Origin of the sequence: Neisseria mucosa, assembly GCF_013267835.1 — a bacterium.
Classification (GTDB): Bacteria; Pseudomonadota; Gammaproteobacteria; order Burkholderiales; family Neisseriaceae; genus Neisseria.
The window spans coordinates 1,145,461-1,203,131 of sequence record NZ_CP053939.1; the positions used below are offsets into that span (position 1 = coordinate 1,145,461).

The following is a 57,671-nucleotide window of genomic DNA, read 5'->3' on the forward strand; positions in this document are numbered from 1 at the left end:
AAAATCAGCCTGCCAATTCTCTGCCAATTCCAGCAGCCGCTGTTTAGCACTTGCTTTGATACGTGTCAATGGTACTCCTTCCAAAGCAGTACCTGCCGCCAGTTTACCCAAAGCTTGGTCAATAGCAGAGCATTCTGGTGAGTTCATCCAGTCGCAAAACTGCTGCCAAACAGATTGGGTTGGATTGAAAAACCAAGCAGTATTCAGCTTAGTACGGTCTTTGCCTGTATCGCTGCGCTTGGCAAGAAATGCTGCCAATAAGAGCGAATGCATATGGCGGCTGACAATTTTTTCAGAGCTTAACGATACTTTCGGAGCAGCAATAGCAGTAGTAAACGCCCATTTTGGATTGGTAAATACACGGCGATTATGAGGATCATTTTTGCATAGTGTATAAGCTATTGCAGCTGCTTCGCTACGACGGCCTGCACGACCGGCACGTTGCAGGTAATTAGCAGGGTGTGGTGGTACATTATTCATTACCACTGCTGCCATACCGCCGATATCCACACCCATTTCCATTGTAGTAGAGCAGCTCAATACATTAATTTTCCCTTCTTTGAACATCTGTTCGTATCTGTTTAATTGTGTAGATGCAATTTGTGCTGAATGTTCCGCCGCACGATAGTAGAAACCTCCTTCTACGATTTTATCGTTCAAATTGCTCCACAAACCTTCTTGGCGCAAGTGGCCTACATCTTTATCTTGCCTCAGCAAACGACGCATTTGGCTACGACGAGGTTCAGCAGTGGCATCCTGTTTAAAACGATAATAATCTGGAATCTCAGTTTTGCTGCAAAACAGTTTTTCAGACGGCATTTCCTGCCAGTTACCAGGCAAATAAGGAGACACACCGCGCAAAGTAGTATCGATCAGGCGGTGACTTTGCGGACAAATCCACATTTCTTTTTCAGGTAACTTAAACGCCATTGCTGAAAGCGGCATTTTCCAAGCATCAGCATCGGGATACAGGATATTGCTACCAGTAGTCAATTGTTTCCACGCAGTTTTCAGCCACGAATTAATTTTGTGTTTAGCCAAAGGGTTTTGAATATCCAGACCTGTAACCGCCTGCAAAATTTTGACTGCTCGAGGCTGTTGGCCTTTATCTCGAACTTGCGGCCAAGCTCGTTTACGCAAAGTTTGCTTTTCTCTGGTATCGGGCGGCAGCAGGGATTTTCCCGAAAAGCGTTTGCCCAACCATCGTTTTTTCTGCTCATCTAAATTGGTAAAGGAATTTTCACGGACATGAAAATCCAAAATCATTTTTAAAAATGCTTTCCAATCATCCAAATCCAGCGGCTTGCTTGGATTGTCTGCCTGATTTAAAACGCGTGTCTCTACCCAACCATCAGGCACTGTGCTGATTTTATCCAGACTAGGATAACAAATCATTGTCAAACCTAAGGTTTCCAAACTATTGGCATTTCTTGGGCGGCGGATAAATTCGCGTGCCAGTAGCAACTCTGCCAGCTTTTCTGCTCCGTTGCCACTAGGATCATTAAATATGCTGGGATTGGTTTCTCGATTGTAAGGCAGTAAATCTTGCGTCATTTCAGCTTTATCGCGCAGTGTACGGCACATATCATCCCAAGTAAGATGAGTTTTTTTACCACTAGAACCTTTCCATAGAATTTGTTCTGCCAAAGCAGGATTAGCTTGCATCAATGCAACCAAATCAGGATTAGCTTGCATCAGTGCAACCAACTCAGGCAACATGGCTTCTGCTTTGCCTGTTCCCTGCACCAATACATCAAACACCATACCACGCAATTTGGAATACTCTGCTTCCTGCTGCATTTTTACCGCCATTCTCGCTGTGCCTTGACGGCTGTCAGTAAAAGTAATTAATCGCCGTCCACGAGCGGGTAGCGATTGCGGATCATTTTCAGCATCACTACAAAATTCCAATACAGTCGGAACAGCGTGGGTTACATAAAACGGTGCACCCAAATATTGTCCATGATAAAACGGCATTCTTTGGTTTTCTTTGCCGCAGGCGGAACAGCAGGCCTGTAGGGAGAAATCCAAAGCCAACTCAAAAGTTTTACCTTGCTGTACGCCGATTTGCGCAGTTTCTTTATCGATTTTTTGTACCGTATAGCCTTCAGACTGCATATCGACTGGGGCTGCAAGCACTTTATTGCGGGATATGAATTGTAGACCATCTGAAATTGGGTTTGCGTCGTCACCACTGTCTTCTTCGTCATTAGCTGCAGGCTCAGGATTGAGTGCAAACTCATCGGTGATGTAGGTATCGCACTGCTGCAAAATACCGTCATGCTCCTGCGCCATCAAGTGCGGTGTACCGCAATCTTGGCACAACACTAATTCGTACACAGGAGCACCACAATCACATTTAGTTCTGCGGTTAAGATAAACCTGTCCAAATAGCCAGTCTTTAAGGTAACCTTCTTTTTTGCTGCAATGACGGTCAGCACACGCCCATAACCCGTGCAGCATTGATTGAAATAGATGCAAACGCAGTTTTAAAAATGGTTCAGCATTTTCAGACGGCTTTGTCTGAGTCATAACATCCAGCCAGTCTAAAACTTCACGCTGCTGTTCATAAAGGCTATCAGAAAGCAAATATGCTTGCGTTGCCTGTATCAATTGGTTCAACGTGTAAGGTTGGGTATTAGCTGTCAGACAATTACGCAGAGTAGTGGCCATTACACTTTGACAAAGGGCTGCAAAGCGTTCGGTTTCGTCCTTAATAGATGTGATATCTGCGATGCTCTGTCTACCATCGGCAACACTAATCGGCAAAAAATCGCGGCTTCCAGAAACTACCAGGACATGTTCCTTTGGTACCCCAGCCAAATCAGCAAGATAGCAGCGAAGTTCGTCTGCTGCTTTGTCGGAAGCAATGGTGGCTGATGTAGCAACAAAGCGTATGTCCTCGGGCTTTTTGCCGAAAGCGTGTACTACACGGCGTAATAACAGTGCAATTTCTGCCGCCTGCGATCCGATATAACTATGTGCCTCGTCTAATACTATCCAGCGCAATGAACCTGTTTGGCGAGATTTTTCCAAAATAGGGGCATCTACTTGGCGCACCAGCATATATTCCAACATAGTGGCATTAGTAAGTAGGATAGGCGGAGGCTCTTTGCGTAGCAATTCCCGTGACAAGATTTGGTTAGGTTGATCTTTGTCACGTGTTCCAGCACTTTCTTTTGTGTTACCGTTATAAAGACAAAAGCGAATTTTGTTACCAAAAGGTTTCGTCCATGCATCCAAACGTTCCTTTTGAGAATTGATTAAAGCATTAAGTGGGTAGAGAAACAGAGCCTGAACACCGATAAGTGCTGTTTTCTCCAACGTTTGGCGACGTATCAGATCTTCTAAGATCGGAATCATAAAACATTCAGTTTTACCTGATCCTGTGCCACTCGTAATGATGGCAGATTTTGGAGCATCCCCCAGAAGATGCTTCCATGCCTGCAACTGATGAGTATAAGGGCGGGCAGTTTTGGGAAAACCATATCTGTCTGCATCTGCTAACACATCTGTAAGTTTTGTAGAAAACAGGTTTTGTCTTACCAAATCTGCAAAGGTACAGTCCGCGCTTTTCCAACCAAAGGTATGTTCAACAACAGGGTCAGCAAGAAAACAGTTTTCATTACCCAATTCATTGCTAATCAATTGTCGCAGGTGACTGCGCAATTGATTATCTGTAATATCCAATACGCCAATAGTAGCTTCCTTGATACGGTTCAGACTTTGCTCTATCAATCCGGAAAGAGTTTGCATGGTGTCGGTATTCATTATGATTCACTCACTAGGTAGCAGCTCAGGGAAGCGCAGACGTAATCAAACCATTCTGCATCCAAAGCGTAAATACGATAAAAAGCATCAGCAAACTGTGCAGCAGTCATTTCTAATGGCATGATATCTGAAGGCTGCGCATTGCCTGCTTTAACACAGGCAGTAAATACTGGTAGCCAGACAACTGTACGGTCAAAAGGAACTTTGGACAGACTGCGTACTTTATTGAAAAATACATCCTGTTGTTTCTCCAACCATTTTTGCAGACCATCCGAAAGCGTTTCAGGAATACGTTGGTTTTTATTCTGACGCAATGCATTGTAATGGCGGTTATAACGTGAATCGTGCTTCTTGTCGAAAATTTCCCCAAGCGTGTTTTCCACCACTATCATTTCTATTTCTGAAAGAAATCCTTTAAATACATGATTGCGTAAAATCTCGTCATGGCACAACACACTTGTAGGAATACAGTTTTCAGACAAGGGAAAATCATCAGGATTCAAGCCTGTAGCTGCAATTTTGGTACGAATGTATGGTTTGTACGTACTTATGGCAGCAAACCAATCTTGTAGAGCTAACCACTCCCATACCACAGCTAATTCGTTACGCATCCGCTCGCAAAATACACCATCCAACCCTAAGCGTAATACCGCCAAAGCTAAGGCTTTGGGCTGTTGTACCAAGGCTTTCCATGTTTCAAATACTGACAATGGCAGATGAGAAAAATGCTGCTTTAGGCTCTCAAAATACAGCCAACCAGAATGCTCAGGATTACCCACCATTTCCGTAATGATACGGCTAATAGCTTCGGGATTGTGGTTTGGATGGAAAGCGCGTGCAGCAATATGCAGGGAATGATGTTGAAATGGTTCGATAAATTTTTCACTGCTGTTTTCAAATATAGCAGGACGGAATTGAACTGGTGATTCAGGCGCAGGGTAAATCAACCACAATCCTTCATCATATTGTTCGGACGACAGTTGATAATGCCCATTTATCCTCATTGCGCTTTCAGGCAGCCTTTGTGCACCTTTTTCAGGTGCATCCAAGCGCATGATGTTTACTACCGCTTCTCGGCAAGTCAATTCGTCTTCTGCCTGCCGTTTGATGACGAAGCTTTTTCGTAATGCATCTGTCACTGCCAGAATACCGAAACGGTAAAACTGATTATTCCACATAACTAGACCATTATAACGAGACAAGATAAGCCGTATCAAAGGGTTCTCTGAACCCATATGGCACACTGTAATTTCTACCTGGGCATCTTGACTACTGCTGCACGATAAAAGCTGCAAAAGTTGCGGTTTCCATTGATCTAAGAAAAACTGCTGCACCGAACCATCTGCTGACAAACGTTCGCTGATAGAAATGGGGCGACCATGCACATTATCCGATAATTTAAATACCAGCCTCATATCGGTCGATGCGGAGGAATATACCATTATCCACTTGCCTAGCAACTGATTGATATTCAGACGGCAATCATCAATTCTACCTTTTTCATCATATAGATACGCACCATTAAACGGTAGAGGTAGTCTTAATCGTGCAGCTTGAACAGGGTTACTTCCAACTGCAAGAATAATATGAGATGGATAATTACTATCCTCAGTTTGGCAGATAAATCTAAATCGAGAATGGATTTGTGTGATATCTAGATGCTTGGCAAAGACATCTATGAAAACCTTTTCGGAAGTATTAACATTTAAAATGGCGGGATCTTTGTTGCTTGCTGCTTGCCAAGTATAGGAAAAATCTTCAGGCAGGACAGTAATTTTACGCCGCAACAAACAAATTGCACCCTTATAGAAAGCCACCTGAAATGTACCATAATAGTTCGGGCAGATATTTGATTGGACCTCGCCGTTGATTTTGATGTGCGTCGGAGATAAGTCAGGGGGCGTTAGCAGAGTAGGAAAACCACGATACACAGGTAAACCATCAGTATTTTGGCAGTGATAAAACAGTCTCCCATGCAAAATACTCTGTTCTGTCTGATTAGCTTGCACAACAACTATTTCTCGCCCATCCGCATGACGAGCAGTCAGTCCGTCCGAACACTTAAACCACTGCCCGCCCAAATAGGAGACATTTTCATTTTCAGACAACCTAAAACCGTCTGGTAGATGAATCAAAATATCCCTATCTTTACTGCGCGTGTATTCATTAGTAGAGAACAGTTGCCAACGTTGATCTTGAGCAGAGTGAAACACCAGCGGTGCATCTTCATCAAATCCAGTATCTCCAAACAACTTGGTATAGAGCAGTCGCCCGCCAGCAAACACTCGCACAGACAAAGGTAGACTAGGTTTCTCTCGGACAAAATCAAGCTGTTTCCCAAAAGGAAGTTTGAATGTTAGCTCTCCGCCTGTATCACTAAGAGAAGCAAATACTGTTGCTCCCATTTGGGCAACTGGCTCTTCTCCTTCAAAAATTTGCCATTGTAAAACCGTTTCACCCTGATAATTCTGAATAGGGAAACTAAATTTTTCAGGTAACCCGATTTTAGCATGCAAGCACCAACCTCCCTCCTTTACATAATGCCGACAGGAGAACTCTTGCTTTTCCAATTTTTGACGTTCGTCTGCTGCATTACCCAACCAGCGGTTGATAACTGCATCTACCTGTTTCCCATCCAAAGCAAAAGGAAACTCACTGCGCCAACCACTATCTGCCTGATCTAGGTATTCAACCAAATTACGTTTATTCTTCAAGTCAAACCGCTCAGCGAGCTTGACTAGCGCTCTGACTGTATCGGCAAATAGAATAACAGCCGCAGTATCACGAAATACTTGTGCCAGTCTATACACTCTTTCAGCAATATATTCTTCTAAAGGGCGGAAAGTTTCCATACTCTCCTGATATTTTTTCAAGCCATAATCAATAATATTGCGAATAGCATTATCATCAGCTGCAAGCATTTTCAGTGGTAATCCACCTTCAGCAACTAATGTACCAAGATAACGCGTATTTTTAGCAGCGTCATATTTCCATTCTCGCCGCCAATATGCCAACCCTTTTTTCAAATATTTGTAACGTTGCTGTTCATTATCAAATTGCGTACCTATTACATTATCGAAAAATGCCCAACTCCATTCACCACCCGAATACTCACGCCGATAAGTTTCACTAACTGCCAGACAGTAACAGGCACACCATTCCTCCTGATAAACAGAACCCGATATCAAAAAAGGCTTACGATAAAACAGTGCACACAGTTCACGGTATTCATTTTCATTAACTGCATAAGTATACAGTGGCCCACCATTCGGAATAGGATTAAGTGGATCACGATTAAAAAAGAAATGTGATAACCAACTCTTAAACGGGTTTGTAAGATTTTTCATAATAAAAATTGGCAATTGACTTAGATCGAAATTATATCAGCATATAAAAAACATTTGGATTTTAAGTGCAGCACCTAGACCAATCTTACAAACCTAATATAAAAAATAGCATATCAGACGCCTACAACCCAAAAACTTACAGATAGGCTTATTAAATATACACCTCCTCAATGGATTTCATAGAAGGGAAATTAATCTATTCTTTTTTCAGTACTTTCAACATGATTTTCGTTTTCACAATTTCTTCCCCTATTTATCTTCTAAGTTTAATGACCATCAATTACATCAATGAGACACTCTTTTGCCTTTTCTGAATGATGGTACCCATCCACCAGTCATCGATACATTATTTTTAGTTAATGTAGAACACCCAGAAATGTCGAATAGGCCGAGTATTTCGCTCCTAGCCCACGTTTACAGTAGAGTTTAAAGATGTACAAGCAGTACCATAGTGACAAAGAAATAAACCCTTACTATTTTTTAGTAAGGGTTTATTCAAAATATGGCACGCCCACGGGGATTCGAACCCCGGTTGCCGCCGTGAAAGGGCAGTGTCCTAGGCCTCTAGACGATGGGCGCGTAACCGAAGCGCGAACTATACAGAAAGCCTTTTCTTCTGTCAACGCCTTTACTGCTTTTTTAAAGATGTTGCCGATTTCCGTATGTTATTTTCCCTGTATAATGCCGGTTTTAATAAAAAGGAAAACTCGCCATGTGGTTTAAGCAAATCAGTTTTTATCCGCTCAACAAAGACAAGTTGCCCGAATTGGAAGTCCTTGCCGACAAATTGGCGCAATCCGAATTTGCCCATTGTCAGGGTTTGGACTGGTTTAGCGAAGGCTTTGCCACGCCGGTTTCCTTTTCACCCGAGCTGGTTTTCCCTGCCGATTACACTTGGCGCGTGGCCCTGAAAAAAGAAGAAAAAGTCCTGCCTGCCGGCGTGATCCGCGATATTTTGGATGAAAAGGTTTTGGAAATCCAAAACAACGAAGCGCGCAATGTCGGCCGTAAGGAAAAACAAGAGCTGAAAGAACAGATTACTGACGACCTGCTGCCCCGTGCCTTTACGCGCAGCAGCCGCACACAGGCGATTTTCGACACGCGCCACGGGTATCTTTTAGTCAACAATGCCGCATCTGCCAAAGCGGAAAACATCCTGACCAAACTGCGCGAAGCGTTGGGCGGTTTGGAAGCAGCCCTGCCCAACACAAAACAATCGCCCTCCTCCCTGATGACCAGCTGGCTGCTGCAAGGCCATTGCGAAGGCGGTTTTGAATTGGACAGCGATTGCGAACTCAAAGGCGTAGGCGATGTTGTTCCAGTCGTCAAAGTTTCCAAACAAGACCTGACCGCCGACGAAGTGGTACAACACGTCAAAAACGGCAAAACCGTTACCCAGCTGGGCTTGGTATGGCGCGAACAAATCGCATTTATCCTCACCCAAGACTTTACGCTCAAACGCATCCAGTATCTGGACGTTTTGCAAGAAGAAGCGGAAAGCAACGGCGACGATGCCGCCAGCCTCGCCTTTGCCTCGCAAATCCTGATGACCGAAGCCATCAGCACCATGTTGGAAGAACTGGTTTCTTATTTGGGCGGCTGGCAAGAGTAATTTTTCAGACGGCCTTTCGATTGGGAATATCAAAGGCCGTCTGAAATATAAATAGAAGTATCAGAAAGGATGTCATGATGTTGGGCGCAGTCATCGGCGATATTGCCGGATCACGATTCGAGTTTGACAACTACCGTCACACCGATTTCGATATTTTCAGCCCCGACAGCGACTTTACCGATGACACGATTTGCACTGTTGCCATTGCCGACTGGGTTTTACAAGGCTGCAACGATAATTTAGCCTCTATTTTACAAGGCTGGTGCAGGGCATATCCCTGTCCAAAAGGCGCATATGGCAGCCGCTTCTCACAATGGATAGAATGGAAAAATCCTGCACCTTATAATAGCTGGGGCAACGGCTCTGCCATGCGTGTTTCTGCCGTTGGCTGGGCATTTGCCACATTGGAAGAAACCCTGCATTTTGCCGAACAATCCGCCGCCGTAACGCACGACCACCCGGAAGGCATTAAAGGCGCGCAAGCCGTAGCCGCCGCCATCTTTTGGGCGCGTACCGGCATGGGCAAAGCGCAAATCAAAGAAAACATTACGCGACAATTCGGCTATGATTTGAGCCAAAGTTGCAACCAAATCCGCCCGCATTATCATTTCAACGAAAGCTGTCAGGAAACCGTACCTCAAGCAGTTACCGCCTTTCTTGAAAGCGATAATTTTGAACACGCCATCCGACTGGCGGTTTCCCTGGGCGGAGACAGTGATACCTTGGCAGCCATTACCGGCAGCATTGCCGAAGCCTACCATGGTATCTCTGCATCCATGCGCGAACACGCTTTAGCCATATTGCCACGCCGCATTGCTGAAACCCTGCTGACTTTTGAATCCCAATATCAGGCCGTCTGAAACCGCCTGCAAAAGGAACAATCATGATGAAATACCTTGCCCTACTTCCCGTCGCCTTCATGCTGGGTACGCCTGCCATTGCCGAAACCATCAATCCTTATCAGGAAAAAGGTTGCGTTTACGATGGTGATATTGGCAAAGACGGCAAACCATCCGGCAAAGGCACATGGAAATGCCAAGACGGCCGCAGCTATGTCGGCGCCTTTAAAAACGGCAAATTTGACGGCAAAGGCGTATATACCGTTTCCGGCAACAGCGAGACCTTTATCGAACCTTTCTCCTCCAACAGCGCCAAATTACGCAATATGACGCTGGAGGGCGTGTTCAAAAAAGGCAGGGCGCACGGAAACTTTACCGCCTCCCAAAACGGCACACCCGTCTTCATCATGAAATGCGAAGACGGTATGATTAAAGAAGTCAAACTGGCTAAGAAATCTGCTTCCAAAACCAAATAAACAGCCTTTCAGACGGCCTTATCCAGCTTTTAGGCCGTCTGAAACATCAATTGACAAGCCTGTCTAAAGGCTGTCGTGTTGATTTCAAAGAATTTCCAAACAACCCTTACCCCAGGACAACCACCATGAGCATTAAATCCGACAAATGGATACGCCGCATGGCCGAAGAACACGGCATGATTGAGCCGTTCGAGCCCAACCAAATCAAAGAGGCCAACGGCCAGCGCATCATTTCCTACGGCACGTCCAGCTACGGCTACGATATCCGTTGCGCCAATGAATTCAAAATCTTCACCAACATCAACAGCACCATCGTCGACCCGAAAAACTTCGACCCGAAAAACTTCGTTACAGTTGAAGACGACTGCTGCATCATTCCGCCCAACTCCTTTGCTTTGGCGCGCACAGTCGAATATTTCCGCATCCCGCGCAACGTCCTGACCGTCTGCTTGGGCAAGTCCACCTACGCACGCTGCGGCATTATCGTCAACGTTACCCCGTTCGAGCCGGAGTGGGAAGGCTACGTTACGCTTGAATTTTCCAACACCACGCCGCTACCGGCAAAAATCTACGCAGGCGAAGGCGTGGCCCAAGTCTTGTTCTTTGAAAGCGATGAAGTCTGCGAAACTTCATACAAAGACCGCAACGGCAAATACATGGGGCAAACCGGTGTTACCCTGCCTAAGACTTAATATACAAAATAAAAAAAGGCCGTCTGAAACTTTCAGACGGCCTTTTATCATTTCAGTTAAAAACGGCGTTTCAGCTTGCAAGCCTGCAAAATATGGACGGCAAGTTCTTCCACAGATTTGTCCGTAGTATTGGTAAACGGAATACCGTGGCGTTTGAACATATTTTGCGCATCGGCAATCTCGCTGCGGCAAGTATCGATTTTGGCATAGGTCGAATTAGGACGACGCTCCTGACGGATAGCCTGCAGACGCTCAGGCTGAATGGTCAAACCAAACAGCTTGTCTTTGTAAGGTTTGACCATACGCGGCAAATCGGTTGATTCCAAGTCATCGGGAATCAATGGATAGTTTGCGGCGCGGATACCGTATTGCAGGGCCAAATAGAGACAGGTCGGCGTTTTACCCGAACGGGACACGCCCATCAAAATTACATCCGCTTCCTGCAGGTTTTTATCGCTGACACCGTCATCATGATTCAGTGAGAAATTGACCGCCTCCATACGCGCATCATAGCGTTGGGTATTGCCGATACTGTGGTGCCCCTGCTGGGCGGCAACCGCCTCCGTATTGAGTTCCTTTTCCAAAAGACCGAGAAAAGTTTCAAAGAAATTAATATGGAACGCATTGGCTTTCTTGATGATTTCACGGATTTCGTCATTGACCACACTGACAAAAGCAATCGGGCGCACTCCGAATTTCTCGGCGGACTGGTTGACTTTATCTACAACAGCACGCGCTTTTTCAGGCGTATCGATAAACGGATAGGTATGGCGTTTGAACTCAACATTGCCAAATTGGTTCAGCAAGGCTTCACCGATATTTTCGGCGGTCAGGCCGGTTCGGTCGGAAATATAGAAGACTTGGCGTGGATCAGTCATAATGAATCCTCTTGAGGGTAACGTTTCAGACGACAATCATAGCAGTTACAGCCTTTGCAATAAAGCGATTCCCGGCAGATTACACAGGATTACAACAAATTTGAACAATTTTTAGATTGGCACAAAATTTTATTTTTTGATTTTTTGTGGAATTTTATTCTAAAATTGCAAAATAAATCTTGTTTATTAAATTTATTAACTTATTTTGTTTTCCATATTTAACAATAGGATAACTCACAAAAACATGAATCTGATATTCACATTTCAGAAGACTACACGCTTGAAAAGCACAGTATCACAGACGAATTTGTGATTTTAAAAAAGATAAAACACATGACAGCCATCAAACGAATGGCTACAATAAGCAGGCGGATTTGTTTCTTTTTTAACATTTTTGGATTGGATTGGACACACAAATGGCCGAAAACTACGTTATTTGGTTTGAAAACCTGCGTATGACTGACGTTGAGCGAGTGGGCGGTAAAAATGCCTCTTTGGGCGAAATGATCAGCCAACTGACTGAAAAAGGCGTACGCGTTCCCGGTGGTTTTGCGACCACTGCCGAAGCCTATCGCGCTTTCCTGGCTCACAATGGTCTGAGCGAGCGTATTTCCGAAGCCCTGAAACAACTGGATGTTGAAGACGTTGCCGAGTTGGCGCGCGTGGGTAAAGAAATCCGTCAATGGATTTTGGATACTCCGTTCCCTGAGCAGCTGGATGCTGAAATCGAAACAGCTTGGAACAAAATGGTTGCCGATGCCGGTGGTGCGGACATTTCCGTTGCCGTACGTTCTTCCGCAACAGCAGAAGACCTGCCGGATGCTTCTTTTGCCGGTCAACAAGAAACCTTCTTGAACATCAACGGCTTGGAAAACGTTAAAGAAGCCATGCGCCATGTATTCGCTTCCCTGTACAACGACCGTGCCATTTCTTACCGTGTCCACAAAGGCTTCGAACACGACATCGTTGCCCTTTCCGCAGGCGTACAACGCATGGTGCGCTCCGACAGCGGCGCGTCCGGCGTGATGTTCACCATCGATACTGAGTCCGGTTACGACCAAGTCGTTTTCGTTACCTCTTCTTACGGCCTGGGCGAAAACGTCGTACAAGGCGCGGTCAACCCTGACGAATTCTATGTATTCAAACCTACTTTGAAAGCAGGCAAACCGGCTATCCTGCGCAAAACCATGGGTTCGAAACAAATCAAAATGATCTTTACCGACAAAGCCGAAGCCGGTAAATCTGTCACCAACATCGATGTACCTGAAGAAGACCGTCAACGCTTCTCCATTACCGACGCCGAAGTTACCGAGTTGGCCCATTACGCGCTGACCATCGAAAAACACTACGGCCGCCCAATGGACATCGAATGGGGCCGCGACGGTTTGGACGGCAAACTCTACATCCTGCAAGCCCGTCCTGAAACCGTGAAATCCCAAGAAGACAGCAGCCGCAACCTGCGCCGCTTCTCCATAAACGGCGAAAAAGTTGTCTTGTGCGAAGGCCGTGCCATCGGTCAAAGAGTCGGCCAAGGCAAAGTACGCCTGGTGAAAGATGCTTCCGAGATGGATTCCGTTGAAGCAGGCGACGTACTCGTTACCGACATGACCGACCCGGATTGGGAGCCCGTAATGAAACGTGCTTCCGCCATCGTGACCAACCGCGGCGGCCGTACCTGCCACGCAGCGATTATCGCGCGTGAATTAGGTATTCCTGCCGTAGTCGGCTGCGGCGACGCAACCGATCTGCTTTCAGACGGCCAAGAAGTTACCGTATCTTGTGCCGAAGGCGATACCGGCTTCATCTACTCCGGCCTGTTGGACGTACAAATTACCGATGTTGCTTTGGACAACATGCCTAAAGCCCCTGTCAAAGTGATGATGAACGTTGGTAACCCTGAGTTGGCATTCAGCTTCGCCAACCTGCCTAGCGAAGGCATCGGCTTGGCACGTATGGAATTCATCATCAACCGCCAAATCGGTATCCACCCGAAAGCCTTGTTGGAATTTGACAAACAAGACGACGAATTGAAAGCGGAAATTACCCGCCGCATCGCCGGCTACGCTTCTCCTGTCGACTTCTATGTCGATAAAATCGCGGAAGGCGTAGCAACTTTGGCTGCTTCGGTTTACCCACGCAAAACCATCGTCCGTATGTCTGACTTCAAATCCAACGAGTACGCCAACTTGGTGGGCGGCAGCATTTACGAACCGCACGAAGAAAACCCAATGTTGGGCTTCCGCGGCGCGGCGCGTTATGTCGCTGACAGCTTCAAAGACTGCTTCGCACTCGAGTGCAAAGCCTTGAAACGCGTCCGTGACGAAATGGGTCTGACCAACGTCGAAATCATGATTCCATTCGTCCGCACTTTGGGTGAAGCCGAAGCTGTTGTCAAAGCCCTGAAAGAAAACGGTTTGGAACGCGGCAAAAACGGGCTGCGCCTGATCATGATGTGCGAATTGCCGAGCAACGCAGTATTGGCAGAACAATTCCTGCAATACTTCGACGGTTTCTCCATCGGCTCTAACGACATGACCCAGCTGACCCTCGGCCTCGACCGTGACAGTGGCTTGGTATCCGACTCCTTTGACGAACGCAATCCTGCCGTTAAAGTGATGTTGCACTTGGCAATCTCTGCCTGCCGCAAACAAAACAAATACGTCGGTATTTGCGGTCAAGGCCCGTCAGACCATCCGGACTTTGCCAAATGGCTGGTTCAAGAAGGTATCGAAAGCGTATCGCTCAACCCTGATACCGTGATTGAAACTTGGCTGTATCTGGCTAACGAATTGAACAAATAAGTTCGATGATACAAAAATCCCCTGCCCGTCTATCTCGGCAGGGGATTTTTATTGCCTTATTCAATGCCGTCTGAAAGAACTTTCACGTTCTTTTACCTTTTCAAAAAAGTCCCTTTGCATCAAAAAGATATAAAAATATTCAGCCATATCTACAAATTCTCAATGGTACTATATTGCCTTTCCGCATTTTATCCCATGCCTTTTGAGTGAACCTTTTTTCACTCTTCCTATCTATCATATACAGTATAACGATACATTTAGAAACAACCCATGAATACAACCTTTATTTCCACCTTTCAGACGGCCTTGAAACGTCTGGCACTCATCAGCACCATTGCCGTCTTAGCAGCCTGCGCCGGCAACAATACCTCTTCCAACCGCGCCGTACCCGACGGCTACTACAAAGTCCGCCCTGGCGATACCCTGACCCAAATCGCCAAACGCTACGGACAAAACGTCAATACACTGGTTGCATGGAACAACCTTCCCAACGCCTCACAAATCGAAGTCGGTCAAGTATTGCGCGTCCGCCGTCATGTTGCCTCCCGCAATACTGCTACGCAGCAACGCCAAGCAACCGCCGTTACCCCGATCAATCGGTTAAGTTTGCAATGGCCGACCGATAACGCCTCATCTTCCATTATCCAACGCTACAACGGCACAACCAGCAAAGGCATAGATATTGCAGGCACACAAGGCCAACAAATCCGTTCCGCCGGAGCCGGTACCGTTATCTACGTTGGCGAAGAAGTCCGCGGCTACGGCAAGCTAATTTTAATCAGCCACAACGACTACACCATTACCGCCTATGCCCACAACGACACGCTTTTAGTACAAAAAGATCAAAAAGTCCAAGCCGGCCAAGTTATCGCCACCATGGGCAGCAGCGATACAGACAGCGTCAAGCTCCATTTTGAAGTTCGTCTAAACGGCAAAGCAGTCGATCCCCTGCCTTATTTGACCAGAACAAATTAATGTCCCAATCAAAAGGCCGTCTGAAATACTGTTATTTCAGACGGCCTTTTGATTATCTTGCTATAACAGCTATTTCAACAAAATCTTTTCCTATTTAACTTATGTTGATTGAGTGTAAACGCCGTTATACAATAACAACTCTTTTTAACATTCCATTTCAGGTGTTCTACTATGTCTCCTAACCGTATCCTTGCAACCGCATTCTTGTTTGCATCTGCATTTGCCAGCGCGGATGTCCATATTGATGAAAGCATTCCTTACCGCGACAAAGAAGAAATCGATACCCGTATTGTTTCCGAGTGTTTAGAAGTGGGCAGCATCATGTCCAAATCTTTGCAAGAAACCGCAGCCAAAAGCGATGTAACGGTTGTCCGTGACGGTAAAAAACAAGGTACATACGCAGATATCGCCATTACTTCCGCCATGAGTGCAGGCAATGCCTTTATCGGCCACGCCAAAGGGATGGCTGTTTCTGCTACTTTGTATGTTGACGGTAAACAAGTCGGCAAAAAAACCTTTACCCGCAACTCTTCCGGTGGCATGTTTGGTGCTTATAAGAGCTCTTGCGCCGTCCTGAACCGCACTTCTAAAGTATTGGGTTCAGATATTGCCCAATGGGTGGTCCGCGAACAAAAAAATGCTCAAGACAAATAAAACCCCAATTTGATAAAGGCCGTCTGAAAAACCGTATTTCAGATGGCCTTTATATTTTCTATTTCTCTAGAAACAAAGAAATAAATTATCCATTAATCATTATCAGAAATAGAGAATTTTATTTCCAACGCCCTTGATTTTAGAATATCTACCCTCAATTATTAAAACTATAAGAATTTTGTATATGAGCAGTCAAAGGAATAACATGGCAGAAAAAAACTATTATGAAATACTGGGCGTTGCCAAAGATGCGGATGAGGCCGAAATCAAAAAAGCCTACCGAAAACTGGTGCGCAAATACCACCCCGATGTCAGCAAAGAACCTGACGCAGCCGAACGTACGGTAGAAATCAACCGTGCCTACGAAACGCTTTCCGACAAAGAAAAGCGGGCCGAATACGATGAAATGTTGGCTAATCCTTACGGACGCAGCGCCAGAGGCAATCCGTTCGGTCAAGGCGGCAATCCGTTTGGCAATGGATTTAACGGAGGCGGCTTCCGCTATGAACGTCATGAAGGCGAGCCGTTCGGAGCGGGAGATTTCAATTTTGAAGATCTTTTTTCATCATTCCGCCAATCCCACACTCGTTCCGAGCAACCCCGCGGCCCAATAAAAGGCGAGGATCAACATGCTGAATTGAGTATTGATATTTATGCAGCTTATGTTGGCGCAGAACGTAGCATGACTTTGAATGTGCCGACCCTAGACGAATACGGACGTGCGGTTTATCAAAATAAAACCCTCAACGTTAAAATCCCCAAAGGCATTGCAGAAGGCCAACAAATCCGTTTGGCCGGTCAAGGTTTGCCGGGATATAACGGCGGTGAAAACGGTGACTTATACTTAAAAATCAAGTTCCACGACCAACCTGATTTATACGTCAAAAACAGGAAAGACGTATATCAAACAATAGATGTCAAACCTTGGGAAGCCGTATTGGGCGGCAAAATCATCGTCCCTACCGCATCAGGCCGCTTGCAGGTCAATCTGCCTGCCAACAGCCAAAGCGGTAAAAGCATCCGCCTTAAAGGCAAAGGTATTCCAGCAAAAGAAGCCGGAGACCTTTATCTCAATATCCGCATTAATGTTCCGCCAGTAGAGAGCGAAGCCGACCGTGCCGCATGGGAAAAATTGGCCGAACACTTTGCCGCGAAACAAGCATAAGAGAAAGGATAAATTATGATTCAATCCTCCGATGTTACCCTTACTTTTGAAGAAATCGTTGCCGCCAGCCGCTGCCGTCGCGATTGGCTGTTGGAACTTATAGCAGAAGATATCATCAGCATCGATGGTGCTCCCGAAAAAAGCACCTTCAGTGGTTTTCATCTTGCCCGCATCCGTCGCGCACAACGCTTAAGCCGTGATTTTGAAGCCGGCATCCCCGCATTGGGGCTGATTATGCGGCTGTTAGACGAGGTAGAAGAACTCAGAAAAATACAGCGTCCGCTGGTACTGCTCGAAGAAGAGTAAATATTAGCAAGTTGTTCGCTTAAATATTGATGACAAGACAAAATCTTTGATGTTTATTGATATTCCATAATAAAAGGCCGTCTGAAAATATTTTCAGACGGCCTTTTTATGCCTTCATTAACAACAGCGTCCGCCGTTGCCGCCACAACGGCGTTTGCGGCAGTAGTCTTGGAATTGCAGCTCGGTCATGACCGGCGCATTGGGATTATGTTTGCGCTGGCGGGCAACGTAGTTTTCATAATCTGGGACACCGGCCATCAAGTTTGCTGTCAACTTGATGGTTTTCCACCAAGATGCGAGCTTATGCTTCATGCTGAGCCTCCGGCTGTTTACCGTCGCGGTACACTGCTGGAATTTCTTTAGCAGTTGGCCAACCGACTTTCCGGGCTTTCATGGCGGTACGCAAACCGTACACGGCGACAATCACGACAACTGCCAGGAACAAAGCGGTCAGGCCGGCATTGATTTGGTCGTTGAAGATGATTTGTGACATTTCGCCGATGTCTTTAGCAGGGGCAAGGACTTCGCCTGAAGCCAAGGCATCGCGGTATTTGCCTGCGTGCGCCAAGAAGCTGACGCGTGGATCGCTGTGGAACAGTTTTTGCAAACCGGCATAGCAGGTTACGAACAATACGCCGACAGCAGGAACCAAGGTTACCCAAACATAGCGGTCGCGTTTCATTTTCACCAAGACAACGGTACACATAATCAACGCTACGCCTGCCAGCATTTGGTTGGCGATACCGAACAGAGGCCAGAGCGAGTTAATGCCGCCCAGAGGGTCGGTTACGCCGGTATAGAGGAAGTAACCCCACAATGCCACGGCAAAGAATGTTGCAACCAGGTTGGCAGGGATAGAGTCGGTGTTACCGAATGGTTTGTAGAAGATACTGCCCAAGTCTTGAATCATGAAACGGGCAACGCGTGTACCGGCGTCAACCGCGGTCAGGATGAACAAGGCTTCAAACAGCAAGGCAAAGTGATACCAGAACGCCATCATAGCTTCGCCCGGAATCAGACGGCTCATGATGTGTGCCATACCGACTGCAAGGGTTGGCGCGCCGCCTGCACGGGACAGAATGGTGTTTTCGCCCACTTCTTTAGCAGTGTGCAACAAGGTTGCGGCATCAACAGGGAAGTTCAGTTTAGTGGTGATGACTTCGGCAGCAGTGTTGGCATCCGTACCAATCAGCGCAGCCGGGCTGTTCATCGCGAAGTACACGCCTGGCTCAAGCGAAGCGGCGGCAGCCAGCGCCATAATGGCCACAAAGCTTTCCATAATCATGCCGCCGTAACCGATCATGCGGACGTGGGTTTCGTTTTCCACCATTTTTGGCGTAGTACCGGAAGAAATCAGCGCATGGAAGCCTGAAACCGCACCACAAGCAATGGTAATGAACAAAAATGGGAACAATGCACCGGAGAATACCGGGCCTGAACCATCGATAAAGTGGGTAACTGCAGGCATTTGCAGGGTTGGGTTGACAATAACGATACCCAAAGCCAAAGCTGCAATCGTACCGATTTTCAGGAAGGTGGACAGATAGTCGCGCGGAGTCAGCAAGAGCCAAACCGGCAATACGGAAGCCACGAAACCGTAAATCATAATCGCCCAAGTCAGCTGAATGCCGTCAAGGTCGAACCAGTGTCCGACGGAGCTGCGGGCAACATCTTCACCGTAAATCACGGCCAACATCAGCAAAATAAAGCCGACGATGGAAATCTCGCCGATTTTGCCCGGACGGATATAACGGGTGTAAATACCCATAAACAGGGCAATCGGCATAGTTGCTGCGATGGTGAACGTACCCCAAGGGCTGTGAACCAATGCTTTCACAACAATCAACGCCAACACCGCCATAATGATGACCATAATCATCAAAATACCGATGGACGCGATCACGCCGGGAACGGTACCGAGTTCTTGTTTCACGATATCGCCCAAAGACTTACCGTCACGGCGCATGGAGACGAACAAGACCATCATATCCTGTACGGCACCGGCAAACACCACGCCGAAGATAATCCACAAAGTACCGGGCAGATAACCCATTTGTGCTGCCAATACAGGACCGACCAAAGGACCTGCGCCGGCAATCGCGGCAAAGTGGTGGCCGAACAGTACGCCTTTATGTGTGGGCACATAGTCCAAGCCGTCATTATGGCGTTCAGCCGGAGTCAGACGGTTAGGATCAAGCTGCATCACACGGTTGGCAATGTAAAGACTGTAAAAACGGTAGGCAATACAGTATACCGAAATGGCGGCCGTAACCATCCAAATCGCACTGACCTGCTCGCCGCGACTGAGGGCCAAAGTGGTAAAGGAGGCCAGGCCTACCAAAACCACAATGCCCCAAATCAAAAATGATTTGAGCGATTTCATTGATTTATCCTTAAAACGTGATACACGAAAGCTGGTTTTAGCAACAAACTGCCTTCATGCGCTTTAGAAAGACCAATCATTTTAGTCTTTATAGATTTTATGAGTGAAATGTCATTTCAACCCGAATTCGACAAAAAACAAAATGATTAGTTCGCCCGTAAGGTTAACACAAACAGACAATATACCCTTCATTTTTTACTTCAAATCCAAATATTCCTTAACATATAGCAAACGCAAGGCCGTCTGAAAACCCAAAAATTCAGTTTTCAGACGGCCTGACAAACGGTCAATGCTATAATCCGACATTCCCATTTCTTCTATATTGCCATACCATGCAAAACAACGATTCCGAAACCATGCGCCTCTCCAAACGCATGGCGCAATTAGGCTTATGCTCGCGCCGCGAGGCAGACAGCTACATCGAGCAAGGCTGGGTCAAAGTCAACGGCCAAACCGCCGTACTCGGTCAAAAAGTCACCGAGCGCGACCGCATCGACCTCAACAAACAAGCCCATGAAAAACAAGCCGCGCGCGTAACCATCCTGCTGAACAAGCCCGTCGGCTACGTCAGCGCGCAGGCAGAAAAAGGCTATAAATCCGCAGCCGAACTCATTACCGCCGACAACCATTGGGAAGGCGACGACAGCCGTATCCCTTTCAGCGAAAAGCACAAATTCGGTTTGGCCCCTGCCGGCCGCCTGGACATCGACTCTGTAGGATTGTTGGTACTCACCCAGGACGGCCGCATTGCCAAACAACTGATTGGCGAAAACAGCAGCAGCGAAAAAGAATACCTCGTCCGCGTCCGCGGCAAACTGGACAACAAAGGCCTCGCCCTACTCAACCACGGCTTGAGTTTGGACGGAGAAAAATTGCGCCCCGCCAAAGTCGAATGGCAAAACGAAGACCAGTTGCGCTTTATTTTGCGACAAGGCAAAAAACGCCAAATCCGCCGCATGTGCGAGCTGGTCGGCCTGCGCGTTGTCGGCTTGAAACGCATCCGCATGGGCAAAGTCAAACTCGGCAGACTGCCGCCGGGCAAATGGCGTTATTTACGCGCTGACGAATCGTTTTAATTGCAGATAACAAAAAGGCCGTCTGAAAACACATTTCAGACGGCCTGATTTTTGACTGCCTACTCGATATAAGTAAACTTCGCACGTTTAATATTGCAGAGGATTTCGTACGGAATCATACCGGCAACTTCGGCAACTTCATTAATATTAATCACATCGCCCCAAAGCTCGACTTCCGCGCCCAAGCCCTCTTTCGAGGCTTCCAGCTCAACCGTAATCATATCCATAGACACCCTGCCGATAATGCGGCTGCGTTTGCCATCGATGGCGACCGGAGAATTAGTGGAAGCGCGACGCGGATAACCGTCGGCATAGCCGCAGGCAATCAAACCGACACGGGTGGATTTGCTGGTGTAGAACGTTGCGCCGTAACCAATCGGAGAATGCGGTTGCAACACACGTTCGCCGAAAACGCGGGAAGTCAGACGCATAACAGGTTTCAAACGCTCATCCACGCTGCCGAAAGGCGAAATGCCATACAAGGCCAGACCGGCACGACCCCAATCGCGGCGCGCTTCAGGCACGTTCAAAATCGCGGCGGAATTGGCCAAGCTCTCTTCGCCTTCCAAACCCTCACACGCCAAATCAAACGCTTCAAGCTGCATTTCAGTCATGCCGTTTTCCGGCTCGTCCGCACAGGCAAAATGGCTGAATTTCACAATGTTTTCAACCGATTCGGATTGTTTCAATGCCGTATAGGCGGCGGCATAGTTATGCGGAAAGAAACCGGCACGGTGCATACCAGAGTCCATTTTCAGCCATACGGTTGTCGGACGTTGCCACTCATGATGTGCAAACGCCTCCAACTGCCATTGACTGCCGATTGCCGGCCACAAATCATAACGGTCAACATCCGCATACTCTGCAGCCTCAAACACGCCTTCCAATAAAACAATCGGGTTTTTAATGCCGTTTTGACGCAATTCCACGCCTTCATCTACCGTTGCCACCGCAAAGCCGTCGGCAATATCCGCCAACGCGTGTGCACATCTGACCGCACCATGCCCGTAAGCATCGGCCTTAATCACAGCCAACAATTTATTGCCGTGCAACTCTTTGAGAAAACGATAATTTTGACGTAAATTATCCAAACGGATTTGCGCATTGAGCGGACGCATAATGTATTCCTCTTATCGGCATCCGTTTCAGACGGCCTGCCCTATTACTTTGAAGCGAATATTATAGGTCAAAAACCATACAGGATTCCATGAAATACACAAGATTAATATCTTCCTTTTGCCTTACCTTTAAGGATTTATGCTTCTTCTGAGCCTGTTTTAAGGTTATGATGTCATCCAAATTGAAAACGACAAGCATCAAAGCCATGAAAGAACTCGACAAAACCGACTTAAAAATTCTCAAGCTCCTGCAACAAAACGCACGCATCCCCATGACCGAATTGGCTGAAAAAGTCGGCCTCTCCACTACGCCGGTAACCGAACGCGTCCGCCGCTTGGAACGCGACAACCTCATTACCGGCTATCACGCCCATCTGAATCCACATGCCTTAGGTCAAAGCCTCTTGGTCTTTGTCGAACTGAAACTGCGTTCCAAATCCGGCAATATTTTTGAAGACTTCAAACGCGAAGTGCTGAAGATTCCGCAAATTTTGGAATGCCACTTGGTCTCCGGCGAATACGACTACCTCATCAAAGTCCGCCTGCCCAATATGTCCGCCTATCGCGATATGCTCGGCAATATCCTGCTGCAACTGCCGGCAGCAGCCGAAAGCCGCAGCTATGTCGTAATGGAAGAAGTCAAAGAAGAAGTAGTATTAGACATCTAATTCCATTCAACCAACAGAGGCCGTCTGAAATATTACAACATTCAGACGGCCTTTGTTTTAAACAGGCAAAAAAAAATGCACACATCCGATAGAATGTGTGCCAAGTCTACAAAGGAGAAATAGAGGAGAAAAATCAAGCTGCATCAAGCAACTCAACGGCGCGAATTATCCTAGCCTTCTACCCGACTGTCAACTGTTTTCCTACCTATTTTCAAGCATTTTGCCAAAAAACAACAAATCCGCTATTCCCCTCTTTTTCTGGCTATTTTCGCCCATATATAAAGGAAATTTAGGGCCGTCTGAAACACATATTGCCACTGTAGGCAAACAGCCCCATACTCACACATTCATAGCCCATATCCGTCCCAACCCACAACCATGACCACCCCACTTTCCCTTGCCGTCGTCGGCCATACCAACACAGGCAAAACCTCACTCTTACGTACGCTTTTGCGCGACAGTACCTTCGGCGAAGTGAAAAACGCGCCATCTACCACGCGCCATGTCGAAGAAGCCCTCATCAACGACGGTGACGACAGCCTAGTTTACCTCTACGACACACCCGGCCTTGAAGATGCCGGCGGCGTGTTGGACTGGCTGGAAACCCACACATCCGCACGCGATGACGGCATCGAGCGCATTCAGCAATTCCTCAACAACCATGAAGCGCATCACGAATTCAACCAAGAGGCCAAAGTGCTGCGCCAAGTCATGCAAAGCGACATGGCCATGTATGTCATCGATGCACGGGAGCCAGTCCTTAACAAATACAAAGACGAGCTGACCATTTTGTCTTGGTGTGCCAAGCCCATCATGCCCGTGTTCAACTTCACCCAAAATCAAGACCTGACTGCTTGGACCAATATGCTCGCCCGCCGCGCCCTGCATGTTTACGCCGGTTTCGATACCGTTGCGTTTGACTTTGAAGGCGAAATCCGATTGTGGGACAACCTTGCCACCATGTTACCTAAGCGCGACATCCTCGACCGCCTCATCAATATGCGCCGTCGCGAGTGGCAACGGCTGGATACGGAAGCGCGCCGTGAAATTGCCGATTTTCTGCTGGATGCCGCCGCATTTACCCAAGAAATTGCCGAAAACGACGACCCTGCCCCGACTTTGGAAGTCATGCAATCGGAAATCCGCCAACTTGAGCGACAAATGCAACAACGCCTGTTCACACTTTACCGCTTCTATCACGACGAAGTCGGCAGCGACAGCACATGGATGCCCAAAGCCTTCAAACAAGATCCGTTTGACAGCGAATTGCTCAAACATTACGGCATCCGTACCGGTACTGGCGCAACCGCAGGCGCACTCATCGGCCTAGGCTTGGACATTGCCACGCTTGGCGGTTCGCTTGGTTTGGGTACGGCCATCGGCGGCCTGTTGGGCGGCATTTTGCCCAACGCCCAAGACATCACCGACAAAATCAACGGCCGACAAACCCTGCATACCGATCCGGAAACCCTTACCCTGCTCGCCGCACGCGCGCTGGATTTGTTGCACGTCTTGCAAACGCGCGGCCATGCCGCCCAATCGCATATCGAGCTAAACGAACGCAAAGCGCCATGGAATGCGGCCAAACTGCCAAGCGAACTCAACAAAGCACGCAGCAACCGCAAATGGTCTTCGCTCAACACACACCAGCCCGAACTCAGCCGTAACGAACGCGCAGCCTATGTCGGTTCTTTAAGCGAGAAATTAAAAGTTTAAAATCACTGTTTAACAAAAAGGCCGTCTGAAACCTAAATGTTTCAGACGGCCTCTTGATTTTAGCTGACAAAACTTATTCGGCAGCTTTGGTTTCGCGTTTCAAACCGCCGCCAAGCGCTTTATACAAGTCGGCAAGGTTTTCCAGACGGGTCAGCTGATTGGCTAAAAGAGCAGTTTCTGCGCCGTAACTGCTGCGTTCGGCATCCAACAAATCCAATGCGCTGGATACGCCATGTTTGTAGCGCAGGCTGATGAGGCGCAGGCTGTCGTTGTAGGCACGGCTTTGTTTGCTCAAAGCTGCATAGCTTTTATCCAGCTGTTCGCGTGCAACCAACGCATTGGAAACATCTTTGAATGCGGATTGAACAGCGGCTTCATAAGCAACGATTTGTGCCTGTTGGCGCAGTTTGGCTACGTCAAGATTGGCTTTGTTTGTGCCCCAGTCAAAGATAGGCAGAGTAATTGACGGTGCAAAAGCCCAAATACCCGTACCGCTCTTAAACAGACCGCTCAGCTCGCCGGAAGCTGTACCGACAGAACCGGTCAGGCTGATACGTGGGAAAAACGCCGCACGTGCCGCGCCGATATTGGCATTGGCTTGTTTGAGCGCGTGTTCGGCCGCACGGATATCCGGACGGTTGAGCAACAGGTCCGAACTCAAACCGGCAGGCAGTTTGGTCATTTTGAACTGTTTGTTCAAAGGCAAACCGGCAGGCAAGTCTTCAGGCAAAGGTTGATTAATCAACATAGCCAAGGAATTTCGCGCTTGCTCGCGGTTTTTTACCGCAGATGCGTAATCGGCTTTGGCCGATTCAATCAGCGCTTCCTGTTGGTGCAAATCAACGGCGGAAATCACGCCGGCCTTATGGCGTAATTGCGAGAGCTTGTAAGTCGCTTCACGGGTTTGTAATACGCGTTGTGCCAATGCCATGGTTTCTTCCGCGTAGCGTTCGTTAAAGTAGGCTTTGGCAACGGTAGAAATCAGGGTCAGATGGGCGGCATCGCGGTTTGCGGCCACATTAAAATAACCTTGCAACGCGGCTTCGCTGGTGCTGCGGACACGGCCGAAGAGGTCAAGCTCATAAGAGGCTGCGCCCAAACCCACGCTGTATTGGCTGCTAACGCTGCCGCCACTCAAACTGCCTTGACGCGAACCTGTACCGCTGGCATTGACGGTTGGCAACAAATTATTACGCGCAATCATGTATTGCTTGCGGTAGATTTCCGCATTCAGCGCGGCTGTACGCAAATCGGTATTGCGTTCCAATGCGATGTCGATCAGGCGGTGAAGGCGAGGATCGGCAAAGTAATCTTGCCAACCCAATTCGGCTGCACGGATACCGTCGTCAACAGTGTCGTATTTAAACGTATCGGCCACGGCAACTTGAGGCTGCTCATATTTCGGCATCATGGTACAGGCCGACAAAGCCACGGCGGCGGCAACGGCGGTCAGTACAGGTTTGAATGTAATCTTCTTCATTTTAGAATCCTTTAGCATTTTGAGGCCGTCTGAAAATTTTTCAGACGGCCTTTGCTTTAGTGCTTGTCTGAATCTTGTTTACCGTCTTCAATCATGCCGGCTTCAGCGGCGTGTTTGGCGGCCATCTCATGCTCGTGTGCGGTTTCTTTAAAGAATTTGCGCACAACCACATAGAACAAAGGCACAAAGAACACAGACAGAATCGTACCGATCAACATACCCCAGACCACGGTCGTACCAATCGCACGTTGGCTGGCGGAGCTGGCACCGCTGGCAACATAAAGCGGTACCACGCCCAAGATGAAGGCAAACGAAGTCATGATAATCGGACGGAAACGCAAGTGTGCGGCGACAAGCGCAGCTTCAAGCGCGCTCTTGCCTTGCGCTTGCAGGTCTTTGGCAAACTCGATAATCAAAATCGCGTTTTTCGCACTCAAACCCATCACCGTAACGAAACCGACTTGGAAGTAGATATCGTTGGCGTATGCCGGAATACTGCCCAGTAATGCTTCAAACATGTTACGGCCAGTCACACCCAATGCCGCGCCAATCAAGCCCAACGGAATCACAAGGATAACCGCCAACGGGATAGACCAGCTTTCGTACAAAGCAGCCAATACCAAGAATACAGCGGCAGCGGCCAATGCGTACAATACGACAGTTTGCGAGCCGCCTTTAGCCTCTTCACGAGACTGGCCTCCCCATTCCAGACTGTAACCGCCACCCATGTCATCAACCATTTGCTGTACCGCAGCCATGGCTTGACCGGAAGACACGCCATTAACAGGCGAGCCGGAAAGCTCCATTGCCGGATAACCATTGAAGCGGACGCTTTGTTCCATACCGTTTTCCCAAGAAACAGTAGCAATGGTAGAAAGCGGTACGGCAACGCCGGATTTATTCGGTACAGTCAGGTTCAGAATATCGGCAGGCTGCATACGGGCACTCGCATCAGCTTGTACCATCACGCGTTGCAGACGGCCTTGATTCGGGAAGTCGTTTACATAAGACGAACCCAAAGCAGAAGCCAAAGCAGTACGGATGTCAGAGAACGAAATACCTTGTGCTGCTGCGGCAGAGCGGTCGATGTCGATTTTCAACTGCGGCGCATCTTCCAAACCGCTCGCACGAACGGTACTTGGGTTAAACAAACCGCTTTTGCGCATTTTGTCAATCAACTCATTGCGCTTGGCCAATAATGCGGCATGGCCGCTGTTGTTACGGTCTTGCAGGTAAATCGTCAAGCCGGAGCCTGTACCCAATTCCATAATGGCAGGAGGCACAATCGCCAAACCGAAACCGTCTTTCAGCGTAGCCATCATCATGCCGGTCAACTTACCGGAAATAGAAGTCACATCGCTGCCCGGAGCAGTACGTTCGCTCCAGTCTTTCAGAATGACAAAGCCCAAAGCCATGTTTTGGCCGGAACCGCTAAAACTAAAGCCGGAAACGGTAACAATGTTCTCGATCTCAGGTACAGATTTCGCCAGTTGAGTGATTTGAGCCAAAGTTGCATCGGTACGCTCTTTGGTCGCGCCGGCAGGCAGCTGTACGCTCAACATCAAGTTACCTTGGTCTTCAGTCGGCAAGAAGGAAGTCGGCAGACGCATAAACAGGAATACGCCCACAACAGTCAAACCGATATAGACAACCATCATGCGCAAAGTCTTGCGCAAGACTTTGGCTACCCAGCCTTCGTAGCCGTGTGTCCAGTTGTCGAATTTCTTGTTAAACCAACCGAAGAAACCTTTTTTCTCTTCGTGATGACCCTTCTGAATCGGTTTGAGCATGGTGGCACACAATGCCGGAGTCAGCGTCAAGGCAAGAAATGCGGAGAAGCCGATCGATGCCACCATAGTCAAGGCAAACTGTTTGTAAATGTTACCGGTTGCACCGCTAAACATCGCCAGCGGCACAAATACGGACATCAACACGGCAGTAATACCGATCACCGCGCCGGAAATCTGACCCATCGCTTTTTTGGTTGCAGCCTTAGGCGACAGACCTTCGCTCGCCATAATACGCTCAACGTTTTCAACGACCACAATCGCATCATCGACCACAATACCAATTACCAATACCATCGCAAACATGGTCAATACGTTAATCGACATACCCATATATGAGATAAAGGCAAAACCGCCCAACAGGGAAATCGGCACGACAATAGTCGGAATCAGCGTATAGCGGATATTTTGCAGGAAGAGATACATCACCAAGAATACCAATACGATGGCTTCCAAAAGTGTATGGATCACTTTCTCAATCGAAATTTCCACAAATTTGGAAGTATCGTAAGGAATTTTCCAGCTCATGCCGTCTGGAAAATACTTCTGCAAAACCGCCATTTTTTCTTTCACGGCAGTCGCCGTTGCCAAAGCGTTACCGCTGTTAGACAACATCACTGCCATACCGGTGGTGTTCACACCGTTCAAGCGGGTGGAAGAAGAATAATCCTGCATACCCAAGCTGACTTTGGCAACGTCTTTCAGATAGACATTAGAACCATCGGTATTGGATACCAAAATGATGTTGCCAAACTCTTCAGCAGTGCTCAGCTGACCTTGCGCCGTCACAGTTGCTGAAATAGTCTGACCTGCAGCCGCCGGCAAAGAACCGATAGAGCCTGCAGAAATTTGGATATTTTGTGTCGCAAGCGCATTGGTTACCGTTGCAAAAGACAGGTTGTAGTTTTGCAGTTTTTTCGGGTCAACCCAAATACGCATGGCGCGTTGCGCACCAAACAATTGTACCTGCCCTACCCCGTCAATACGCTGCAGTTCAGGAATGATATTGCGCTGGGCGTAATCGTTCATTTCCTCAATGGATTGCTTTTCAGAAGAAAGCATGACCACTTGCAAGAAGTTGGAACGCGCTTTAGATACGGTTACACCATATTGCTGTACGGTAGACGGCAATGTGGACAACACTTCCGACAATTTGTTCTGCACGTCTACCTGCGCCAAATCTTCATTGGTTTCCGGTGTAAACGTCAGACTGACGCTGCCGCTGCCACTGGAATTGGCAGAAGTCGTCATATAGTCCAAACCTTCCACACCGTACATATTACGTTCGATAACGGCCAGTACGCTGTCTTCCATTACCTGAGCCGAAGCGCCCGGATAAGTAGCGCGCAAAGTAATAGTCGGTGCAGCAACGGACGGATATTGGGAAATCGGCAGTTTTTGAATGCCGAAAATACCCGCTGCGATGATAAAAATCGCAATAACCCATGCAAAGATGGGGCGGTCAATAAAAAACTTAGACATTCATGCGTTCCTTATTTGGCTTCAGATGCAGCTTTAGCTTCAGGCTTGGCCTCGGATGCAGCTTGGCCGTCTGAAACTGCCGGGGTTGCCGCTGCGGCGTTTGCAGGCGGCGTCCATTCTTTCGGCGTTACCTTTTTAGCACCTGACATAGCGGCAATGCTGGTACCTTCGACAACCACTTTGTCGCCGTCTTTCAGGCCGTCTGTGATCACCCAGTTGGTGCCTTGCTGTTGGGCAATGGTCACGACACGCGCTTCCATTTCGCTCTTGTCATTCACTACCATCACAGTATCTTGCGAACCGCGGGTAACTGCTTGTTGCGGCACTACAAATGCATTATCTACTGCCACTTGCTCCATCAACACGCGCACATACAAGCCCGGCATCAAGATATTTCTGTCGTTAGGAATGGCGGCGCGCAAGGTAATTTGACCGGTTGTTTCGTTGACAGTCGGATCTGCAAACAGCAGACGGCCTTTTTCAGGGTAAACGGTACCGTCGTCAAATTTGATATCCACTGCAATCGCGCCGTTTGCCGCCAACAATTTGCCTTCGGCAACCTGTTGACGCAGTTTCATGACCTCACTCGCAGACTGGGTAACGTTGACATACATCGGATTGGTTTGTTGGATCGTAGCTAAAACAGTAGTATCACCGGAATTCAACAGCGTACCTTCAGAAACTTTAGATTGACCGATAAAGCCGGAAATCGGCGCAGTAATGCGGGAGCGGTTCAGGCTGATACCGGCAGATTTGATGGCTGCTTGTGCAGATTTGACGCTTGCCTCTGCTGAACGCTTGGCGGTTACGGCCGCATCGTATTCTTGTTGGCTGATGGCATCGGCGGCAACCAGCGGTTTGTAGCGGGCCAAGTCGGCATTCGCTTTAGCCAAAGTCGCTTGCGCACTCGCCAACTGGGCGCGTGCGCTTTCTAAGTTTGCTTCATAAGTTGAGCTGTCGATTTGGTACAAAGGCTGACCGGCTTGCACATAGCTGCCTTCTTGGAACAGGCGTTTTTGCAAAATACCGCCGACTTGGGCGCGAACTTCGGCAGTACGCAACGATTCCAGACGGCCCGGCAACTCGGTTGTCAATGCAACGGTTTCCGGATGCACGGTAACCACGCGGACTTCAGGGGCAGGTTGATTTTGCTGTTGCTGACTGCCTTGCGCCTGTTGGCCGGCTGCCTTCTCATCGCCTTTGCCGCAAGCAGAAAGCGCCAATGCAGTAGCCGCCGCAATCGATACGACACGCATCATTTTAGAAGCATAAAGAGCCATAATTTTCCTATCTCTATGATAAATAAAGGTTTGACTAATTAAAAATCGATTAGTTTGATCTCATATTTCACAAACTGAAATTGCCTGCTTTTATGAAAAACAGACTGATTATATAGTGTTGAGAAACACTATCAAGTATTGAATTAAATTATACATACATTCTTGCATGTTCAGAAGTAATTTTTTATAATCCGAACCATAAATTTACATTTCCTACAAAACAACTATGAGAAGAACCAAAACCGAAGCCTTAAAAACCAAAGAATATCTCATGCTTGCCGCATTGGATACGTTTTATCAGAAAGGCATTGCCCGCACCTCGCTTAACGAAATCGCCCAAGCCGCAGGCGTAACGCGCGGCGCGCTGTATTGGCATTTCAAAAACAAAGAAGATTTGTTTGACGCCTTGTTCCAACGGATTTGCGACGACATCGAAAGCTGCATAAAAGAAGACTCGAACAATAATAACGAACAGGCTTGGTCAAGCTTCCAACTGACCCTGACCCGTTTTTTCGAGCGCCTGCAACACAACGAGCTTCACTATAAATTCCACAGCATTTTGTTTTTAAAATGCGAACACACCGAGCAAAACGAGGCGGTTATTGCCATCGCTAAAAAACACCAATCGCTATGGCGTGAAAAAATCGTTGCTGTCCTGACTGATGAGGTACAACAAAAAGCGTTGGCGGATAATTTAGATATCGATATGGCAGTCATCTTCATCAAGTCTTCATTAGACGGCTTGATTTGGCGCTGGCTTTCTTCAGGTCAAGGCTTCGATTTGGCGCAAACTGCCCCACGCATGATTGAAATCATCATTGATACATTGGAAAACCATCCGCAATTAAGAAAACAATCATAAACATCAAAAATAAAAGGCCGTCTGAAACATTAAAAGTTTCAGACGGCCTTTTGGTTCAAACCTAATTAACGCGTTACCGGTTTATAACGGATACGTTTCGGTTTTGCGCCCTCTTCGCCCAAACGGCGTTTCTTGTCGGCTTCGTATTCCTGATAGTTGCCATCAAAGAACACCCATTTAGAGTCGCCTTCACAAGCCAAGATATGCGTAGCAATACGGTCGAGGAACCAGCGGTCGTGAGAAATCACCATCACGCTGCCGGCAAATTCCAGCAATGCATCTTCCAGCGCGCGCAGGGTTTCCACGTCGAGGTCGTTAGACGGTTCGTCCAGCAGCAACACATTGCCGCCACTCAACAAAGTTTTTGCCAAGTGCAGACGACCGCGTTCACCACCAGACAATTGACCCGCGATTTTACTTTGGTCGCTGCCTTTGAAGTTGAAGCGTCCCAAATATTGGCGGGCTGGAATTTCAAACTGACCAACCTGCAAAATGTCGCGGCCTTCAGCGATGTTGTCGAACACGGTTTTGTCGTTTTGCAAACCTTCGCGGCTTTGGTCAATCAAGCTCATTTTTACGGTTTGGCCGATTTTCACTTCGCCGGAATCAGGCTGCTCTTTGCCCGAAATCATTTTGAACAGCGTCGATTTACCCGCGCCGTTCGGACCGATGATGCCGACAATCGCACCAGCAGGTACTTTGAAGCTCAAATCATCAATCAGCACTTTATCGCCGAACGATTTGGAAACGTTCACAAATTCAATCACTTCGTTACCCAAACGCTCGGCAACAGGGATAAAGATTTCCTGAGTTTCGTTGCGTTTTTGGTATTCGTAGTTGCTCATTTCTTCAAAACGAGCCAAACGCGCTTTAGACTTGGCTTGGCGGCCTTTGGCATTTTGGCGCACCCATTCCAATTCCTGCTTCATCGCCTTCACGCGTGCAGCTTCAGACTTCGCCTCGTTTTCCAAACGTTTTTCTTTCTGCTCCAGCCAAGACGAGTAATTGCCTTTCCACGGAATGCCGTGTCCGCGGTCGAGTTCCAAAATCCATTCGGCAGCGTTATCGAGAAAGTAGCGGTCGTGTGTTACGGCAACGACTGTACCGGGGAAGCGCACCAAAAATTGCTCCAGCCATTCGACCGATTCCGCATCCAAGTGGTTGGTCGGCTCGTCCAGCAAAAGCATATCGGGCTTGCTCAACAAGAGTTTGCACAAAGCCACACGGCGTTTTTCACCGCCGGACAAATTGCCGATTTTAGCATCCCAATCAGGCAGGCGCAGCGCGTCGGCAGCGATTTCCAATTCGTGTTCCGCACCGCCACCGGTAGATGAACCAGCCGCAATAATCGCTTCCAAACGGCCTTGTTCTTCCGCCAATGCGTCAAAATCCGCATCAGGATTGGCATACTCGGCATACACTTCTTCCAAGCGTTTTTGTGCAGCAGCTACTTCGCCCAAACCGCTTTCCACTTCCTCGCGCACGGTTTTCTCAGGATCAAGCTCAGGCTCTTGCGGCAGGTAGCCGATTTTAATGCCGCCCATCGGCACGGCTTCGCCCTCAAATTCTTTATCCACGCCCGCCATAATCCGCAGTACAGTAGATTTACCCGCACCGTTCAAACCGAGCAAACCGATTTTTGCACCAGGAAAGAATGAAAGGGAAATGTCTTTAATAATGGTTTTTTGCGGCGGCACAACCTTGCTCACGCGCAGCATAGAATAGACGTATTGTTGGGACATAGTTTTCTCGTTTCCGTCAAACAAATTTCAGACGGCCCATTTTAACCTATTGCCCAAATACTTGCTTGTTCAAATGCCGTCTTAAAATAGAAATAAGATCAAAATATACACCGCGCCGAACCGATACCCTCATTGCCCGACGGTATCAATGCCAAAGCGCAAAAAATTTGATTTAAGCCAGTTTATCCTTGAACTGGCATTGCCAATATCCGGCGCGCTTCATAAAATGCACCTATATCCTTGAAAGTACGTACACAAAATAATAACAACAGAGAACACCACACCAAGGAACCTTTCAGATTTCTCAATAAAAATACTTTTTAAAAAAAGGATTTACCTCATGTCGGAAAATACGCAAAAAACAGCAAAACAAGGTTTGCCGTCACTGGCAAAAAGTACGATTTGGATGCTGAGCTTCGGCTATCTCGGCGTTCAGACGGCCTTTACCCTGCAAAGTTCGCAAATGAGCCGAATTTTTCAAACTTTAGGCGCTGACCCGCATAATTTGGGCTGGTTTTTCATTCTGCCCCCATTGGCCGGTATGTTGGTTCAGCCGATTGTGGGCTACTACTCAGACCGCACTTGGATGCCGCGCTTGGGCGGCCGTCGTCTGCCCTATCTGCTTTACGGCACGCTGATTGCGGTTATCGTCATGATTCTGATGCCGAACTCAGGCAGCTTCGGTTTTGGCTACGCTTCTTTGGCGGCTTTGTCGTTTGGCGCGCTGATGATTGCGCTGTTGGACGTATCCTCCAATATGGCAATGCAGCCGTTTAAAATGATGGTCGGCGACATGGTCAACGAGGAGCAGAAAAGCTACGCCTACGGGATTCAAAGTTTCTTAGCGAATACGGGCGCGGTTGTGGCGGCGATTCTGCCGTTTGTGTTTGCGTATATCGGTTTGGCGAACACGGCCGAAAAAGGCGTCGTGCCGCAGACCGTGGTCGTAGCATTCTATGTGGGCGCAGCCTTACTGATTATTACCAGTGCGTTCACCATCTTCAAAGTCAAAGAGTATGATCCGGAAACCTACGCCCGCTACCACGGCATCGACGTGGCTGCAAATCAGGAAAAAGCCAACTGGTTCGAACTCTTAAAAACCGCACCTAAAGCGTTTTGGACGGTGACTTTGGTACAATTCTTCTGTTGGTTCGCCTTCCAATATATGTGGACTTACTCGGCAGGTGCGATTGCAGAAAACGTTTGGCAGACAACCGATGCCTCCTCCGTAGGCTACCAAGAAGCAGGCAACTGGTACGGCGTTTTGGCGGCGGTACAATCCATTGCTGCCGTCATCTGTTCGTTTATTCTGGCAAAAGTACCGAATAAATACCATAAAGCTGGTTATTTCGGTTGCTTGGCTTTGGGTGCGCTCGGTTTCTTCTCCGTTTTCTTCATCAGCAATCAATACGCGCTGGTGTTGTCTTATACCTTAATCGGTATTGCGTGGGCCGGTATCATTACCTATCCTTTGACGATTGTAACCAATGCCCTCTCCGGCAAACACATGGGTACTTATTTGGGTCTGTTTAACGGCTCTATCTGTATGCCTCAGATCGTCGCCTCCCTGCTGAGCTTTATCCTCTTCCCTATGCTGGGCAGCCATCAAGCAACCATGTTCTTGGTTGCAGGCGCGGTATTGCTGCTGGGAGCCTTCTCAGTATGTCTGATTAAAGAGACCTACGGCGAATAATCCATCAATACCATCGGCAAAGGCCGTCTGAAACCTTTGCCGAACTTACAATTTTAATAACAGGAGCTTCATAAATGTATACAAGAATCATGGAAATCAGCCCTTGGACGCTGCGTTCGGCAAAACTGGAAAAAGAACACAAACGGCTGCAAGAGAGCCTGACCAGCTTGGGCAACGGCTATATGGGTATGCGCGGCAACTTTGAAGAAACCTATTCCGCCGACAGTCACTTGGGTACCTACATCGCCGGCGTGTGGTTCCCCGACAAAACCCGCGTCGGCTGGTGGAAAAACGGCTATCCTAAATATTTCGGCAAAGCCATCAATGCGCTCAATTTCAGCAAAGTCAAAATCTTTGTCGATGGTCAAGAAGTGGACTTGGCGAAAAACGACGTTGCCGGCTTCTCCGTCGAACTCGATATGCAGCACGGCGTGTTGCTCCGCTCGTTCACCGTATTCGGCGTGCGTTTCGATGTGTGCAAATTCCTGTCCGTCGCGCAAAAAGAGCTGGCTCTCATCCGCTGGAAAGCCGTATCCGTTGACGACAAAACCCACCAAGTCCGCATTGATTCCATCATCGATGCCGACGTGAAAAACGAAGACTCCAACTACGAAGAAAAATTCTGGCAGGTATTGGACAAAGGAGTTTCAGACGACCGCTCCTACATTGCCACCCAAACCGTTGCCAACCCTTTCGGCGTAGAACAATTCATCGTCAACGCCGAGCAAACCTTCGCCGGCAGCTTCAAAGCCCTCGGCGGCAGCCAAACCGACTGGCAGGTCTCTAATTCTTTCCAAGCCGAAGTCGGCGGCACGCCCGAAACTTTTGAAAAACGCGTGATTGTTACCACCAGCCGCGATTATCAGGGCTTGGAAGCCGTGAAAGCCGCAGGTCGTGCCTTGTCGGAAAAAATCGCAGGCGTTGCGTTTGAAACCTTACTGGACGCGCACAAAGCAGGCTGGCTGCATCGTTGGGAAATTGCCGACGTGGTCATCGAAGGCAGCGACGAAGCGCAACAAGGCATCCGTTTCAACCTGTTCCAACTGTTCTCCACCTACTACGGCGAAGACGCGCGCCTGAACATTGGCCCCAAAGGCTTTACCGGCGAAAAATACGGCGGCGCGACCTATTGGGATACCGAAGCCTACGCCGTACCGCTCTACCTCGCACTGGCAGAACCTGAAGTTACCCGCAACCTGCTGCAATACCGCCGCAACCAACTGCCGCAGGCGCAACACAACGCGCGCGAACAGGGCTTGGCGGGCGCACTCTATCCGATGGTGACTTTTACGGGCATCGAGTGCCACAACGAATGGGAAATCACCTTCGAGGAAATCCACCGCAACGGCGCAATTCCTTACGCCATCTACAACTACACCAACTACACCGGCGATGAAAGCTATCTTGCCAAAGAAGGCTTGGAAGTCTTGGTCGAAGTGTCCCGCTTCTGGGCAGACCGCGTCCATTTCTCCAAACGCAACGGCAAATACATGATTCACGGCGTAACCGGCCCGAACGAATACGAAAACAACATCAACAACAACTGGTACACCAACACCCTCGCCGCATGGGTATTGGACTACACCCGCGAAGCCTTGGCGAAATATCCGCGCCCCGATTTGAACGTGAGTGCCGCCGAGTTGGAAAAATGGGCGGACATCAGCGCGAATATGTACCGTCCGCATGACGAAGAACTCGGCGTATTCGTCCAACACGACGGCTTCCTCGACAAAGACATCCGCCCCGTGTCCGCGCTTTCGCCCGACGATTTGCCGCTCAACCAGAAATGGTCGTGGGACAAAATCCTGCGTTCGCCCTTCATCAAACAGGCAGACGTATTGCAAGGCATCTACTTCTTCGGCGACCGTTTCAATATCGACGAAAAACGCCGTAACTTCGACTTCTACGAACCGATGACCGTGCATGAAAGCTCGCTGTCGCCTTGTATCCACGCCATCCTTGCCGCCGAACTGGGCAAAGAAGAAAAAGCCGTGGAAATGTACCAACGCACCGCCCGCCTAGACTTGGACAACTACAACAACGACACCGAAGACGGCCTGCACATCACCTCCATGACCGGCTCGTGGCTCGCCATCGTCCAAGGTTTCGCCCAAATGAAAACCTGGGGCGGCAAACTCAGCTTTTCACCGTTCCTGCCGAGCGCATGGACAGGCTACGCCTTCCATATCAACTACCGCGGCCGTCTGATTAAAGTCGCCGTCGGCAAAGAAAACGTCGTCTTCACCCTGCTCAAAGGCGAACCGCTCGATTTGCAGGTGTATGGCAAAGACATCACGCTCAACGGCAGCCACACTGCCGCGTTGGAAAAATAAGGAGGGCGCAAAATGACTTTCACCGCAGTGCTCTTTGACCTCGACGGCGTCATCACCGACACCGCCGAATACCACTACCGCGCATGGAAAAAGCTCGCCGAAGAACTGGGTATCAGCATCGACCGCAAGTTTAACGAGCAGCTCAAAGGCGTGTCACGCGACGATTCGCTCAAACGCATCCTCGCGCACGGCGGCAAAACCGTCAGCGAAGCCGAGTTCGCCGAACTGACCCGCCGTAAAAACGACAACTACGTCGAGATGATTCAGGCAGTCAAACCCGAAGACGTGTATCCCGGCATTTTGCCCCTGCTGGAAACATTGAAAGCAAACGGCAAAAAAATCGCCCTCGCGTCCGCCAGTAAAAACGGCCCATTCCTGCTCGAACGCATGGGGTTGACCCACTTCTTCGACGCCATTGCCGACCCTGCCGCCGTCGCACATTCCAAACCCGCCCCCGACATCTTCCTCGCCGCCGCCGAGGGCGTGGGCGCGGACATCCGCCGCTGCATCGGCATCGAAGACGCAGCAGCCGGCGTCGCCGCCATCAAAGCCGCCGGCTCCTTGCCCATCGGCGTGGGCAAAGCTGAAGACTTGGGCAGCGACATCGCGCTGGTGTCCGGCACCTCAGAGCTGACCTACACCTACCTGCAAACCGTGTGGGAACAGTCGGGCAGATAAAATATTAAGGAAGTAAAAGGCCGTCTGAAAAACATTCCAGACGGCCTTTCTGCTTTTAAAACAGAGTGATAACCCAACTTACGCAACCATAAAGACTGAATACCAACTTTTCAACCATGCTATTCAAATTTATTTGAACGATTTTTACTGGCCAGCCAACCTTAACAATCACTATTAAAATGCGCGCCGATGTTTTGCCGTCTAGCGTATGCGGCTTGGGCGACGGCGAGGCTGCATTCGAGTAGGTTGCGGTTTTCGTATTCGGACGCGGTGTGCGGTTCGGTTTGGTTTTGCTTCCAAAGCTGCAGTTGGGCGATGGCGCGGCGCAGGCTGGTATCGTTGCGAAGGATGCCCAGATGGCGTTGGTTGAACGCTTGCAGGACGGGGCGGCTGAATGTGTTTTGGAGGTCGTCTGAAAAGATGCCTGCTTCGGCGGTGGGGTTTTCAGACGACCTTTTGGACGGTACGTTTTGGAACGCTTGTCCGTCCGCGATGGTTTGGGCGGCAAGTCTGGCGGTCACGACGCATTCGAGCAGGGAGTTGCTGGCGAGGCGGTTGGCTCCGTGCAATCCTGTGCAGGCGGTTTCACCTAAGGCGTAGAGCTGCGGCAGGGAGGTTCTGCCGCCGGGGTCGGTTTGGATGCCGCCGCAGGTATAGTGTTGCACGGGGCGGACGGGGATGGCTTGGCGCGTGATGTCCAGGCCGCATTGGGACAGACAGTACCGATGGATGGATGGGAAATGCTGACGGACAAACGCTGCGGGTTGATGGCTGATGTCGAGTGAGACGAAGTCTTGAGTTTGCTTGGCGATTTCGGCGGCGATGGCACGGGCAACGATGTCGCGCGGCGCAAGTTCGGCGCGGCGGTCGTAATGCGGCATAAACCGTTCGCCCGATTGGTTGGTCAGGATGCCGCCTTCGCCACGCACAGCTTCGGAAATCAGGAAGGTGCGACCGTTTTCAGACGGCCTTGCCAAGCCTGTAGGGTGGAATTGGATAAATTCGAGGTTTTCCACTGAGCAGCCTGCGCGTATCGCCATGGCGATGGCGTCGCCCGTGCATTCGGGCGGCGTAGTGGTGGCGGCGTAAATCTGTCCCAAGCCGCCGCCTGCGAGTACGGTATGGCGGGCGCGGATGCGGTAGGTTTCTTGCGTTCGGCGGTCGAGGACGGTCAGTCCGCATGCCGCGCCTGATTCGGTTTGAACGTCCAACGCCATCTGCCGCTCGCAAACGCGGATGTTCGGGCGGCGGCGTATTTGGGCAATCAGGCTCTGCATGACGGCTTCGCCCGTGTAGTCGGCGACGTGGGCGATTCGGCGGCAGGTATGCCCGCCTTCGCGCGTCAGGTGCAGGCCGTTATTATTTTGGTCGAACGCCACGCCCTGCGCCAGCAGCCATTCGATTGCCGGTTTGCCCTGCGACAGGATGGTGCGAACGGCGGCTTCGTCGCACAAACCCGCGCCCGCTTCCAAGGTATCGGCAACGTGTTTTTCGATGTCGTCCTCTGCCGACCACGCCGCCGCAATCCCGCCTTGCGCATGGCGGCTGGCGGTGTCGTCCAGCCTGTTTTTGCACAAAATGACGATGCGGAACGATTCAGGCAGCGACAGGGCGAGCGTCAGCGCCGCCAACCCGTTTCCGGCAATCAATACGTCGCAATCGGTTTGCATGGTGTTGTCCTTGTTTGAGAGGTCGTCTGAAACGGCAATATGGACGGCAAATCAGGCGGGCCCCATGCCGTTGAACACATCTTTTTTCTTCAGTCCTGCCGCGAAGTCGAGCATACGTTGCAAAGGCAGTTTGGCGGCTTCGCCCAGCTTTCTGTCCAACAGGATTTCGTTGTGCCCGCTTGTCAGGGCGTGTTTGATGCCGCCCAGCGAATTCATTGCCATCCACGGGCAGAACGCGCAGCTTTTGCAGCTTCCGCCGTTGCCCGCCGTCGGGGCTGCGATAAATTCTTTGTCGGGCGCCTGCTTTTGCATTTCGTGCAGGATGCCCAAGTCAGTTGCCACGATGAATTTTTTTTCAGGGCGCGATACGGCGGCTTTGAGTAGTTTGCTGGTCGAGCCGACCACGTCGCCCAGTTCGATGACGCTTTGCGGCGATTCGGGATGAACCAGCACCACCGCGTCGGGGTGTTCCGCCTTCAACGCCGCCAATTCCTGCCCTTTGAATTCGTTATGGACGATGCACGAACCCTGCCACAGCAGCATATCCGCGCCCGTTTCGCGGCGGATGTAGTCGCCGAGGTGGCGGTCGGGTCCCCAAATCAACTTCTCGCCGCGCGATTTCAAATACGACACGATTTCCAACGCCACCGAAGACGTGACCACCCAGTCGGCACGCGCTTTCACGGCGGCGGAAGTGTTGGCGTACACCACCACCGTGCGGTCGGGGTGTTGGTCGCAAAACGCTGAAAACGCCTCTTCCGGGCAACCCAAATCCAAAGAACATTCTGCTTCCAAATCAGGCATCAGCACTGTTTTTTCAGGGCAGAGGATTTTCGCGCTCTCGCCCATGAAGCGCACACCCGCCACCACCAATGTATCGGCTTCGTGTTCCGCACCGAAACGCGCCATCTCCAGCGAATCGCCCACGCATCCGCCCGTTTCCAAAGCCAAATCCTGAATCAGCGGATCAACGTAATAATGCGCCACCAAGACCGCGTTTTTCTCCTTCAACAAAGCCTTGATTTCATCTTTCAGACGGCCTGCCGTCTCGCGGTCGGGCGTGTCGGCAACCTTAGCCCACGCCTGACGGATTTGGCAGGCAGAAGTCGGCGTCTGGATAAGGGGCATATCGTAATCGAACGAGCGGCGGGCGGCGGTTTGCATGATGTTTCCTTGTGGCTGTTTTTCAGACGGCATAAAGGTTTGCCGTCTATGTTTCAAATAGTTTTTATATTATGCTCAACTTGAGTATAATATGCAAGGTCGTCTGAAAACCGCTTTGGTTTACAATAAGGTTTTCTCTTGAATGAAAGCCACGCATGGATGCCTATCCTGAAACAGCAGCCAATACGCAAAGTATCGTCGAGCTGGTTCCTGTACTGATCGCCATTACAAACAGCAGCTTGAGGGTTTTGACCGTCGCCCAAGGAGCGCTGCTGCCCAACGGCCTGCTTGCACCGCTTCGCCACTCTCTGCAGGCAGGGGTCAGGATGTGGGTCGCCAAGCAGACATCTCAGCCCATGGGTTATGTAGAACAGCTTTACACCTTTGTCGATACGCGCCGTCAAAACGAGCAAGGCCTGCCTGTCTTGTACGTCAGCTATCTGGGGCTGGTGCGCGAGGCCGCCGACAGCATCCTGCACCCGGATGCGAAATGGCAGGACTGCTACGGCTATTTCCCGTGGGAAGATTTGCGCACCGACGGCGGGCAGCGCGACGCCATCGTCAGCCGCCTGCGCATTTGGGCAAACTCGGCGGACACGGAGGAAGTGCGCCAAAAGCGGCTCAAGCGCATTCATTTGTGTTGGGGGGTCGAGCCGGAAAACTGGTCGGAAGAATACGTTTTGCAACGCTATGAAATGCTGTATGAAAGCGGCCTGATAGCGGAAGCCGCCGAGCCGCAGGCAAACTTCGACTTCGCGCTCACGGGGCAGCCCATGTGCCACGACTACCGCCGCGTGTTGGCAACCGCCCTGTCCCGCCTGCGCGCCAAAATCAAATACCGCCCCGTGATTTTCGAACTGATGCCGCCCGAATTCACGCTGCTGCAACTACAAAACAGCGTCGAAGCCATCAGCGGCAGATTGCTGCACAAGCAAAACTTCCGCCGCCAGATTCAGCAGCAAAACCTCATCGAGCCGTCGGATACCGGCGTATCGGGCAGCAAAGGCCGTCCCGCGCAGCTTTACCGCTTCCGCGACGACGTCCTGCCCGACAGGTTGATTTCGGACATCGGACTGCCGCTGGGCAGCCGTTAGCCCGTTTTCAGACGGCCTATAGTGGATTAACAAAAATCAGGACAAGACGACGAAGCCGCAGACAGTACAGATAGTACGGAACCGATTCACTTGGTGCTTCAGCACCTTAGAGAATCGTTCTCTTTGAGCTAAGGCGAGGCAACGCCGTACTGGTTTAAATTTAATCCACTATAAAATGAAGTTTTACCCCATCGGTGCAACACCAATATTTTTCAACAAAGGAAACCCCATGCCGTCTGAAAACACCCTCTTCCCCCTGCCCGACACCCTGTTGCGCCCTATGATCGAACAAGCCTTGAGCGAAGATTTGGGCAGGCGCGGCGACATTACGTCCGCCGCCGTCATCGCACCCGACAAAACCGCCAAACTCTTCCTCGTCAGCCGCGAAGACGGTGTCATCGCCGGCATAGACTTGGCGCGCCTCGCCTTTCAGACGATAGATCCGTCCGTCCGCTTCCAAGCCGAAATCCAAGACGGACAAGCCGTCCGCGCAGGTCAGACGCTGGCCGCCGTCGAAGGCAACGCCCGCACCCTGCTCGCCGCCGAACGCACCGCGCTCAACTACCTTACGCACTTGAGCGGCATCGCCACCGCCACCGCGCGTGCCGTCGCCGAAGTCGCCGAATACGGTACAGACATCGTGTGCAGCCGCAAAACCATCCCCCTGCTGCGCGTCCTGCAAAAATACGCCGTTAGGGCGGGCGGCGGCGTAAACCACCGCATGGGCTTGGACGACGCCGTGCTCATCAAAGACAACCACCTCGCCTATTGCGGCAGTATCGCCCAAGCCGTGCAGCAGGCAAAACAGGCAGTCGGACCGTTGACCTGCGTGGAAATCGAAGTGGACACATTGGCACAACTGGACGAAGCCATCGCGGCGGGCGCGGAACGGATTTTGCTGGATAACATGGACGACGAAACCTTGAAAGAAGCCGCAAACCGCTGCCACACGCAAACCGCCCACCCCCACACCGTCTATTGCGAAGCATCGGGCGGCATCGGCTTCGACCGCCTGAAGCGCGTGGCGCAAACCGGCGTGAACGGCATCGCCCTCGGCTATCTGACCCACAGCAGCCGCTCGTTGGACATAGGTTTGGATTTCGTGGCTTAAGTTTGAGTTGGCTATAAAAAAGCAAAGGCCGTCTGAAATTTCAGACGGCCTTTAATATTACCCATCAACCCAATGTAACCATTTCGATCTGCTCCATACTTCTGCCCAAAAAGCGTTCGCCGATGGTGCGGAAGCGCAGTGGGATGTCGCTGACGTAGAAGCGGTAATCCGGATTGTCGTTTTCTGTATTCAGCAAACCTGCTTGCGCCAAGGCTTTGGCGGTGGCTTCGGCGGTAGTAATGGCGGAATCGACCAAGGTAACGTTTTGCGCTTCGCGGCCGATAAGCGGTTTGAGCAGTGGGAAGTGGGTACAACCCAACACCAGCGTGTCGATGTCGTCAGCCAAAAGCGGCTTCAGGTATTCGCGCACGGTCAGGCGGGTAACTTCGTGATCAAGCCAGCCCTCTTCCACCAATGGCACAAGCAGGGGCGCGGCTTGCGTGCGCACCAGTGTGTCGTTGTTTTGCGAATGGATGGCGCGTGCGTAGGCGTTGCTGTTGACGGTGGTATTGGTCGCGATAATGCCGATTCGGTTGTTTTTGGTGGTTTGCAAAGCGGCTTCCGCACCGGCGGAGATGACGTCCAATACGGGCATATTGCCTGCTTTTTGGCGGATTTTTTGTCCGGCAACGGCGGCGATGGTGTTGCACGCGATGACGAGTGCTTTAACATCGTTTTCCAGCAGGAAATCGACAATCTGCATGGCGAAGGTTTCGATGGTGGCGCGGGATTTGGTGCCGTAGGGAACGCGTGCGGTATCGCCGAAATAGATGATGTTTTCCATCGGCAGGCGTTCCATCAAGGCGCGGACATTGGTCAAGCCGCCGACGCCGGAATCAAATACGCCGATGGGGCGTTGTTTGCTGGTACTCATGGTTAATTTCTTCAATATAAAGTCGAGGCCGTCTGAAACCGTTTTTCAGACGGCCTGAAGGTTAAACATATTCTTTTTTATCGTTTTCCATCCAAGCCTGATGCGAGCAAACCCACAACAGTACGATACCGCACACGGTCGAACTCAACATCATACCGGCCATTACCAAGGCAGAACCATTATGTAGCCAAGTCGTTGCCATACCGACCGATGCGCCGATAAGGGATTGGAACACGCCTAAAACCGCATTTGCGCTGCCGCCCTCTTCGCTAAAATAGCCCATAAAGCAGGCTTGAGTGTTCGCACCGACCAAGCCTTGCGTACCGACTGAAAACATCACGCACAACACCAAAGCCCACAAAGGCGGTAAAGACAGCAACAACACCAAAACCGCCATCAGTAGATTGGCGACGAATTGGACGATAATGCCCCATTTGAGGATGTTTTGCGGATGCGTACCGGTTTTCAAACGCCATGCGGTAACGCGGTTAAACGACATCATGGTAATGATATTGAGCGCAAATATCCAAGCATATTGGTTTGGCGAAGCATGATACAGTTGTTGGTACACGAACGACGATTCGGTCAAAAAGGCAAACATCGAACCGAAACTGAAAGCTTGGAAAAACAGATAGCCCATCGCGGCACGCGTCCTCAAAACGCGTTTAAACCTGCCGGCCACCACGCCGAACACGTCCATGCTGATTTTGCCTTTTTGGTGCGGCTTGGGCAGGAAATACCACATCAATCCCCAAAGCAGCAGCGAATAGCAGGCCAGAAAACCGAAAATCATGCGCCAGCCGCCCAAATTCTGCAAGCCCGCACCAATCATCGGCGCCATCAGCGGCACAATCATCAAAATAATGCCGATTAAGGCAAACATCTGTGCGGCTTTGCGTCCGGAATAATAATCGCGCACCATCGCGCCGGAAATCACCACGGTCATCCCCGCACCAAACGCCTGCACGGCACGCAAGTTCAGCAGCTGCTCGACATTATTCACCATCGTCAAACCGACAACGGCGGCAAAGTAAATGCTCAAGCCCACCAAGGCGACCGGTTTGCGGCCTTTAATATCCGAAATCGACCCACCAACTACCTGGCCAAACGCCACGCCAAACATAAAAAAGCTCAAGCTTTGCTCGATGCGGTGGATGTCCGAACCCAGCGACTTCGCCATTTCGGGAATCGCAGGCAGATAGGCATCGACAGAAAACGGCATCAGCGCGACCAACATCGCCATCAGCACGGCCATGGTTTTTTCGCCCAAAGGGGCTTGTTGTGCAGTCATTCCGATTTTCGCTTTCGTAACAAATATTCAAAAAACAAAGAAAACAACCGCCTTGTCAGACGGTTGCGTGTTGGATGGAATTATAGCAGATTTCAACCCTATCCAATCACTGCAAAAAAAACCTTTGCAAAACTTAAGGCCGTCTGAAACTTTGCTTGGTTGAATCCCCTCGCCGCAAACGTTAAAATGCTTGTTTTTTAAGACAACAAATTGTTTCACATCACGGATTCTAAGGAATAATCATGACTACATTTCAAATTGCGCGTGCCGATGGGAAAACGCTCGAAATCCAAGGTAAAATGGCCAACCGCCACGGCTTGATCGCCGGTGCGACCGGTACGGGTAAAACCGTGACCCTGCGCCGCATGGCGGAAGCCTTTAGCAGCGAAGGCGTCCCCGTATTCTTAGTCGATGTCAAAGGCGATTTGTCGGGCATCGCGCAAGCGGGTGCCGCCAGCGGCAAGGTGGGCGAACGCATTGCCGAGTTTGATTTAGGCGAACATTGGCTGCAAAATTTCCCCGTGCGTTTTTGGGATGTTTACGGCGAAACCGGTATTCCCGTACGCGTAACTGTTTCAGAAATGGGCCCTATGCTTTTGGCCCGCCTGATGAATCTGAACGACACGCAGGAAGGTCTGTTGAACCTCGTGTTCAAAGTCGCTGACGACAGAGGCTGGCACATTCTGGACTTGAAAGACCTGCGCAGCATGCTGAAACACGTTTCCGACCACGCTTCGGAATACCGCACGCAATACGGCAACGTCTCCGCCGCCAGTATCGGCGCGATTCAACGCCAACTGCTGACTTTGGAAAACGAAGGTGCAGAAAAATTCTTCGGCGAACCTTCCCTCAACCTGCAAGACTGGATGCAAACCGACAACGGTAAAGGCATCATCAACATCCTCAACTCCGAAAAACTGATGCGCTCACCGCGTATGTACAGCGCGTTTTTGCTGTGGATGTTGGCGGAGTTGTTTGAAACCCTGCCCGAAGTCGGCGATTTGGACAAACCGAAATTTGTGATGTTCTTCGACGAAGCGCATTTGATGTTCGACAACGCCGCCAATGCACTGGTCGAACAAATCGAACAAGTCGTGCGCCTGATCCGCTCCAAAGGCGTGGGCGTATATTTCGTCACCCAAAACCCGCTCGATTTGCCCGACACCATCCTAGGACAGCTCGGCAACCGCGTACAACACGCCCTGCGCGCCTTCACGCCGCGTGACCAAAAAGCGGTTAAGGCCGCTGCCGAAACCTTCCGCAGCAACCCAAACATCAAAGTTGCCGAAGCGATTGCCGAACTGGGCGTCGGCGAAGCCCTCGTTTCCTTCCTTGATGAAAAAGGTATGCCCGAACCGGTAGAGCGCGCCCTCGTCCTGCCGCCGCAATCTTCCTTGACCCCGCTTGCCGCAGAAGAGCGCAACCGTTTGTTCCAAAACGACGATTTGTATCCGACCTACAAAGACATGGTGGACAACTATTCCGCCTTTGAAGCCTTAGCCGAAGCAGACAGCCAAGCAGCCGCTGAAAAAGAAGCCGCAAATGCTGCCAAAGAGCAGGAAAAAGCACAAAAAGCCGCAGAAAAAGAAGCCGCAAATGCCGATCCAGGCATCCTCGGCGGACTGCTCGGCGGCTTGAGCGGCGGACGTAAAAAATCCGGCCAAGGGTTGGGCTACAACGTTGCCGACGCCATCGGCAGTCAAATCAACCGCCAAGTCACCAACGCCATTTCCCGCAGCGTAATGGGCATTATTAAAAATATGTTCAAATAATCAGCCTGCAAACATAAAAGGCCGTCTGAAAATCAATTTCAGACGGCCTTTTATTTATCAATCCAATCAATTCTTCATCGATTGAACCGGCGCAGGGATTCTGCCGCCTCGGTTGACGAACACTTCGCACGAACCTTCTTTAACCGGCATTACAGGCGCGTAGCCCAGCAGGCCGCCGAACTCGACACTGTCGCCGACGGTTTTACCGGTAACCGGAATAATGCGCACGGCAGTGGTTTTGCTGTTGATCATGCCGATAGCGGCTTCGTCGGCGATGATGCCGGAAATGGTATGAGTAGGCGTATCGCCGGGAACGGCAATCATATCCAAACCAACGGAGCAAACGGCGGTCATCGCTTCGAGTTTGTCCAACGTCAACACTCCGGCTTCGGCAGCGGCAATCATGCCTTCGTCTTCGGAAACAGGGATAAATGCGCCGCTCAAACCGCCGACCGCGCTGGAAGCCATCATGCCGCCTTTTTTCACGGCATCATTCAGCAAGGCCAAAGCCGCTGTTGTGCCGTGCGTACCGCAGACGCTCAAACCCATTTCCTCAAGAATGCGCGCCACCGAGTCGCCGACGGCAGGGGTTGGTGCCAATGATAAGTCGAGAATACCAAACGGGATATTCAACATTTTTGAGGCTTCGCGGCCGATGAGTTCGCCCACACGGGTAATTTTGAAAGCAGTTTTCTTCACTACTTCCGCAACTTCGGTCAATGTCGTTGCATCTGAATTTTCCAACGCAGCTTTTACGACACCCGGGCCGGATACGCCGACATTGATAATAGCATCCGCTTCGCCCGAACCGTGAAACGCACCCGCCATAAACGGGTTGTCTTCCACTGCATTGCAGAACACGACAATTTTGGCGCAGCCGAAACCTTCGGGCGTGATTTCGGCCGTGCGTTTGATGGTCTCGCCTGCCAGCTTGACCGCATCCATATTGATACCCGCACGCGTACTGCCGATATTGATGGAGCTGCACACGATATCGGTAGTCTTCATCGCTTCGGGAATGGAACGGATCAGCACCTCGTCCGAAGGCGACATGCCTTTTTGCACCAGCGCGGAAAAGCCGCCGATAAAGGACACGCCTATCGCTTTGGCAGCCTTATCCAAGGTTTGCGCCACGCTGACATAAGAATCAGCATGAGTGGCCGCGGCGATTTGGGCAATCGGCGTAACGGAAATGCGCTGATTCACAATCGGTACGCCGTATTTGGCAGACAGATATTTTGCCGTCGCCACCAAGTCTTTGCCGACAGTGGTAATTTTGTTGTAAATGTTTTGGTTCAACACATTGATATCGCTGCTGATGCAGTCGTGCAAATCAATGCCGATGGTAATGGTGCGGACATCAAAATTCTGGTCGGCCACCATTTTGACGGTTTCTAAAATCTCGCCGGATTGAATACTCATGGCTCTCCCTCCGACTTAAATACGGTGCATGGCTTGGAAAATTTCTTCGTTTTGCATGCGGATATCAAGCGCGAGTTTTTTGCTTTCTTCCGCAAACAAATCCAAAACTTCTTGACGCGATTTGGTGCATTTTGAAGTATCCACCAAAATAATCATGGTAAAAAAATCGTCCATCAGCTGTTGGCTGATGTTGAGAATATTGATTTGGTTTTCCGCTAAAATTTTGGAAACGTCGTACACAATGCCCACACGGTCTTTGCCGATGACGGTGATGACTGAATTGTTCATAACTCTGTTTCTCCTGATAGGATATTTGAAAAGTGTTGACAATTATAACACTCAGGCCGTCTGAAAAACTGTTTCAGACGGCCTGAGTATTCAAATTTCAATGTTCATTATCGCCCTGCTTTCAAAGCCTGCCACAGGCGAACGCTGAGCCTGCTTGCATCGGTTGACTTGGGAGAGACGATGAAACTTTTTTCCATCAATTTCTTACTTGGGAAAATCGATTCGTCAGAGGTGTATTTTTCATCCATCAAATCCCGCGCCGGACGGCTGGCCGGGGCATAAGTCACATAGTTGCCGTTTTTGGCCGCCGTTTCCGGATTGAGCGTGTGATTGATGTATTTGTGTGCATTGGCCACGTTTTGCGCATCACGCGGAATCATCAGCGAATCCACCCAAATACCGACGCCGTTTTTCGGTGTCAATACTTCGATTTCTACGCCGTTTCCGGCTTCTTTGGCACGGGTTTTGGCAATATTGAGGTCACCGCCATAGCCTACCGATACGCAAAGGTTGCCGGCCGCCATATCGTCGATATAGCCCGACGAGGTAAAGCGTTTGATGTCGGGACGCACTTTTTTCATCATATTGACGGCGGCTTTGATGTCCTCAGGGTTTTCGCTGTTCGGATCTTTGCCCAAATAATGCAAAGCCAAAGGAATCTGCTCGATGGCGCTGTCGAAATAGCTGATGCCGCAGGATTTCAGTTTTCGGGTGTATTCAGGGTTGAACACCAAATCCCATTCGTTTTCAGGCAGCTTGTCCGTACCCAAAGCCTTTTGAACCTGCTGCTTGTTAATCGCCAGCGTATTGATGCCCCAGAAATAAGGGACGGCATATTCGTTGCCCGGATCGACGGTTTCCATCATTTTCAACAAATCGGGATCGATATTGGCATAATCGGGAATTTGCGATTTGTCGATTTTTTGATATGCGCCGGCTTTAATCTGGCGGCCGACATTGGCAATAGACGGCGCAACCAGGTCATAACCCGACTTGCCGGTCAGCAGCTTGGCTTCCAGCGCTTCGTTGCTGTCGTAGTAATCGTAGCGGACGTTGATATGCGTTTTGTTTTCAAACGCAGACAGCGTGGCCGGATCGACATAATCCGACCAGTTGTAGATATTGAGTTTATCGGTTTGGGAAGAGGAAGTTTGAGATGCGGAAGATTCTGCGGCGGTTCCTTGTCCGCCGCTGCACGCAGTCAAGACGAGGCTCACGATTGCCGCCGCCATCAAAGATTTTTTCATGGTTTCAGACCTTTTGTTCGGGGGGTAAAAATATTGCAGCGGTGGCAGATGCCACTTACAAAAGGGAAACTGTGGGGGCGGCCGGCATGTGTCCTTTGCCCTTGATTCAGCAAGGTTCGCATTAAACGGCAAAAAGCTTTTGAATGCAAGACCTTAAAGCAGAAAAAATTCTCCCTTTTCAGACGGCCTGAAGCTATGGTTTTATTCATAAACAACATTTTTTTCAGAAACGGTTTCATGCCGTCTGGAAAAAACTGTGTGCTTATTCAGACGGCCTCAAGATTTGTCAAAACTGCCCAATTTGTGGGAAAATTGCACGATTGAATTTAATGAAGGGCGACCCCGTGTTAGACAGAGAAGGCTATCGCCCCAATGTCGGTATTATCCTGATTAACGAACGTAACGAAGTCTTTTGGGGCAAACGCGTACGCGAACATTCTTGGCAGTTTCCGCAAGGCGGCATCAAGCCGGGCGAAAGCCCTGAGACCGCCATGTACCGCGAGTTGTACGAAGAAGTCGGCCTGCTGCCGCAACATGTCAAAATTATCGGCCGCACGCGCGACTGGCTGCGCTATGACGTGCCCAGCCACTGGGTGCGCCGCGAATGGCGCGGTTCGTATCGCGGACAAAAACAGATTTGGTATCTTTTGCGTTTGGTCGGCCGCGACAGCGACGTCAACCTCCGCGCCTGCCATCATCCTGAATTCGACGGCTGGCGTTGGCATCAATACTGGGCGCCGGTTGACGAAGTCATCGACTTCAAGCGCGGCGTGTATTTGGGCGCATTGACCGAACTTTCCCGTTTCTTGCGCGGCATAGAAAGCTATGAAGAATTTATCCGTCGCAATCCAATAGAAAACCTATAACCCCAACGCTTTCAGGCCGTCTGAAAGCGTTGTTTTTCTTCCTTTCAGACGGCCTTTACATTATTCCTATGGCTAAAAACAATCAATACAGTGAATCCAGCATTACCGTCCTCAAAGGCTTGGAGCCGGTCAAAGAACGTCCCGGCATGTACACCCGTACCGACAGCCCGACCCATATCTGTCAGGAAGTGATTGATAACGCGGCGGACGAGGCGTTAGGCGGTTTCGCGACTGAAATTGACGTGCAAATTCATGAAGACGGTTCGCTTTCCGTGCGCGACAACGGCCGCGGTATTCCCATCGGTCTGCACCCTGAAGAAGGCGTACCCGTAGTCGAACTCGTGTTCACCCGTCTGCACGCAGGCGGCAAGTTCAATAAAAAAGACGGCGGCAGCGCGTATGCCTTTTCGGGCGGCCTGCACGGCGTCGGTGTATCCGTGACCAACGCCCTCTCCACCCGCCTTGAGGTAACGGTCAAACGCGAAGGCAAAATCCACCGCATCGTCTTTTCCGGTGGCGACGTCATCGAGCCTTTGACTGAAGTGGGCAAATGCGCCGTCAAAGACAGCGGCACCGAAGTGCGCGTATGGCCGGACGGCAAATATTTTGAAAGCCCGAATTACAGCATTCCCGAACTCGAGCGATTATTGCGCGCCAAAGCCGTGTTGCTGCCCGGTGTGCGCGTTTCCCTAACCCGTCCGGTCAAAGGCGAAGACGAAGCGCATACCCAAACTTGGCACTATCCAGACGGCTTGAAAAGCTATCTGACCGACCTCATTGCCGACGCGCAGGAAGCCGTGCCTATCTTTTCCTGTGAAAACTACATTTCAGACGGCCACAACGGCGATTTCAGCATCGGCGAAGGTGCAGCATTTGCCCTGACTTGGCTGGAAGAAGGTTCGTGTGCCAACGAAAGCTACGTCAACCTCATCCCCACCCCGTTGGGCGGCACGCACGAAGCAGGCTTGAAACAAGCCGTGTTCAACGCGGTCAACAACTTCATCAACCTGCACAACCTCTTGCCGCGCGGCGTAAAAGTGCAAAGCGACGATGTGTTCAGCAAAACTGCCTTCGTCCTCTCCGCCCGCGTCCTCGACCCGCAGTTCCAAGGTCAGACCAAAGACAAACTGACCAACCGCGACGCGTTGAAACTTGTTGCCGCCGTATCGGGCGACCCTTTGGAATTGTGGCTGAACCAAAACGTGGACTTCGGCAAAAAAATCGCCGAACTCGCCATCCGTCAGGCACAAGCGCGGATGCGTTCGGTTAAAAAGATTGAAAAGAAAAAAGGCAGCGGCGTCGCCGTCCTGCCCGGCAAACTGACCGACTGCGAAAGCGAAGACATTCGCGAAAACGAACTCTTCCTCGTCGAAGGCGATTCCGCCGGCGGCTCCGCCAAACTCGCCCGCGACAAAGCCACCCAAGCCATCCTGCCCCTGCGCGGCAAAGTGCTCAACAGCTTCGAAGTCCACCCCGACCAACTTTTCGGCAACGCCGAAATCCACGACATTTCCGTCGCCATCGGCGTCGATCCGCACGGCATCAACGACAATCCCGATTTAAGCGGCCTGCGTTACGGTAAAATCGCCATCCTGTCCGATGCCGACGTGGACGGCTCGCATATTCAAGTTTTGCTGTTGACCCTGTTCTACCGCCACTTCCCGAAACTGATTGCCGACGGACACATCTACGTCGCCCAGCCGCCGCTGTTCCGCGTCGATGTCAACGCACAAGGTAAGAGCAAACCCGCCCGCAAATTCTACGCCCTCGACCAAAACGAACTCGACAGCATTTTGGAGCGACTGCAAAAAGAAGGCGTTAAAGAAACCGCCTATTCCATCAGCCGTTTCAAAGGCTTGGGCGAGATGAACCCCGACCAGCTCAAAGACACCACCATGCACCCCGACACCCGCCGCCTGTTGCAGGTACAAATCCCCGAAGGCGCAGATGATGAAACACGCGACATCTTCGTCAAACTGATGGGCAAAGGCGAAGCCGCCGCCCGCCGCGCATGGATGGAAAAAGAAGGCGATACGGCAGAATTGGATATTTAATCCATTGTTTCAATAGACTAAAGGCCGTCTGAAACGTTAAAAGTTTCAGACGGCCTTTTTTAAAACATAAGAAAATTAAGATTAAACAGTATTTCAATTTCTATACACTGTGGTTATTTACCGGTTTCTATTTTCGCGGCTTAATTTTGCCTTTAACCTTTAATAAGACAAACAAAAAAGCACTGATATAATCAGTGCTTTTTAAATAATGGCGCGGCGGACGGGGCTCGAACCCGCGACCCCCGGCGTGACAGGCCGGTACTCTAACCAACTGAGCTACCACCGCGCATCCACTGTCAAAGACAATGAAAAGGAAACTTGGTGGGTGATGACGGAGTCGAACCGCCGACATTCTGCTTGTAAGGCAGACGCTCTACCAACTGAGCTAATCACCCGATAAGCCGACATTAAATCAAAAAATCAGATTACGCGCAAGGTTTTTATTTAAATAAAAATATATCCCATTGAAAGAATATAGAATATTTTATTTAACAATAAAAATAACCGTTATGCCCATCTATCAATCAAAAATCAAATGCCCCAATTTATCCGCCTTGGTATGCAGATAACGCTCATTTTCCACATTTTCGCCGACATGTAATGCAATGCGTTCAACCACATTAATGCCGGAATCTTTCAACGTTTGAATTTTCTCAGGGTTATTAGTCAGCAACCTGACTTCACGAATATGCAGATAATCATAAATCTGCTTGGCCAAAGTAAAGTCGCGCGCATCAACAGGAAGGCCGAGTGCAACATTGGCCTCAACCGTATCCAAGCCTTGGTCTTGCAAACGATACGCACGGATTTTGTTTATCAAACCAATGCCCCTGCCTTCTTGGCGCAAATATACGATAACACCACGCCCTTCTTTCTGAACGGCCTGCATCGCCGCTTGAAGCTGAGGACCGCAATCACATTTCACCGAAAATAAAGCATCGCCGGTCAAGCACTCGGAATGAATACGCGACAACACAGGCAGGCCGTCTGAAACATCGCCCATCGTCAATGCGACATGTTCCTGCCCGCCCTCTTCTTCAAAGCCGTGCATGGTAAATTCGCCCCATTCCGTAGGCAAACGGCATGACGCGACAAACTTCAAGGCCTTACTCATTTTCCGCTTCCTCGTTTTCAGCCACGCCCAAGAGGTTTTTCAAAGGTTCCGCCAAGGCTAATGCAAGGGCAATCCAGGCCACCAATACTTCGTCCGGCGCACCGTCCTTGACATCAAACTCAGCATGTACCACGCCTAAAACCGCACCGCTGGGCATACAGACAGGAACAGAAATCTGGCTCAAGCCGGGATGATTGCGTTCGGCTGACAATTCACCAATTTCCTGCCAATACGCCACATTCTGACAAACATTCATCCAACCGCTTTGCGCCGTACGCACAGCCAAAAAAGCCTGCCCGGTCGGCTCATCGATTGGAATCACATTTTCCAACGGCACGCCCCAACGGCTCAGCCGAACCAGCGACAACGCGCCATCTTTCGGAAACGCAGTATAAACGGCTGCGCTTTTCAAATGCTCGGTGCGCTCGGCAACCGAATCCAAAGCCATAAAAATCTGTTTCAGCAATAATTCATGTTCGGCATCGACATAATCCGCCAATTGCCAACCGTCTTCAGACGGCCACAAAATCGAACGCTCAACCGAAGCATTACCCATTTTAATCACAGCCTGGGCAGTCAAATAAGCAACATGTATCTCATCCGCAGGCAGCTTCAAACCTTGCGTCTGCAAAAAATCTTTAATCAATAAAGCAGGCATCAGCCCTTCCTCACCAAATGGAAAGTTGAGGCCGTCTGAAAACAAACCCTGCTTTCAGACGGCCGGAATAAGTCATTATATAAGGGATAAACCGACAAATTCAAGCAAACAAGACTTTGCGCCCCCATTAATCTTGTGTATAATCCACAACTCAAATTAGTGCGGACGTGGCGAAATTGGTAGACGCACCAGATTTAGGTTCTGGCGCCGCGAGGTGTGAGAGTTCGAGTCTCTCCGTCCGCACCACACTAAAAATAAGCAGCTTTCGGGCTGCTTTTTTTACATCTATTCCACTATATACCCTATTCAAAATCAAAACTGCTTTTAATTTTTTGACCTTTGCAAAAAAGGGTTTATTTGGGGGTATAACAGACGTTTCCATTTTATCTTTCAGACGGCCTATCATTTATGTTGAATCCATCGCAAAAACTTGTCGAATTGGTCCGTATCCTTGAAGAGCGTGCCTATATTTTTCCGGGAGATCCTGTGCAGGCGACGGAAGCGTTGCAACATATTGACGGCGGCAATGAGGAAAAACTGATACGCCGCGCTCAAATTATTGACCGCGACAAGCATTTGAAATATGTGTTGCAACAGGTGGAGACAGGCTCGTTTTGGCTTTGGATTGTTGCGGCGACGTTGTTGTTTACGGTCGGTTTTTCCAGCACTTATCTGTTGATGGACCATCAGGGACTGAACTTTTTTCTGGTGTTGGCCGGAATTTTGGGCATGAATACGGTCATGCTGCTGGTGTGGCTGGCGACTTTATTCCTGCGTTTGAAAAATGTGCACTTTATCAGCAGTCCGGCAACTTGGTTCCGAGGTAAAGACCCGGTCAATCAGGCTATTTTGCGGCTTTATATGGGCGAATGGCGCAAACCGCAAACGCGTTGGCTGATTGGCGCAACCTCACACAGTCTGTGGCTTTGTACGCTGTCGGGGATGTTGGTTTCTGTTTTGCTGCTACTTTTGGTGCGTCAATATACGTTCAACTGGGAAAGTACGCTTTTAAGCAATACGGCATTGGTGAAAACGGTTGAGGCTTTGTCATGGCTGCCGGAACGTTTGGGCTTTCCTGTTCCCGACAGTCAGGCCGTAATTGCAGGCCGTCTGAACAATCATATCGAAGATGCACGCGCTTGGGCGGGTTTACTCATCGGCAGCATTATCTGCTATGGCATTCTGCCGCGCTTGATTGCTTGGCTGGCTTGCAAGATTACTTTAAAAACCCTTCGCGAACGTTTGGATTTGAATCAGCCCTACTATCAAAACATCCTCCGCGCATGGCAAACGAAGATTGTCGATGCCGATGATTTTCAGGAAAACATCGTTCCCGTTTCATCTAAAATTACGCTGAACAATGCGCCTAAATGGGCTGTTACACTGGAAACGGAATGGCCTGAGCCGCTTTGGTTTTCCGGCGTTTTGGCGCAAGAATGGATAGACAAAGGCGTAGTCGCCGGCAGAAAAGATTTGGAACAATTGGAAGCCGAATTGAAACAAACTCCGGCGCAACTTCTCATCGGCGTACGCACGCAAACTGTTCCCGATCGCGGCATTTTGCGTCAAATCAGCCGCTTGGCCGAAGCCACGGATGGCGGTGTTATCATTCAGCTTTTGAATCAAGACAGTTTCTCTGAAGATTTGGATACCAAACTGGATTATTGGCGCGATGCGCTGGCAGAAAGAAACATTGCCTGGCTGGAGCCGACCCGTTTGGCACAAGAAAAACGGCAAAGCGCTATTTGACAGATAAACCGAAGGCCGTCTGAAAACTGATGTTTGGGTTTCAGACGGCCTTATATATTGTTGAGGATTCATCTTAATGAGGTTCGTAGTGATGCTCTTGATGATGTTTGGGCTTAGCTGCGTGGTGTCTGGCTTTAGGTGCAGGTTTTTTCATTTTTTGCGGTTTGGCTTTTTTGTGCATACGCTCTTGTTTCGGATGCATGTCGTGCTTGCCATGCGCAGAAGCGACTGGAGTCAAGACCAAACCTGCAGCGGCAACCATCAAAGAGGTCATTTGAATCAGTTTTTTCATATTTATCTTCTTTCAAGAGGTTGATTTGAGGCAAAAATAAGCATTTATTCGCACTCAATCGATGGACAAATATTAATGGCTTTGACTGTCAGCTGCTGTCAACATTCGGCGAAATCTGTTCAAAATTCGACAATAGAAATATGGTAACACGATGATGTAGCAAGGTTTTGAAAGTTTACCGTCAATTTTGACAAAGCGTCTTTACATATTCCCCAAACAACAAAAAGCGCGAACCTTTCGATTCGCGCTTTTTTTCAGACGGCATCAATTATTTTTTGTCGTCTTTTACTTCTTCAAAGTCGGCATCTACAACGTCGTCGTCTTTCTTAGCAGAAGACTCGGCTTGTGCGCCCTCGCCTGCTTGTGCTTCGGCTTGCGCTTGAGCGTAAACCATTTCGCCCAGTTTTTGGCTGGCTGTGCCCAAAGCTTCGGCTTTAGCATCGATAGTGGCTTTGTCGTCGCCTTTAACGGCTTCTTCAGCTTCTTTCAACGCAGCTTCGATTTTTTCTTTCTCGGCAGCATCGAGTTTGTCGCCGTAGTCGGCCAAAGATTTTTTCACGGAGTGAATCAGGGCTTCGGCTTGGTTGCGTGAAGCGACCAATTCAGTCAGTTTTTTATCTTCTTCAGCATTGGCTTCGGCATCTTTCACCATGCGTTCGATTTCTTCTTCGCTCAAACCGGAAGAACCTTGGATGGTGATGTTGGCAGCTTTGCCGGTGCCTTTGTCTTTGGCAGAAACGTGCAAGATACCGTTGGCATCGATGTCGAAAGTAACTTCAATTTGAGGCATACCGCGTGGTGCAGGTGCGATGTCGGTCAAGTTGAACTGACCCAAAGACTTGTTGGCAGAAGCACGTTCGCGTTCGCCTTGCAGCACATGGATGGTTACCGCGCTTTGGTTGTCTTCGGCAGTAGAGAACACTTGAGACGCTTTAGTCGGGATAGTAGTGTTCTTTTGAATCAGCTTGGTCATCACGCCGCCCATGGTTTCGATACCCAAAGACAGAGGCGTTACGTCCAGCAGCAATACGTCGCTGCGGCCGCCGCTCAATACTTCGCCTTGAATTGCTGCACCTACGGCAACGGCTTCGTCAGGGTTCACGTCTTTGCGAGGCTCTTTGCCGAAGAAGGCTTTAACGGCTTCTTGTACTTTCGGCATACGGGACTGACCGCCGACCAAAATCACGTCGT

At 49.8% G+C, this 57,671-nt stretch carries 43 protein-coding genes and 4 tRNA genes (2 of these 47 only partly in view); 23 read left to right on the plus strand and 24 right to left on the minus strand.

Going from position 1 to position 57,671, the window contains the following annotated elements; genetic code table 11:
• From FOC66_RS05415 to FOC66_RS05425, 3 genes are all read right to left on the minus strand, one after another.
• Positions 1–3,771: the 5' portion of a DEAD/DEAH box helicase gene (locus tag FOC66_RS05415; protein ID WP_003747430.1), read on the minus strand. 1,314 nt of this gene lie to the left of the window's left edge; 3,771 of the gene's 5,085 nt are visible here — the first part of the coding sequence; it begins with the start codon at positions 3,769–3,771; the stop codon falls past the left edge of the window.
• Complete coding sequence (locus tag FOC66_RS05420) at positions 3,771–7,118, minus strand: STY4851/ECs_5259 family protein (protein WP_003747431.1); 3,348 nt, start codon at positions 7,116–7,118, stop codon at positions 3,771–3,773. Before FOC66_RS05420 ends, FOC66_RS05415 begins: the two co-directional genes overlap by 1 nt.
• Positions 7,119–7,621: 503 nt before the next feature.
• A tRNA-Glu gene (locus FOC66_RS05425) sits at positions 7,622–7,697 on the minus strand.
• A gap of 133 nt (positions 7,698–7,830) precedes the next feature.
• On the opposite strand from FOC66_RS05425, the gene FOC66_RS05430 reads away from it, so the two are divergent.
• The 4 genes from FOC66_RS05430 to dcd all read left to right on the plus strand — a co-directional run bounded on the left by FOC66_RS05430 (position 7,831) and on the right by dcd (position 10,737).
• Complete coding sequence (locus FOC66_RS05430; RefSeq protein ID WP_003747432.1) at positions 7,831–8,730, plus strand: recombination-associated protein RdgC; 900 nt, start codon at positions 7,831–7,833, stop codon at positions 8,728–8,730.
• Positions 8,731–8,807: 77 nt separating this feature from the next.
• Positions 8,808–9,590 (plus strand): ADP-ribosylglycohydrolase family protein, encoded by a 783-nt coding sequence (locus tag FOC66_RS05435; RefSeq protein WP_003747433.1) that lies wholly within the window; start codon positions 8,808–8,810, stop codon positions 9,588–9,590.
• Positions 9,591–9,613: 23 nt separating this feature from the next.
• Entirely contained in the window at positions 9,614–10,045 is a 432-nt protein-coding gene (locus FOC66_RS05440; RefSeq protein WP_003747434.1) for a hypothetical protein, read from the plus strand.
• 125 nt (positions 10,046–10,170) lie between these two features.
• Complete coding sequence (gene dcd, locus FOC66_RS05445; RefSeq protein WP_003680541.1) at positions 10,171–10,737, plus strand: dCTP deaminase; 567 nt, start codon at positions 10,171–10,173, stop codon at positions 10,735–10,737.
• Positions 10,738–10,793: 56 nt separating this feature from the next.
• Here dcd and ppsR read toward each other — a convergent pair whose 3' ends face one another.
• A complete protein-coding gene (gene ppsR, locus FOC66_RS05450) occupies positions 10,794–11,615 on the minus strand; it encodes a posphoenolpyruvate synthetase regulatory kinase/phosphorylase PpsR (RefSeq protein ID WP_003747435.1) in 822 nt (273 codons plus the stop codon).
• 416 nt (positions 11,616–12,031) lie between these two features.
• Between ppsR and ppsA the strand changes: the two genes are divergently transcribed.
• The 5 genes from ppsA (at position 12,032) to FOC66_RS05475 (ending at position 17,516) form a co-directional block, all read left to right on the plus strand.
• Positions 12,032–14,416: a phosphoenolpyruvate synthase gene (gene ppsA / locus FOC66_RS05455; RefSeq protein WP_003747437.1), complete on the plus strand. Its 2,385-nt coding sequence runs from the start codon at positions 12,032–12,034 to the stop codon at positions 14,414–14,416.
• Positions 14,417–14,686: 270 nt separating this feature from the next.
• Entirely contained in the window at positions 14,687–15,391 is a 705-nt protein-coding gene (locus FOC66_RS05460) for a peptidoglycan DD-metalloendopeptidase family protein (RefSeq protein ID WP_003747438.1), read from the plus strand.
• A gap of 171 nt (positions 15,392–15,562) precedes the next feature.
• The gene (locus FOC66_RS05465; RefSeq protein ID WP_003747439.1) at positions 15,563–16,045 is read left to right on the plus strand and encodes a hypothetical protein; all 483 of its coding nucleotides are present in this window, start codon (positions 15,563–15,565) and stop codon (positions 16,043–16,045) included.
• Positions 16,046–16,250: 205 nt separating this feature from the next.
• Positions 16,251–17,210 carry a DnaJ C-terminal domain-containing protein gene (locus tag FOC66_RS05470; protein WP_003747440.1) on the plus strand — a complete coding sequence of 320 codons (960 nt, stop codon included), beginning with the start codon at positions 16,251–16,253 and terminating at the stop codon, positions 17,208–17,210.
• A gap of 15 nt (positions 17,211–17,225) precedes the next feature.
• On the plus strand, positions 17,226–17,516 hold the full coding sequence (locus tag FOC66_RS05475; RefSeq protein ID WP_003747441.1) for a chaperone modulator CbpM: 291 nt from the start codon (positions 17,226–17,228) through the stop codon (positions 17,514–17,516).
• 117 nt (positions 17,517–17,633) lie between these two features.
• On the opposite strand, the gene FOC66_RS05480 is transcribed toward FOC66_RS05475, so the two are convergent.
• Together FOC66_RS05480 and FOC66_RS05485 are read right to left on the minus strand one after the other, a co-directional pair.
• The gene (locus tag FOC66_RS05480) at positions 17,634–17,828 is read right to left on the minus strand and encodes a YbdD/YjiX family protein (RefSeq protein ID WP_003747442.1); all 195 of its coding nucleotides are present in this window, start codon (positions 17,826–17,828) and stop codon (positions 17,634–17,636) included.
• Positions 17,818–19,899 (minus strand): carbon starvation CstA family protein, encoded by a 2,082-nt coding sequence (locus FOC66_RS05485; RefSeq protein ID WP_003747444.1) that lies wholly within the window; start codon positions 19,897–19,899, stop codon positions 17,818–17,820. Before FOC66_RS05485 ends, FOC66_RS05480 begins: the two co-directional genes overlap by 11 nt.
• Positions 19,900–20,231: 332 nt before the next feature.
• On the opposite strand from FOC66_RS05485, the gene FOC66_RS05490 reads away from it, so the two are divergent.
• Positions 20,232–20,975, plus strand: a complete 744-nt coding sequence (locus FOC66_RS05490; RefSeq protein WP_003747446.1) for a pseudouridine synthase — start codon at positions 20,232–20,234, stop codon at positions 20,973–20,975.
• Between the two features lie 59 nt (positions 20,976–21,034).
• Here FOC66_RS05490 and alr read toward each other — a convergent pair whose 3' ends face one another.
• Positions 21,035–22,093, minus strand: coding sequence for an alanine racemase (gene alr / locus FOC66_RS05495; protein ID WP_003747447.1), 1,059 nt, complete (start codon positions 22,091–22,093; stop codon positions 21,035–21,037).
• Positions 22,094–22,299: 206 nt separating this feature from the next.
• On the opposite strand from alr, the gene FOC66_RS05500 reads away from it, so the two are divergent.
• Complete coding sequence (locus FOC66_RS05500; RefSeq protein WP_003747450.1) at positions 22,300–22,761, plus strand: winged helix-turn-helix transcriptional regulator; 462 nt, start codon at positions 22,300–22,302, stop codon at positions 22,759–22,761.
• A gap of 378 nt (positions 22,762–23,139) precedes the next feature.
• Complete coding sequence (locus FOC66_RS05505) at positions 23,140–24,477, plus strand: GTPase/DUF3482 domain-containing protein (RefSeq protein ID WP_003747452.1); 1,338 nt, start codon at positions 23,140–23,142, stop codon at positions 24,475–24,477.
• A gap of 73 nt (positions 24,478–24,550) precedes the next feature.
• On the opposite strand, the gene FOC66_RS05510 is transcribed toward FOC66_RS05505, so the two are convergent.
• Genes FOC66_RS05510 through FOC66_RS05520 form a run of 3 tightly spaced genes read right to left on the minus strand, consistent with a single transcriptional unit; the run spans position 24,551 to position 30,506 of the window.
• Positions 24,551–25,957, minus strand: a complete 1,407-nt coding sequence (locus FOC66_RS05510; RefSeq protein ID WP_107791983.1) for an efflux transporter outer membrane subunit — start codon at positions 25,955–25,957, stop codon at positions 24,551–24,553.
• A 56-nt stretch (positions 25,958–26,013) separates the two neighbouring features.
• Positions 26,014–29,226 carry an efflux RND transporter permease subunit gene (locus FOC66_RS05515; RefSeq protein ID WP_003747455.1) on the minus strand — a complete coding sequence of 1,071 codons (3,213 nt, stop codon included), beginning with the start codon at positions 29,224–29,226 and terminating at the stop codon, positions 26,014–26,016.
• Between the two features lie 11 nt (positions 29,227–29,237).
• Positions 29,238–30,506 carry an efflux RND transporter periplasmic adaptor subunit gene (locus FOC66_RS05520; RefSeq protein ID WP_003747457.1) on the minus strand — a complete coding sequence of 423 codons (1,269 nt, stop codon included), beginning with the start codon at positions 30,504–30,506 and terminating at the stop codon, positions 29,238–29,240.
• Between the two features lie 226 nt (positions 30,507–30,732).
• Here FOC66_RS05520 and FOC66_RS05525 point away from each other — a divergent pair, with 226 nt between their 5' ends.
• Positions 30,733–31,368, plus strand: coding sequence for a TetR family transcriptional regulator (locus tag FOC66_RS05525; RefSeq protein WP_003747459.1), 636 nt, complete (start codon positions 30,733–30,735; stop codon positions 31,366–31,368).
• 65 nt (positions 31,369–31,433) lie between these two features.
• On the opposite strand, the gene ettA is transcribed toward FOC66_RS05525, so the two are convergent.
• A complete protein-coding gene (gene ettA, locus FOC66_RS05530; protein ID WP_003747462.1) occupies positions 31,434–33,110 on the minus strand; it encodes an energy-dependent translational throttle protein EttA in 1,677 nt (558 codons plus the stop codon).
• A gap of 340 nt (positions 33,111–33,450) precedes the next feature.
• On the opposite strand from ettA, the gene FOC66_RS05535 reads away from it, so the two are divergent.
• The 3 genes from FOC66_RS05535 (at position 33,451) to pgmB (ending at position 37,814) form a co-directional block, all read left to right on the plus strand.
• Complete coding sequence (locus FOC66_RS05535) at positions 33,451–34,803, plus strand: SLC45 family MFS transporter (protein WP_003747464.1); 1,353 nt, start codon at positions 33,451–33,453, stop codon at positions 34,801–34,803.
• A 74-nt stretch (positions 34,804–34,877) separates the two neighbouring features.
• Positions 34,878–37,136, plus strand: a complete 2,259-nt coding sequence (locus FOC66_RS05540; protein ID WP_003747466.1) for a glycoside hydrolase family 65 protein — start codon at positions 34,878–34,880, stop codon at positions 37,134–37,136.
• A gap of 12 nt (positions 37,137–37,148) precedes the next feature.
• Positions 37,149–37,814: a beta-phosphoglucomutase gene (pgmB, locus tag FOC66_RS05545; protein ID WP_172884821.1), complete on the plus strand. Its 666-nt coding sequence runs from the start codon at positions 37,149–37,151 to the stop codon at positions 37,812–37,814.
• 161 nt (positions 37,815–37,975) lie between these two features.
• Here pgmB and nadB read toward each other — a convergent pair whose 3' ends face one another.
• Positions 37,976–39,484 (minus strand): L-aspartate oxidase, encoded by a 1,509-nt coding sequence (gene nadB / locus FOC66_RS05550; protein WP_003747471.1) that lies wholly within the window; start codon positions 39,482–39,484, stop codon positions 37,976–37,978.
• A 51-nt stretch (positions 39,485–39,535) separates the two neighbouring features.
• A complete protein-coding gene (nadA, locus tag FOC66_RS05555; RefSeq protein WP_003747473.1) occupies positions 39,536–40,648 on the minus strand; it encodes a quinolinate synthase NadA in 1,113 nt (370 codons plus the stop codon).
• 155 nt (positions 40,649–40,803) lie between these two features.
• Between nadA and FOC66_RS05560 the strand changes: the two genes are divergently transcribed.
• Together FOC66_RS05560 and nadC are read left to right on the plus strand one after the other, a co-directional pair.
• The gene (locus tag FOC66_RS05560; protein ID WP_003747477.1) at positions 40,804–41,742 is read left to right on the plus strand and encodes an NUDIX hydrolase; all 939 of its coding nucleotides are present in this window, start codon (positions 40,804–40,806) and stop codon (positions 41,740–41,742) included.
• A 229-nt stretch (positions 41,743–41,971) separates the two neighbouring features.
• A complete protein-coding gene (gene nadC, locus FOC66_RS05570; RefSeq protein WP_172884822.1) occupies positions 41,972–42,853 on the plus strand; it encodes a carboxylating nicotinate-nucleotide diphosphorylase in 882 nt (293 codons plus the stop codon).
• Positions 42,854–42,917: 64 nt separating this feature from the next.
• Here the strand turns inward: nadC and murI are convergent, their stop codons facing one another.
• A complete protein-coding gene (murI, locus tag FOC66_RS05575) occupies positions 42,918–43,727 on the minus strand; it encodes a glutamate racemase (protein ID WP_003747483.1) in 810 nt (269 codons plus the stop codon).
• Positions 43,728–43,788: 61 nt separating this feature from the next.
• The gene (locus FOC66_RS05580; protein ID WP_003747485.1) at positions 43,789–45,018 is read right to left on the minus strand and encodes a multidrug effflux MFS transporter; all 1,230 of its coding nucleotides are present in this window, start codon (positions 45,016–45,018) and stop codon (positions 43,789–43,791) included.
• 242 nt (positions 45,019–45,260) lie between these two features.
• Between FOC66_RS05580 and FOC66_RS05585 the strand changes: the two genes are divergently transcribed.
• Positions 45,261–46,790: a helicase HerA-like domain-containing protein gene (locus FOC66_RS05585; protein ID WP_003747487.1), complete on the plus strand. Its 1,530-nt coding sequence runs from the start codon at positions 45,261–45,263 to the stop codon at positions 46,788–46,790.
• Positions 46,791–46,856: 66 nt separating this feature from the next.
• On the opposite strand, the gene FOC66_RS05590 is transcribed toward FOC66_RS05585, so the two are convergent.
• The 3 genes from FOC66_RS05590 to FOC66_RS05600 all read right to left on the minus strand — a co-directional run bounded on the left by FOC66_RS05590 (position 46,857) and on the right by FOC66_RS05600 (position 49,747).
• A complete protein-coding gene (locus tag FOC66_RS05590; RefSeq protein ID WP_003747489.1) occupies positions 46,857–48,212 on the minus strand; it encodes a PFL family protein in 1,356 nt (451 codons plus the stop codon).
• 15 nt (positions 48,213–48,227) lie between these two features.
• Entirely contained in the window at positions 48,228–48,500 is a 273-nt protein-coding gene (locus FOC66_RS05595; protein ID WP_003680574.1) for an ACT domain-containing protein, read from the minus strand.
• A gap of 107 nt (positions 48,501–48,607) precedes the next feature.
• Positions 48,608–49,747: a polyamine ABC transporter substrate-binding protein gene (locus tag FOC66_RS05600; RefSeq protein WP_003747491.1), complete on the minus strand. Its 1,140-nt coding sequence runs from the start codon at positions 49,745–49,747 to the stop codon at positions 48,608–48,610.
• A gap of 329 nt (positions 49,748–50,076) precedes the next feature.
• Between FOC66_RS05600 and FOC66_RS05605 the strand changes: the two genes are divergently transcribed.
• Both FOC66_RS05605 and parE read left to right on the plus strand, forming a co-directional pair.
• Positions 50,077–50,613 (plus strand): RNA pyrophosphohydrolase, encoded by a 537-nt coding sequence (locus FOC66_RS05605; RefSeq protein WP_003747493.1) that lies wholly within the window; start codon positions 50,077–50,079, stop codon positions 50,611–50,613.
• A gap of 68 nt (positions 50,614–50,681) precedes the next feature.
• The gene (gene parE, locus FOC66_RS05610) at positions 50,682–52,667 is read left to right on the plus strand and encodes a DNA topoisomerase IV subunit B (protein WP_003747496.1); all 1,986 of its coding nucleotides are present in this window, start codon (positions 50,682–50,684) and stop codon (positions 52,665–52,667) included.
• 209 nt (positions 52,668–52,876) lie between these two features.
• Here parE and FOC66_RS05615 read toward each other — a convergent pair.
• The 4 genes from FOC66_RS05615 to FOC66_RS05630 all read right to left on the minus strand — a co-directional run bounded on the left by FOC66_RS05615 (position 52,877) and on the right by FOC66_RS05630 (position 54,439).
• Positions 52,877–52,953 (minus strand) — tRNA-Asp (locus FOC66_RS05615).
• A 33-nt stretch (positions 52,954–52,986) separates the two neighbouring features.
• A tRNA-Val gene (locus tag FOC66_RS05620) sits at positions 52,987–53,062 on the minus strand.
• Between the two features lie 125 nt (positions 53,063–53,187).
• A complete protein-coding gene (ribA, locus tag FOC66_RS05625; protein ID WP_003747497.1) occupies positions 53,188–53,781 on the minus strand; it encodes a GTP cyclohydrolase II in 594 nt (197 codons plus the stop codon).
• A complete protein-coding gene (locus tag FOC66_RS05630; protein WP_003747499.1) occupies positions 53,774–54,439 on the minus strand; it encodes a hypothetical protein in 666 nt (221 codons plus the stop codon). The genes ribA and FOC66_RS05630 overlap by 8 nt, the downstream gene beginning before the upstream one ends.
• Before the next feature lie 161 nt (positions 54,440–54,600).
• On the opposite strand from FOC66_RS05630, the gene FOC66_RS05635 reads away from it, so the two are divergent.
• Positions 54,601–54,685 (plus strand) — tRNA-Leu (locus FOC66_RS05635).
• Positions 54,686–54,847: 162 nt separating this feature from the next.
• On the plus strand, positions 54,848–56,188 hold the full coding sequence (locus FOC66_RS05640; RefSeq protein WP_003747501.1) for a DUF2868 domain-containing protein: 1,341 nt from the start codon (positions 54,848–54,850) through the stop codon (positions 56,186–56,188).
• Positions 56,189–56,261: 73 nt separating this feature from the next.
• Here the strand turns inward: FOC66_RS05640 and FOC66_RS05645 are convergent, their stop codons facing one another.
• Together FOC66_RS05645 and dnaK are read right to left on the minus strand one after the other, a co-directional pair.
• Positions 56,262–56,480 (minus strand): hypothetical protein, encoded by a 219-nt coding sequence (locus tag FOC66_RS05645; protein WP_003747503.1) that lies wholly within the window; start codon positions 56,478–56,480, stop codon positions 56,262–56,264.
• 268 nt (positions 56,481–56,748) lie between these two features.
• Positions 56,749–57,671, minus strand: the 3' end of a protein-coding gene (dnaK, locus tag FOC66_RS05650; protein ID WP_003747505.1) for a molecular chaperone DnaK. The gene runs 1,006 nt beyond the window's last position; the window shows 923 of its 1,929 coding nt (coding positions 1,007–1,929); its start codon lies beyond the right edge, outside the window; the stop codon is at positions 56,749–56,751.

Excerpts from the sequence above, each read along its gene's own strand:
- FOC66_RS05420 (WP_003747431.1), bottom strand. The coding sequence starts at position 7,118 with ATGAAAAATCTTACAAACCCGTTTAAGAGTTGGTTATCACATTTCTTT.
- FOC66_RS05430 (WP_003747432.1), top strand. The coding sequence starts at position 7,831 with ATGTGGTTTAAGCAAATCAGTTTTTATCCGCTCAACAAAGACAAGTTG.
- FOC66_RS05435 (WP_003747433.1), top strand. The coding sequence starts at position 8,808 with ATGTTGGGCGCAGTCATCGGCGATATTGCCGGATCACGATTCGAGTTT.
- FOC66_RS05440 (WP_003747434.1), top strand. The coding sequence starts at position 9,614 with ATGATGAAATACCTTGCCCTACTTCCCGTCGCCTTCATGCTGGGTACG.
- dcd (WP_003680541.1), top strand. The coding sequence starts at position 10,171 with ATGAGCATTAAATCCGACAAATGGATACGCCGCATGGCCGAAGAACAC.
- ppsR (WP_003747435.1), bottom strand. The coding sequence starts at position 11,615 with ATGACTGATCCACGCCAAGTCTTCTATATTTCCGACCGAACCGGCCTG.
- ppsA (WP_003747437.1), top strand. The coding sequence starts at position 12,032 with ATGGCCGAAAACTACGTTATTTGGTTTGAAAACCTGCGTATGACTGAC.
- FOC66_RS05460 (WP_003747438.1), top strand. The coding sequence starts at position 14,687 with ATGAATACAACCTTTATTTCCACCTTTCAGACGGCCTTGAAACGTCTG.
- FOC66_RS05465 (WP_003747439.1), top strand. The coding sequence starts at position 15,563 with ATGTCTCCTAACCGTATCCTTGCAACCGCATTCTTGTTTGCATCTGCA.
- FOC66_RS05470 (WP_003747440.1), top strand. The coding sequence starts at position 16,251 with ATGGCAGAAAAAAACTATTATGAAATACTGGGCGTTGCCAAAGATGCG.
- FOC66_RS05475 (WP_003747441.1), top strand. The coding sequence starts at position 17,226 with ATGATTCAATCCTCCGATGTTACCCTTACTTTTGAAGAAATCGTTGCC.
- FOC66_RS05480 (WP_003747442.1), bottom strand. The coding sequence starts at position 17,828 with ATGAAGCATAAGCTCGCATCTTGGTGGAAAACCATCAAGTTGACAGCA.
- FOC66_RS05485 (WP_003747444.1), bottom strand. The coding sequence starts at position 19,899 with ATGAAATCGCTCAAATCATTTTTGATTTGGGGCATTGTGGTTTTGGTA.
- FOC66_RS05490 (WP_003747446.1), top strand. The coding sequence starts at position 20,232 with ATGCAAAACAACGATTCCGAAACCATGCGCCTCTCCAAACGCATGGCG.
- alr (WP_003747447.1), bottom strand. The coding sequence starts at position 22,093 with ATGCGTCCGCTCAATGCGCAAATCCGTTTGGATAATTTACGTCAAAAT.
- FOC66_RS05500 (WP_003747450.1), top strand. The coding sequence starts at position 22,300 with ATGAAAGAACTCGACAAAACCGACTTAAAAATTCTCAAGCTCCTGCAA.
- FOC66_RS05505 (WP_003747452.1), top strand. The coding sequence starts at position 23,140 with ATGACCACCCCACTTTCCCTTGCCGTCGTCGGCCATACCAACACAGGC.
- FOC66_RS05510 (WP_107791983.1), bottom strand. The coding sequence starts at position 25,957 with ATGAAGAAGATTACATTCAAACCTGTACTGACCGCCGTTGCCGCCGCC.
- FOC66_RS05515 (WP_003747455.1), bottom strand. The coding sequence starts at position 29,226 with ATGTCTAAGTTTTTTATTGACCGCCCCATCTTTGCATGGGTTATTGCG.
- FOC66_RS05520 (WP_003747457.1), bottom strand. The coding sequence starts at position 30,506 with ATGGCTCTTTATGCTTCTAAAATGATGCGTGTCGTATCGATTGCGGCG.
- FOC66_RS05525 (WP_003747459.1), top strand. The coding sequence starts at position 30,733 with ATGAGAAGAACCAAAACCGAAGCCTTAAAAACCAAAGAATATCTCATG.
- ettA (WP_003747462.1), bottom strand. The coding sequence starts at position 33,110 with ATGTCCCAACAATACGTCTATTCTATGCTGCGCGTGAGCAAGGTTGTG.
- FOC66_RS05535 (WP_003747464.1), top strand. The coding sequence starts at position 33,451 with ATGTCGGAAAATACGCAAAAAACAGCAAAACAAGGTTTGCCGTCACTG.
- FOC66_RS05540 (WP_003747466.1), top strand. The coding sequence starts at position 34,878 with ATGTATACAAGAATCATGGAAATCAGCCCTTGGACGCTGCGTTCGGCA.
- pgmB (WP_172884821.1), top strand. The coding sequence starts at position 37,149 with ATGACTTTCACCGCAGTGCTCTTTGACCTCGACGGCGTCATCACCGAC.
- nadB (WP_003747471.1), bottom strand. The coding sequence starts at position 39,484 with ATGCAAACCGATTGCGACGTATTGATTGCCGGAAACGGGTTGGCGGCG.
- nadA (WP_003747473.1), bottom strand. The coding sequence starts at position 40,648 with ATGCAAACCGCCGCCCGCCGCTCGTTCGATTACGATATGCCCCTTATC.
- FOC66_RS05560 (WP_003747477.1), top strand. The coding sequence starts at position 40,804 with ATGGATGCCTATCCTGAAACAGCAGCCAATACGCAAAGTATCGTCGAG.
- nadC (WP_172884822.1), top strand. The coding sequence starts at position 41,972 with ATGCCGTCTGAAAACACCCTCTTCCCCCTGCCCGACACCCTGTTGCGC.
- murI (WP_003747483.1), bottom strand. The coding sequence starts at position 43,727 with ATGAGTACCAGCAAACAACGCCCCATCGGCGTATTTGATTCCGGCGTC.
- FOC66_RS05580 (WP_003747485.1), bottom strand. The coding sequence starts at position 45,018 with ATGACTGCACAACAAGCCCCTTTGGGCGAAAAAACCATGGCCGTGCTG.
- FOC66_RS05585 (WP_003747487.1), top strand. The coding sequence starts at position 45,261 with ATGACTACATTTCAAATTGCGCGTGCCGATGGGAAAACGCTCGAAATC.
- FOC66_RS05590 (WP_003747489.1), bottom strand. The coding sequence starts at position 48,212 with ATGAGTATTCAATCCGGCGAGATTTTAGAAACCGTCAAAATGGTGGCC.
- FOC66_RS05595 (WP_003680574.1), bottom strand. The coding sequence starts at position 48,500 with ATGAACAATTCAGTCATCACCGTCATCGGCAAAGACCGTGTGGGCATT.
- FOC66_RS05600 (WP_003747491.1), bottom strand. The coding sequence starts at position 49,747 with ATGAAAAAATCTTTGATGGCGGCGGCAATCGTGAGCCTCGTCTTGACT.
- FOC66_RS05605 (WP_003747493.1), top strand. The coding sequence starts at position 50,077 with ATGAAGGGCGACCCCGTGTTAGACAGAGAAGGCTATCGCCCCAATGTC.
- parE (WP_003747496.1), top strand. The coding sequence starts at position 50,682 with ATGGCTAAAAACAATCAATACAGTGAATCCAGCATTACCGTCCTCAAA.
- ribA (WP_003747497.1), bottom strand. The coding sequence starts at position 53,781 with ATGAGTAAGGCCTTGAAGTTTGTCGCGTCATGCCGTTTGCCTACGGAA.
- FOC66_RS05630 (WP_003747499.1), bottom strand. The coding sequence starts at position 54,439 with ATGCCTGCTTTATTGATTAAAGATTTTTTGCAGACGCAAGGTTTGAAG.
- FOC66_RS05640 (WP_003747501.1), top strand. The coding sequence starts at position 54,848 with ATGTTGAATCCATCGCAAAAACTTGTCGAATTGGTCCGTATCCTTGAA.
- FOC66_RS05645 (WP_003747503.1), bottom strand. The coding sequence starts at position 56,480 with ATGAAAAAACTGATTCAAATGACCTCTTTGATGGTTGCCGCTGCAGGT.